Source organism: Halomonas sp. MCCC 1A11062, assembly GCF_021404355.1.
Lineage (GTDB): Bacteria > Pseudomonadota > Gammaproteobacteria > Pseudomonadales > Halomonadaceae > Halomonas > Halomonas aerodenitrificans.
On record NZ_JABFTW010000022.1, the window covers coordinates 1 to 54583 of the forward strand.

A 54583-nucleotide genomic window follows, 5' to 3' on the forward strand; every position below is an offset into this window, starting at 1 on the left:
TGGCGGCCAGCATCACCGAGACGATGACCACGGTCAGCGCCAGGCCGCCGCGCAGGTTGGCCAGCAGCAGACGCATCACCGCGAACATCTTCTCGGTGACCCCGGAGTCGTTGAGAAAGCGTGCCATCAGCACGAACAGCGGAATGGCCACCAGGACGTAGTTGTCCATGGCGTTGCCGTAGATGTTGTTGATGATGGTGCCGAGCACGCGCTCGCCCGGGCCCAGGTAGGCGCCGATGACGGCCACGCCGCCCAGCACGAAGGCCAGCGGATGGCCCATGAACAGGCCGATCAGCAGCCCGCCGAACATCACCAGGGTGAGCAGTTCGGGACTCAGGTTCATGCGGCTCTCTCCTCGCGCAGCTGCTGGATGGCGCGGATGACGATGGCGATGGCCTGCAGCAGGATCAGCACGGCGGCCACCACGATCACCCCCTTGATCGGATAGACCGGGATCGAGACCATGCCGTAGGTGGTCTCGCCGCGGCTGTAGGAGCGCAGGAAGAAGCTCCAGCCCAGGGTGACCAGCATGTAGATGAACGGCACGAAGAAGATCAGGTAGCCGAGGATCTCGAGCAGCGCCTGCTTCTTGCGCGACAGCAGGCGCTTGAGCACGTCGACCTCGACGTGAGCGTGATGGCGCAGCGCGTAGGCCGCCATCAGCATGAAGTGGGCGCCGAACAGCATCTTGGTGATGTCGAAGGCCCAGTCGCTGGGGCGCCCGGTGAACAGGCGCAGGGCGATATCGTAGAGCACCACCAGGGTGATGACGGCGATCAGTGGCGCAATGACCCGCCCGAACAGCTCGTTGAGCGTGTCGATCGCCTTGGCAATCGCATTCATGGGTCCAGTCTCCGACGTCGGAACGACAGCCGCCCCGGGTGGGGCGGCCGGTACAGCCTTACAGACAGGCTTCGATCTCTTCGAGCGAGGGCAGGTTGTCCATGGTGCGGCTCATGTTGAACGGCGCGGAGATGTCACGCCAGGTGGCGTAGTGCTCCAGGTAGCCGATCATGGAGTGGTAGACCTTGGCGTGGTCCGGGTGCTCGCAGGCGCCGCGCAGGATCACCTCGTTGGTGATCTCCTGGATGCGCTCCAGATCCTCGTCGGAGAGCTGATTGATGGTCACACCGGCATCGATGAACTGCTCGGTACCTTCGGTGGAGCCGCGCTCGGACCAGGCGATGGACCAGGCCATGGTGGCATCGGCGGCGATCTTCAGCTTCTCCTGGGTCTCCTCGGAGAGGGCGTCCCAGGCATCGCGATTGATCATCACGCCGAATACGCTGGCAGACTGGTGCCAGCCCGGCACCGACCAGTACTCGACCACTTCGGCGAAGCCGGCATTGTAATCCACCCCCGGGGTGGAGAACTCGGCGCCGTCGACCACGCCACGCTCCACCGCCTGATAGATCTCGCCGCCGGCCAGCGTCACCTGAGAGCCGCCCAGCTGCTCGAGTACGCGGCCCTGGTCACGCCCGGAGAGGCGCAGGCGCTTGCCGTCGAGATCGGCCAGGCTCTCGATGGGCGTGCGGCCCATGAAGCCCGACTCGTTGTTGGTGATGCCGTAGGGCAGGTAGACCATGTCGTACTGGCCGTAGATCTCCTGGTAGAGGTCCCAGCCGCCCCACTGCTGAATCCAGTTCAGGTAGTCCACAGCGTTGAACAACATGGTGGTGGTGGCCAGCGGTGAGAAGGCCGGGTTGCGGCCGGCCCAGTAGCCGGGCCAGTCGCCGGCGGCTTCGATACTGCCGGTCTCGGTGGCGTCGAACACCTCGGTGCCAGGCATCAGGGTGCCGCCGGCGCGGAACTCGATCTGCAGCTCGTCGCCGGCGATCTTGTTGACCAGCTCCACCCAGTGGCGGTCGATCTGGATCAGATCGATGCTGTCCGGCCAGGTGGAGGTCATGGTCCAGCGCTCCTGGGCCTGAGCGGTGGTGGTGAAGGCGGCCAGAGCGATGCCGGCCGCCAGGCCGGAGATGGCGAATTTCGTCTTCATCTTCATGTCGTGCTCCCTTCTGGGTCTTATTGTGCTGCAGTAAAGAGAAGATCTTGCCAGGCGGCATGCCGCAGTCGTTGTGATTTGCTGAATGATCGGTCAGGCCGCCAGAGAACATCGACAAGCTAGCACGCTGGCATGACCGGAATCGATAGCTGGCTACGGTGCTGAGCAGGGTTGAGCCGAGCATCGGTTACGTTTAATTAAGAAAGAATGGGAGGTGGATCTATCTGTATTGTAAGGTAAAACTTCGGCCTGCCGGCAGGGTGGGGCAGGAGAGAGAAGAGGGTGAGAATAGACCAAAGTCTATCCACATAACGCGGCAGACGGCGCCCGGTCGGGCGCCGTCGCTGTCATCAGCGTCAGCTGTAGACCTGAGCAGGCAGCCAGGTGGCCAGCGGTTCGTAGAAGAACACCAGGAACAGTCCCAGCAACTGCAGGGCCACGAAGGGAGCCACCCCTTTGTAGATGTCGAGCGTCGTGATGCCCGGTGGGCAGACGCCCTTGATGTAGAACAGCGCGAAGCCCACTGGCGGCGTCAGGAACGACATCTGCAGGCAGATGGCGAAGAGGATGGCGAACCACACCGGATCGACGCCCAGGCTGAACACTACCGGGGCGACGAGCGGCAGGATGATCAGCGTGATCTCCACCCAGTCGAGGAAGAAGCCGAGCAGGAACACCACCAGCATGATGGTCAGCACCACGCCGGCCGGGCCGAAGGGCAGCCCGGTAATGGCGTTGCGAATCACGTCGTCGCCGCCCAGCCCGCGCAGCACCACGGCGAAGATGGTGGCGCCGACGAAGATGCCGAAGATGAAGGCAGTGGTGCGGGTGGTCTGATAGAGCGCCTTTGACACCACGTCGAAGTTCAGGCGGCGATTGAACAGGGCCAGCAGCACGGCGCCCAGCGCGCCCACCGCGGAAGCTTCTGTGGTGGTGGCAAAGCCGGTGAAGATCGAGCCGAGTACCGCCACGATCAACGCCAGGGGCGGCAGTACGGCGATCAATACCTCGAGCAGGGCGCGGGCATTGAGGGGCTGGCGGTTCTCCGGAGCCGGGGCCAGATCCTTCTTGATATAGGCGGCGATCACGATGTAGGCGATGTACATCACCCCCAGCATGATGCCGGGAATCAGTGCGCCCATGAACAGTCGGCCCACCGAGGCTTCCGAGGTGCCCAGGCGGTCGGCCATCAACACCAGCATGATGCTGGGCGGCACCAGGATGCCGAGGGTGCCCACCGAGCAGGCGGTGCCCACGGCCAGCGACTTGTTGTACTTCGCTTGCAGCATGGGGCCGATGGAGAGCATGCCGAGCAGCACCACTGAGGCGCCGACGATGCCGGTGGAGGCGGCCAGCAGCACGCCGACGATGACCACCGTGACGGCATAGCCGCCGCGCAGCCCGCCGAGAACGCGCACCAGGGAGTTCATCAGCCGCTCGGCGATGCCGGAGCGGTCGAGCATGATGCCCATGAAGATGAAAAGCGGCAGGGCCACCATCAGCTCGTTGGCAATGATGCCGTAAAGACGCCGGTCGAGAACGCCGATGGTGCCGCCCCAGGAGAACCACAGATCGGCCCCCATGTGCTCGACCAGCACATGGCCGATGACGGCGAACAGGAAACCGATGCCGGCCAATGCCCAGGCCACGGGGAAGCCGATCAGCAGTAGCCCCATGAAGCCGGCGAACATGCCGATGACGAGAATTTCTTCGAGACCCATGATCTTCCTCGCACAGGCACGTTAGCGGTGGTCCACCGGGCGCCGCAGAGGCAGCTGCCGGGGGAATCCGAAGAGATAGGTACAGCAGCGCAGCGCTCGTGATGACAAGGCGATGGCGATCAGCGCCATGCCGATCGGCAGGGTGCTCTTGATGATGAAGCGGTAGGGTAGGCCGCTGGGCGCCTGGGAGCGTTCGCCGCGGGCGAAGGAGCGCTGGGCGTACTCGGTGAGCCCGTCGACCATGAAGTAGAGCACCGGCAGCACCAGCAGCACGATACACAGCAGCTCGACCCAGGCCTGGAAGCGCAGCGAGAACTTGTCACGCAGCACGTCCACGCGTACGTGGTCGTCGGTGACCACGGCGTAGGCCAGAGTCAGGATCATCGTCGCGCCGAAAAAGTGCCACGAGAGCTCTTCCAGGGCGATGGAGCCGCGGCCCAGGATGAAACGACTGAACACATTGGTAAGCACCACGGCGAGCGTGACGAGCCATAGCCAGGAAAGCAGCTTGCCGAGAACGGCAATGGCTGTGTCGATCACATGGCTGACACGGTTGGTGGGTAGCTCCGGGCGCAGCGGGGTGTCGTCCGGGGGAGCGTCGGGAAGCGGTATAGACATCGTGCAGCCTCTTGCATGTTGCCGCTAGCCGGGAGGCCGGGTGCCGGTGGCAATGCCACCGGCACCCGGCACCCGGCGCCCGGCGCTTGCCGTCAGTTGGAGTTGGGCGAATAGTAGGAGCGCGGCAGGTAGCCTTTGGCGTGCCAGTTGCCATGGACCTGCATCCATTCACGCTGGCTCTCCAGCACGCGGGCGAAGAGCTCGTCGTTACTGGCCATCTCGTCCAGCACGCCCATGGTGACGCTTTCCAGCTCGGCCAGGATCTCCGGCGACAGGGTCTGGGCGTTCACGCCCTCGGCTTCGAAGCCGGCCAGGGCCTGGGGGTTCTCCCACTCGCTCTCGGAGAAGCCGAACAGCGTGGCGGAGCGGCAGCCGATCTCGATCTGGGCGCGGCTCAGGTCGGAAAGGTCGTCCCAGGTCTCCTGGTTCACCAGCAGGTGCGAGGTGGTGTAGGTCTGGTGCCAGCCCGGCATGATGTAGTTCTGCACGATTTCCTGCATGCCCAGGATGCGGTCTACGGCCGGAGCGGAGAACTCCAGGGCGTCGATGGTGCCGCGCTCCATGGCCTGGTAGAGCTCGCCACCGGGCAGCATGGTGACCGAGGCGCCGAGCTGCTCCATGACGCGGCCGCCGATGCCGGCAAAGCGGATGCGCAGGCCGTCGATCTGATCGAGAGATTCCAGCGGCTCGGCGAACCAGCCGGCGGCTTCCGGCCCGATCACGCCGCACAGCAGCGCCTTGACCCCGTAGGGCGCGTACACTTCCTGCAGCAGCTCGTTGCCATCGCCGAAGTAGTGCCAGGCCATGAAGGCGGGCGGCTCCATGCCGAAGGGAGGGCCGGAGAGCAGCGGCAGTACCGGGATGCTGCCCTGGTCGTAGCCGATCCAGGTGTAGCCGGCCGGGTAACGGCCTTCCGAGACGGCATCGAGGATCTCGAACGGCGGGATCAGCTCGCCCGGCTCGTAGTAGCGCAGGTTGATGTTGCCGCCGGAGATCGCTTCCAGCGTTTCGGACAGATGAACGACCGGCGTACTCAGGCCCACCAGGTGTGAAGGAAAGGCGATGGGCACCTGCCAGCGAACGCGCTCCTGAGCGCTGGCGGTGCTGGTCATGGCGGCGCCGGCCAGGATCACGGCGGCTGTCGTGCCGGCCAGCTTGAAGCGTGTGGACACCTTGGGGCCAGTTGAGGCTTGCATAGACGCGACTCCACTTGTTGTGACGGGTATTGTTTTAGGGAAAGGCCTATTCCAGCGCTGAATTAGCCATGCAACTCAAAGGGAAAGCAATAATGGAAAATTGGTCAGACCAATCGGCGTGCGTGAGACCTTGCTAAGGTGAATCATGTTTCGATAGGTAACTGATGGTGTTTTGTTGTGATCTCCCGGAAAAATTGCGCTTTTCCTCTAGATTCTGTGCTTATTTTTAGCGTGCTTAGGCTTTTCGGTGTGTTTGGAAGTGCGACCAATTGTTAATGCAAAGAGGCGTGTGGGGAGAGTGAGCGGTGAGGGGCGGAGCGATGTGCGAGCGAGAGGCGAGAGCAATATTTAATTGGTCTGACCAAATGGCTGCGCGTGGATGGCGCGGCCTTGTGTGGTCGACCTCGCCTGCCGACACGGCGCGGCAGCAAGCGCTGGCCATCTGGCAGGCCCGCGCTTGGCAGCGCCCCTGCTGGGTGTCGTCGGCGGCACCCGAAAAGGCGTGGCAGCAGGGATGGCTGCCGCCGGCCAAGGCCCGCACCCATCTGGGCGGCGAGCACGACCTGATCGTCTACGATGCCGCCAGTGAAGCGGGTTTCGATGCGGACGCGTTCGGTGCTCTCAGCGGTACCCTGCGGGCAGGCGGCCTGCTGCTACTGCTGCTGCCAGCGGCCGCTGGCGACCAGACGGCCAGCCACTACATGGCCCGCTTGCGTGAACGCTTGGCGCAGGCGACGGATGCCGTGCACTGGACACCCGGCGAGCCGCTGCGGCTGCCCGAGCCCAAGTCCGAGCCCGACCGGCCCCGGCCGCTACCCGACAGCGGCGACCCCGATTGCCTTACCCGCGACCAGCGCCAGGTGGTGGAGCGCCTGGTTGGCCTCAGGCGCCGGCGACCGCTGGTGATCACCGCCGACCGGGGCCGCGGCAAGAGCGCCGCGCTGGGTATCGCCTGCGCCCGCCTGCTGAGCGAAGGGCAGGAGAAGATCTGGGTGACGGCGCCGCGCCTGGCGGCGGTCGAGGCGCTGTTCGAGCGCCTGGAGGCGCTGCGTCCCGCGGGCCACCGTCATGGCGGACGCTTCGACGATGAGGGCGGCGGACGCGTCGAGTTCGTGGCCCCCGACGAGCTGAGCGCCCGGGTCGAGCGCGGCGAGGCAGGCGGTCAGGGAAGCTGGCTGCTGGTGGACGAGGCCGCGGCCATACCCGCCGCCCTGCTCGGGCAGTGGCTCGAGGCGTTTCCGCGCATCGCCTTCGCCACTACCGTGCACGGTTACGAAGGCTCCGGGCGCGGTTTCGCCCTGCGCTTTCGCCCGCGGCTCGAGCGCCAGACGCCGGACTGGCGCGAATGTCATCTCGCCGTGCCGATACGCTGGGCCGAAGGCGATCCGCTCGAACGACTGGTCGGCGACCTGCTGCTGCTCGATGCCGAGCCGCCGGGGGTGACCTCGAAGCCGCTGCAGGAGTGGATCTGGCAGCCCGAGGTGCTGGCTGGTGACGAGCCCGCGTTGCGCCAGATATTCGGCCTGCTGGTGCAGGCCCACTACCGCACTGCGCCGAGCGACCTTCAGCGGCTGCTCGATGCGCCGGAGCTCAGGGTCAGGACGCTGACGGACGGCCCCCATACCCAGGCGGTGGCAGTGTGCGCTGACGAAGGGGGCTTTACGCCCGAGCTGGCGGAAAAGGTGGCGCGAGGCGAGCGGAGGCTGCCGGGGCATCTGCTGGCCCAGTCGCTGGCCGCCCATGCCGGCTGCCGTGAAGCGCTCACGGCCCGACTGCGGCGGGTGCAGCGTATCTCGGTGCATCCCCAGCGTCGCCGCGAGGGGCTGGGGGCGCGGCTGCTGGAGGGCGAGCGCGCAGCGGCGCGGGAGGCCGGCGTCGACCTGCTGGGCGCCAGTTTCGGCGCCGAGCCGGGGCTGCTCGCCTTCTGGCGCTCTCAGAGATTTCACACGGTGCGGCTGGGGCTGTCGCGGGAAACCTCGACCGGAGAGCATGCCGTCATGGTGGTGGCGCCGCTCACGGCCAGGGGGGAAGCCCTGTGCGCAACGTTGACGCGGCGCTTCCATGAGTTGCTGCCGGTTCTGCTCGCCTTCGAGCTGGCCGAGCTGGAGCCGGAGGTCGCCCTGGCGCTGCTGGCGGAAGGGGAGCGAGCGGAGCTCGATGCGGCCGAGTGGTGCGACCTGGACGATGTGGCCCACGGCCACCGCGAGCCGGCGCTGGCGCGTCTCGCCCTGCAGCGGCTGATACGCCGCGCGGCCGTGGCGGGGCGGCATGACCCCGAGCTGGCATGGCTCGCCGCCTGGGCCTTCCAAGGGCGCGACATTGCCTGGCTGGCCGCCCGGGCCGGGGCCGACGGACGACGACAGGTCATGGCGCGGATGCGCGATATCGTGGCCACGCTGCTGGCCGGCGAATCGCCCGGTCGTTGAGCGGGCTTTTCCCGGCGTTGTCGGCCCGGTAAGGTAGGCCGGTTACCCTCATGCAGATCGAACATGAACGAACATCTCGAGCAACTCTCGCCACAACCGCTGTGGCGCCATTTCCGCACGCTGTGCAATACGCCTCGTCCGTCAGGGCACGAGGCCGAACTGGTGGCGATCCTCGAGCGCTGGGCAGAGCAGCATGGGCTCGCCCACGACCGCGACGACTACGGCAACCTGCGCTTGAGCAAGCCCGCTACGCCGGGCCATGAAGAGGCGCCGGGCATCATCCTGCAGGGCCATCTCGACATGGTGGCCCAGGCCAACGCCGATCATCCCCACGACTTCACCCGCGACCCGATCGACACCTACGTGGACGACGGCTGGCTGCGCGCCCGTCATACCACGCTGGGTGCCGACAATGGCCTCGGGGTGGCGGCGGCGCTGGCGATCCTGGAGGACGACACCCTGGTGCACGGTCCGCTGGAGGCGCTGTTCACCCTTGAGGAAGAGAGCTCCATGGGCGGCGCCTTGCAGCTGGCGGAGCACTGGCTGCAGGGCAGCGTGCTGCTCAATCTCGATTCCGAGGACCGCGGCGAGGTCTTCATCGGCTGCGCCGGCGGTGCCGACATCGTGGTGGAGGCGCAACTGCCCACCGCCGATTCGGGAGCCGACGAGGTGGCCCTCGAACTCGCCCTGACCGGGCTGATGGGCGGCCACTCCGGCATCGACATCCATCGCGGGCGCGGCAATGCCAACCGCCTGCTGGTGCGCGTGCTCAGGGCGCTGGAAGCCTACGACATCCGCCTGGTCAGCTATCGTGGCGGTACGCTGCGCAATGCCATCCCGCGGGAAGCCTTCGCCACCGTCGTGCTGCCGGCCGATGAGGTCTCCGCCGCCGAAAACCGGGTGAAGGCGCTCGAACAGCAGCTGCGTGCCGAGCTGGCCGGTGTCGACGAAGGGCTGGCCGTGACCGTGGCGCGCGTGGCAGAAAGACCCGCCCAGGCGCTCAACGCCCATGCCAGCAGCATGCTGTTGGCGGCGCTCAACGCCGCACCCTACGGCGTGGAACGCATGAGCAGCGCGGTGCCCGGCGTGGTGGAAACCTCGAACAATCTGGGCGTGGTGAACCTCGACGAAGGGCGCTTCCATCTCTGCGCCCTGGTGCGGTCGCTGCGCGACAGCGCGGTGGCGGATCTGGCCGATCGTTTCCGCGGTCTGTTCGATCTGATCGGGGCGCGCACCCGGCTGGAAAACGCCTACCCCGGCTGGACGCCTGCCCCCGACAGCGCCCTGCTGGCGCGCTTCGAGCGTCTGCATCGGCAGCTGGTGGGACGCGAGCCGGCGGTCAAGGTGATTCATGCCGGGCTCGAGTGCGGCATCCTGGCCGGCAAGTATCCCGGCCTCGAGATGATCTCCTTCGGCCCCTCGATTCGCGGCGCCCACTCGCCCGACGAGCGGGTGGAGCTGGACTCCGTGGTGGAGTTCTGGAACCTGCTGCGGGCGTTGATCGAGGATCTGGCCGCGGACAGCGCTTGAGGCTGCTGGGCTTGAAACGACCCGGCGCCGCGCCCGATGGGCGGCGCCGGGCAGTGCCTCAGGCGTGCTGGCGGCTGTGCTTGCCCTCGGCGATCTCCTCGACCAGCTTGCTGCAGAAGGCGTCGAGGTCGTCGGGCTTGCGGCTGGTCACCAGGCCGCTATCCACTACCACCTCCTGGTCCACCCATTCGGCGCCTGCGTTACGCAGGTCCATCTCCACCGAAGGGTAGGAGGTCATGCGGCGGCCCTTGGCCACGCCGGCGTTGATCAATACCCAGGGGCCGTGGCAGATGGCGCCCACCGGTTTGTGCTGCTCGAAGAAGCGCCGGGTGAAGGCCAGCGCCTGCTCGTTCTGACGCAGAGTGTCGGGGTTGAACAGGCCGCCGGGAAGCTCCAGGGCGTCGTAGTCGCCGGCATCGACTTGGTCGAGCTTGCGATCGACGTCATAGGAAGGCCCCCAGTCGGTGCCGGCCCAGGCACGGATACTGTCCTTGTCCGGCGCGATGACGTGCACCGTGGCCCCTTCGCGCTCGAGCGCGGCCTTGGGCTCGGTGAGCTCCGACTCCTCGAAGCCGTCGGTGGCCAGGATGGCGACGGTCTTGCCTTTCAGCTTCTCGCTCATTCGCTACCTCCTTGCTCCTTGTGCGACGCATAGGGTTGTGCGACGCATAGGGCATCACTGCCCCTTACTCACCATAAAACGGCAAGAGCCGAAGGCAAGGGAAGTGGGGTATCGGACCGTGACTCGATGTAGTGGCCTGTAAGTCCAAGCGTCAGTGGTTGACCTGGATGCGAACCACGGGATAGCCCCCTACGGTGACCAGCGGGACATCGGTGTGGCCTCGGTAGTGATGGTCGTATCTAGGAGGAGCGTAATAGTGGTGCTCCACGACGCGATGGGCGGGTCGGGAGTGACGATGGGCGCGATGATGGCGCCGATGCTTCGGTGGTTTGCCGCGATGGTCGCGCACGTAGTAATGGTGATGATGAATCTGGGTGCCATGAGCGGCATATCGGCCATGGTCGGCGCTTGCCGACATTGAGAAAGGCAGCGACAAGGCGGCTACCAGAGCGGTGAAGATCAGACGTTTCATGGGGGTTCTCCTCAAGTGCCAACGACACGTTACGGTCACCCCTTCTTTTCCCTGACCCCATTATAGCGGTGAAAAGCGAGCATAGTGAACACTGTTCGACTATGCTCGTCGCTCCTGATCACCGCTTGTTACCCTGCGACCTCTTTGGACTGCCTATGGGCAGGTTCTCAGCCCAGGTAGGCGTTGAGCATCCAGACGGTTTTTTCCTGCTCACGGATGTAGTCGCCGGCCTGGGCGGCGGTGCCCTCGTCGTCGGCATCCGAGGCCAGCGCCAGCACTTCGCGCTGCAGCTCGATAAGGGTCTGATAGCCCTGGAGCACACCGCGCACGCAGGCTTCGCCGTCGTGTACGTCCTTGTCCTCACGGATCTGCGACATGGCCACGTAGTCGCTGTAGGCGTGCACCGGCTTGTGTCCCAGGGTCAGGATGCGCTCGGCCACCTCGTCGACCTTGGTCAGCAAGTCGGTGTAGAACTCCTCGAACTTGGTGTGCAGCTCGAAGAACTGCGGCCCCTTCACGTTCCAGTGATAGCCGCGAACGTTCATGTAGAAGATCTGATAGTTCGCCAGCAGAGCGTTGAGCTTCTCGGCGAGCTGACTGGCGCTGCTCTCGTGCAGACCGATGGCATTGGTGTCACTCATGCGCGTTCTCCTTGTCGCGTAATGGGATTTCCTCAAGTCTACGTGTCGATATGGCGTCGCTTAAGCAATATCTCAACATCGGCACGATAGCCGCTCTGCATGATGTGCGCATGACGCCGGCGACGGTCAAGCGGGGGCGGCTCGTTGACGCAGTGACGATGCTCGGGAACCCCAGCGGCCGTTGGCACTCTCAAGACGGCAGCGGCACCCTTGCAAGGTGGGCTGTGCGGCGTAGACTGCGCCCTATGACGAAAGGAGACACCTCATGCGCCAGTGGTGGTGGATGATGCCCGGATTGGCCTTGCTGGCAGGCTGCCAGACGACACCGACGATGCTGCCCACCGCAGAGCCGCAGCCGGCCGCGGAGTGCCGCTGGGAGGCCGATGGCATCGAACCGCGTGAATGGGTGCGCCGTGCGCTCAACGCGCTTGAAGCGGACGGCTTCGTCGTGCGCGACACCGAGCCGGCGGTGGGGTTGGTCAGCGCCGACCGAACTCGGACGATACCCGGCTACGGCGATCGCTACGACAGCTGGGAGCGCACCGGCTTCTTCGGTGGCGTGGGTATCGGCGCTGGCCGCGGGGTTTCCACCGGCATGATGATCGGCTTCGGTGGCGCCGGCGGCAGCATCGCCCAGGACGCCACCCAGCTCGAGCGCGTATCGGTGATCGCCGACCCGGGCGGGGTGCGGGTCAGTCGCGACATTCAGGTGATCGACTGGCGCGGCGAACTGCGCGAGACCCGCAGCGGTAGCGACGCGCCCTTCTGTGGTTCGCTGCGCCAGGCCATGACGGCCGGGGAGGCGCTGTGATGCGTCGTGCTGTTCTGGTGTCGCTGTTGGCCCTGCTGCTGGCGGGCTGTGCGACGACCACACCGGCCCCGGAACCGCGTGAGCTGGCGTTTGCCGCAGCGCCGGAAGCGGTACTGCAAGAGGCCCTCGGCGTGCTGGCCGACGAGGGCTACGTGATTCGCCGTGCCGATGCCGAACGGGGCCGCGCAGAGGCGGCGCTGGCACGTTGGCCCGGCTATCGGGTCGACGTTGCTGTGGTGCCGGAGGGCCAGGGAGCCCGTGCTTCGTTGAGCGCCACCCGCGGCGGCAGGCCGCTGCCGCCACATCTGCTAGACCCTCTGTTGGCCGAGCTTCAGCGCCGGCTGGGCTTGGCGCCTTGATCGACGTCATTGGTTCTCATGAGAGACACGTTGAGACATGAATCGCTTGCATGATCTTTTTTCCATCAGGGCAAAACGTGCCTGGCTCGCAATCCTGCTGCTGGGCCTGCTGCCCGGCCTGGCGCTGGCCCACCCCCATGGCTGGATCGACATTCGCGTACGCCTGGTGGTCGACGACGAAGGGCGCCTGGAGGCGCTGCATCAGGCCTGGCGGATGGATCCCTTCTACAGCCTGGTGTTGCTGGAGGAGCTGAGCCGCACCGAGGGCGGCCTGGAAGCGGGCCTCGACCGCCTGGGCGGCGAGATCCGTGGCAACCTGGCACCGTTCGACTACTTCACCGAGATTCGCCTGGGCGAGGAGCGGCTCGGTCTGGGTGACGTCTCCGAGTACACCGTGATGGAGCGTGGCGGTCGGGTCGAGTTCATCTTTCTGCTGCCGCTGGAGACGACCCAGCCGCTCAATGGCCAAACGCTGCAGTACAAGGTGTTCGATCCCACCTATTACCTCGAGGTGGTACATGAGGCAGAGGGGGAAACGCCGCTCGACGACGCCTTGCTGGTGAGCGGCGAGCTGGGCTGCAGCACCCGGATCGTTCCCGCCAATCCCGATCCCGAGCTGGTGATGCAGGCCGCCATGCTGGACGTCACCGACGAGGCGGAGCCCGGCTTGGGGCGTCACTTTGCCGAGACCGGAGTCGTCAAATGCGAGTAGTGGCAAGAGCGCACCCCCGTACCCGTACCTGGCTTCTCGGGCTGGGCCTATTGGTCGTGGCCGTGCTGTTACTGAGCTTCTTCGTGCAAGGCGGTCTGCAGTCGCTGAGCCTGCAACTGGTGGCCTGGCAGCGCGACTTCCACCGCGCCCTGACCATGGCGATCACCAACTTTTCCGGCACCCCATCAGCGAGTGCCTGGGCGGCGCTGCTGGGCATCAGCTTCGCCTACGGGGTCTTTCATGCCGCAGGCCCGGGGCATGGCAAGGCGGTGCTGACGACTTATCTGCTCTCCCAGGGCGGCGCGGTGCGCCGGGCGTTGGGTCTCTCCTTTGCCGCTTCGATGCTGCAGGGGGTGGTAGCCATCAGCCTGGTGGTGGTGCTGGTGCATGGCTTGGGCTGGGTCACCCGGCAGGCGATGGGCAGCGTGGTGTGGGTCGAGCAGGCCAGCTTCCTGATGGTGGCGCTGCTGGGGGCCTGGCTGTGTTGGCGAGCGATTCGTCAACTGCGTCGGACGTCGCCGGCAGCAGCAGAGCGCTCTGCCCAAGCGCACGACCATGCACATGGGCATGCGCACGACCACGACCACTCACATGACCATGACCACGCTCACTGCTGCGGCGGGCATCATCACGTCGATCCCCAGCAGGCTGCCGATTGGCGCACGGCGCTGGCTACGGTGGTCTCTATCGGCATCCGTCCTTGCAGCGGCGGGGTTCTGCTGCTGGGGGCCGCCAGCCTGCTGGGTCAGTTTGCCGTGGGCGTGGCGGCGGTCATGGTGATGGCGCTGGGCACGGCGCTGACCGTTTCCGCGCTGGCGTTGGCCAGCGTCTTCGCCCGGGGCTGGGCCGAAAAGCAGCTGGCGAGGCAGAACGGTCTACAGCGGGCCAGCCGCCTGCTCGGCTGGGTGGCCCTGGCGGGCGGGCTCGCCATCATGTCGTTGGGTATCTCGCTCTCGGTGACCGGAATCACCCAGCCGACTTCTGCCCCCATGCTGGGCGAGCCCCCGGCCCGTAGTGCGCCGGCGCAGCCGCCGACCGGTGGGCACCCCTTAGGCGGCTGAGGGAATCACAGGCGCGACTTCAACCCACCCAACTGGGCCAGCAGGTGATCGCGCATGTTGGCCAGTTCATTCAGGTCGTAGGGCTGCGCCTCGCCCTGCCCCCACACCGGCCCCGGCCAGGCCGCGTCGGCCTGCCGGCGGGCCACCACGTGCACGTGCAGTTGGGCGACCACGTTGCCCAGGTTGGCCACGTTGATCTTGTCGGCCCCGGTCATCGCCTTGAGCATGCGGCCCATCTCGCTGGCCTCATGCCACAGCTGGCGCTGGTCCTCCTCGTCCAGGTCGAATACCTCGCTCACCCCCTCGCGCCGCGGGATCAGAATCAGCCAGGGAAAGCGGGTATCGTCCATCAGTCTGAGCTGACATAGCGGCAGCTCGGCGACCGGGTAGCTGTCCCTGACCAGGCGTTCATCCAGCTCCACTGACGACATATCGACTCTCCCTCACGATGGCGATAGCCCATCATGGCACAAGCGCGGGGGAGCGTCTGCCAGCCTCGGTGGGCGCTTCGCTGCGTTAGCGACTAAAGTGAAGGGGTCAGGCCAGACGAACAGGAGAACGACGATGAAACGGACGGTGGCGACTATGCTGGCATTGCTGCTCGGGCTGTCACTGCTCAGCGGGTGCAACACCATGCGCGGCATGGGCGAGGACATCGAGGCCGGCGGCGAGGCGATTCAGCGGCAGTCGAATTCATATTAGCGTTTTTCAAAATGGCAACCGGCTGTTACGCTGACAAAGGCCATTGCTTCACGGCAAGGAATGGAATTCCCGAAAGTTATTTCAAGGAGATACGACCATGAAGAGAGCGATTGCCTTGGGCTTTGCCCTGCTGATGACAGCCGGTGCCCTGGCGGGGTGCAACACCATGGAAGGCGCGGGCCAGGACGTCGAGCGTGGCGGACAGCACGTGCAAGACGCCGCCCAGTAAACCCTAGCGGTCCGGCTTGGCAGCATGCGGGCGACCTGGCAGTCTCCCCGTGTGCTGCCTGAATCAATAGACCCTTCCCCTCCCCTTTAGTGAGATCTTCGCATGGTTAGCCCATTGCGTTTTTGCCTGGCTTCTTTCAGTGCGTTGTTGTTGGCAGGATGTGCGCCTATGTCCAATTCGAATCCATCTCAAGCCCATGACCCTGCGCCCAAGCCGCCCGAGGTCAGTGAGGGAGAGGATGCCTGTGGCGCCCGTCACGTGCAGGATCGCGTCGGCCGGCGCTATGACGAAGCGCTGGGCGAGTCGATCCAGCGCGAGAGCGGTGCCGCCACGCTGCGGGTGATCCGCCCGGGCCACGCTTATACCATGGAGTACCGCGGCGACCGCATCAACGTCCATATCGACGACGGCGATACCATCACCGACATCGGCTGCGGCTGATACGGGCGCGGTCGGTCATACCTGGCCGTGCTCCGCCTGTGCGCGGCGCTCGGCCTCCTCGGCCTGCTTGCGCAATTTCTTGCGCAGGGCGGCTTTCTCGAAGCGTAGCTTCTGCAACGGCGTTGCCAGCTTCAGCGGTGGTACCGGCGCCGGTTTGCCGTCGGCGTCTACTGCCACCAAGGTCAGGTAGCAGCTGTTGGTGTGGCGGATCACCTTGTCACGAATGTTCTCGGCCACCACCTTGATGCCGATCTCCATCGATGAGCGGCCCACGTGATTGACGCAGGCCAGGAAGGTGACCAGTTCACCAACGTGGATCGGCTGCTTGAACAGCACCTGGTCGACCGAGAGCGTCACCACGTAGTGGCCGGAGTAGCGGCTGGCGCAGGCATAGGCCACCTCGTCGAGCTTCTTGAGGATGGCGCCGCCGTGCACCTTGCCGCTGAAGTTGGCCATGTCGGGCGTCATCAGCACCGTCATGCTCAGCTCGTGCTGGCCGGGAAGATCCAGGGGAAGGCTGTCGGAGCCGGCCATGTAGGTACCTCTCTTCGTTATCTTTTCGCGGTTGCCGCGTTGCATGAGAGCGGCAGCGCCGCCGGGGCGCTGCCGCGAGTGGCGCCGAACCTGGACTAGAACCAGGTCAGGCCCACCGAGATGATCACCCCGGTGATCACCAGCTGAATCAGACAATAGCCCATGATGTCCTTGGCTTTCAGCCCGGCGATGGCAAGTACCGGCAGGGCCCAGAACGGCTGCAGCAGGTTGGTCCAGGCATCGCCCCAGGCCACGGCCATGGAGACGCGCGCGACATCGACGCCGAGCGCTTCGGCAGCCGGCAGCATGACCGGTGCCTGCACGGCCCACTGGCCGCCGCCGGAGGGCACGAACAGGTTGACGATACCGGCACTGATGAAGGACCAGAACGGCAGCGAAGTTTCGGTGGCGAACGAGATCAACCCCTGAGACATGGACTCCGCCAGTCCCGACTGCACCATGATCGCCATGATGCCGGCATAGAAGGGGAACTGAATGACGATGCCGGCCCCGCCCTTGATCGCCTCGTTGAGGCTCTCCAGCAGGCTGCGTGGCGTGCGGTGCAGCACGATGGCCAGCGACAGGAACAGGAAGTTGACGATGTTCAGGTTCAAGCCGCCGCCGCGGAACACGAAATGGTCGAGCAGGAAGATCACCCCGGGTATGCCGACCAGCCAGGCCAGGGTGACGCTGTTCTCGAGACGTTCGGCAGGGCGGGTGATGCGCACCCGGGCGGCCGGGGCATCGTCGAGCAGTTTGGGGTCGACGTAGACGCTCTCTTTTTCATCGGGGAGCATGGCCCGGTTGACCAGGGGAATGGCGACGAACAGGCACACCACGATGGCCAGGTTGAAGAAGGCGAAGATGGTCGAGCCGGTGCCGATCACGCCGATCTGCTCGGCGGTGAAGTGGCCCTCGGTGGCGATGGTCAGCGGAATGGAGCCGGCCAGGCCGCCGTGCCACACCACGAAGCCGGAGTAGGCGCTGGCCACCAGCAGGCGATAGTCGACCCGTATCAGGCGCGCCAGCTCCTTGGCGAACAGCGCACCTACCACCAGGCCGAAACCCCAGTTGATCCAGCTGGCCACCAGCGACACATAGGTCACCAGCAGGATGGCGCCGCCCGGCCCGTTGGCCAGCGCGGCGAGACGCTGCAGCAGCTTCTTGACCGGCGGCGAGCTGGCCAGCATGAAGCCGGTCACCAGGATCAGCAGCATCTGCATGGAGAAGGTCAGCAGGTTCCAGAAACCGTCGCCCCACATCCGCATCACGGCAAGCGGCGTCTGGCGTTCCACGCCGATGGCGGCGGCCGCGGCCACCACCGTCAGCAGCAGCACGAAGATGAAAGGGTCCGGCAGATAGCGGTCGACCAGCCTGACGGCGGGTCTCGAGAGGAATCTGAGCATGGCAGCGTCGCTTCTTCTGGTTGTCGGGTGTGCGTCTGAGAAAAATAGCGCAAACTCATCAGCTTGCCCTAATTAAATGGCGCTCGGCTCAACGGGAGCGGTTGGCCGTTGCCGGTGGCGCTGGCTCATTGGGCTGGTGGCACCACCGGGTACGTCGATGGTGCCAATAGTAGCCGACCAGCACTGCCGATCGCACCACGGAGAAGGTGAGGAACGCCAGCCACAGAGCGTGGTTGACGTATTCGAGCGGTGCGATCGTGCTGGCTACCCACCATACCGGCAGATAGCTCGCTAGAGCGATAAAGATACTGTTGCGCATCTCGCGAATCGCCGTAGCGCCGATGAAGACGCCGTCGAACAGATAGCTCCATACCGCGATCAGCGGCATGGCCACCATCCAGGGCAGGTAGATGCCAGCCGTTTCCCGCACTTCGGGCAGGCCGGTCAGCAGAGCGATGAGATACTGGCCGCCAAGGGCGAAGGCGAGTGCCGCGGCACCTGCCGTTACCAGCGAGAACCAGGCCGCGGCGCGTACGGCATGACCGAACTCGTCCCAGCGCCGGCGGCCGACGCTGCGTCCGATGGTGGCCTCGGCGGCGTGGGCGAAGCCATCCAGCGCATAGCTGGTGAGAATGATGAACTGCAGCAGCACGGCGTTGGCGGCCAGCACGGTGTCGCCCTGCACTGCGCCGCGGGAGGTGAAGAAGGCCATGACGAACAGCAGGCCCAGGGTGCGCAAGAAGAGATTGGCGTTGACCTGGAACAGCTCGCCATAGGCGACAAGCCGCAGCAGACGCTCGCGCAGAAAGCGGCCTTCCAACCGCTTAAGTTGGCGTGTGACCAGCCAGACACCGAAAACAAGGGCGGTGTAGTCGGCGATCACCGTGGCCCAGGCCACGCCGTCGCTGGTCATGCCCAGCCCCACCACGAACAGCAGGTCCAGGGCGATGTTGACGCTGTTGGTCAGCATCAGGATCGCCAGCGTCACCCGCGAATTCTGCTGGCCCAGGAACCAGCCGAGGATGGCGTAATTGGCCAGCACCGCCGGAGCCGAGAGGATACGGATCTGGGCATATTCGGCGGCGATTTCGGTAGCGACCTCGCTGCCGTCGAGCAGCCACAGCCCCAGTGATATCAGCGGCTGAGAGAACAGGATCAGCAGTGTTCCGATCCCCATGGCCAGCAGCAGTGCCTGCCCCAGCAGGTTGCGCACGTCACTGTCGCTTTCGCGGCCCACTGCCTGGGAGGTCAGCCCGGTGGTGCCCATGCGCAGGAAGCCGAAGCCCCAGAACAGGAAGCTGAACAGGGTGGCCCCCAGCGTGACGCCGGCCAGATAGCGCGAGTCCGGCAGGTGTCCGACCACGGCGGTATCCACCAGGCCCAGCAGCGGCACGGTGATGTTAGAGAGTATGATTGGCCACGCCAGCGTCCAGATGCGCCGTCTTGCCGCCGCGGGTGTTTCGCTATGCAGGGTCGTCATCGTACGTTTTCAAGAGAAACGAACCGAGCAGCATGGCGACAGAGGCGGCAGAACGCAACCGCGGTTGGCTACACTGGGAGCGGGCGTCGGCTGTAGGAACGTGACGTGAGGATGAGTCCGTTCGAGGCAGCGAGACGCAAGGGCAAGTTGCATGGGGCCATGGGGCAAAGGGTGAAAGGGGGAAAGATGATACGCATGACGAGAATCGTGACGGCGTTGGCGGTGGCATTGGCTCTGCTGCTTGGCAGCCTGCAGGTGCAAGCCCAGCAGCAGCGTATGGAGGCGCGGCCCAGCGGCGGGGCGATGATCGCCGACGCGCTGATTGCGCGGCCCTTGCTGCTGGTAGCGACCCTCGGCGGTACGGCGCTGTTCGTCGTTTCGCTGCCGTTCTCGGCGATGGGGGGCAATGTCGACCAGGCGGCCGAAACCCTGGTGAAAACCCCGGCCGAGGCGACCTTCCGCCGCTGCCTGGGCTGTACCTCGATCAACCCGCGACCTGCGCCGGCGGAGCGCTGAGCGAGCCGCGGCGAGTCAGGCTGCGGTGATCAGACGGTACTTGGTCATCAGCTCGTCGCGACTCTCGCGCCGCTCCGGGTCGAGGGGAATGCAGTCCACCGGACAGACCTGCTGGCACTGCGGCTCGTCATAGTGACCGACGCACTCGGTGCACAGGTTGGGGTCGATGACGTAGATCTCTTCCCCCGCCGAAATGGCATCGTTGGGGCATTCGGGTTCGCAGACGTCGCAGTTGATGCACTCGTCGGTGATCATCAGAGCCATTGGGGCTACCTCGCGATCGGGCGGGCCGTCTTCGGCCGCGCCCAGGTAAGGTGGCTCGGGAAAAGCCGAGTATTACGGTCAGGTATTGTAATGCTTGCGCAGCGCTTCGGCGACCTTGGGATGCACCAATCGCGAGACGTCACCGCCAAGCTTGGCGATCTCGCGCACGATGGTGGAGGAGATGTAGGAGTTCTCCACCGCTGGAGTAAGGAACACGCTCTCCAGCTCCGGCGCCTGGGCCCGGTACATGTTGGCCAGCTGCAGCTCGTACTCGAAATCGGAGACCGCACGCAGGCCGCGCAGGATGATGTGTGCCTGCTGCTCGGCCATCATGTCGGTGAGCAGGCCCGAGAAGCCGATCACTTCGACGTTGTCGAGGTTGGCCGAAACCTCGCGGGCCAGGGCGATACGCGCATCGAGGTCGAGCGCCGGGTTCTTGCCGGGGCTGGCCGAGATGGCGACCACCACCTTGTCGAACAGCAGCGAGGCGCGCTCGATCAGGTCGTAGTGGCCGTGGGTGATGGGGTCGAAGGTGCCGGGATAGACCGCGATTTTCATGGCGCTCCGCTCACTTGCACAGCTAAGGGGGGCTCAGGGTAACCGCCAGCGGCCGAGCCGACAACGTCGGCGGGCCGCCTCGAATCACTCTTCCAGCTTGCCGAAGGGGTTGTCCACTGCAAGCGATACCGGGCGTGCGTAGCCGGGGATGACGATATGGGTATCGTTGACCTCGAGCTCGGGCCCTTCCAGCACACCCTCGCCGAAGCGATAGCGCACCTCGTACTCGCCGCGATCGGCTGCGGCCAGATAGGCCTGGCTGGCCTCGCGCACCGCTTCGCGCCGTTGGCGCCAGGCCGCGACGGCGGCCTCGCCATGGCGCTGCGCCAGCAGCCGCTCGGTCACCATAGGGGAGAGAACGACGCCGGTGGCGTTGTTGCCGCCGAACCCCTTGGCGTTGATGAAGGCGGCATCGGCCGTGAACCGCTGCGGCTCGCGGGAGAAGTGCAGCCGCTCGGCGTAGACGTCGTCGGCCACCGCATCGAGAGTGGGAATGCCCGGCAGCAGGCCGTGGGCGAAGCTGCCGAGTGCGCTGGCCAACTGGTCGCCGGCGGCGCTGCCCTGGGAGTGGCCGACGAAGGCCTTCACCGCCACCACCGGCCAGTTTTCGATACCGTTCGCCTGGGCGACCAGATCGAAGACGTGGGACTCGGTCACGCGGTTCTTGGGTGTGCTGGTGCCGTGGGCATGCAGAAAGGTGCGCTCGCGCAGGGCAGTGTCGCCCAGCATGTCGCGGACCAGCGCGGCCGCCTTGCCCAGAGTGATGTAGTTGCCGATGCCGGGTGCGGAGATGGAGCGCTTCCAGCCGTCGGCATTGACGTACACGCCCGGCACGCTGCCGAGGATCTCGGCGCCCAGCTCCAGCGCCAGGGCATCGTCGAGCAGCAGAATGAACTGGCTGGCTTCGGCGATGGTGAAGCCGCAGTTGCGGGCGAAGGGGCGGCAGGCGCGCTGATAGTCGGCATCGGTGAGCAGCTCCAGGGCGTCCAGCGCCTTGAGGCTTTCGTCGTCGGCCAGCGCGCCCATGGCGCGGAAGCCCTCGATGATCTCGGGCGTCACTGGGGCATCGGAGGTGCCCACCATCACGGCGCGACGATGGCCGTTGCGAATGTCCTCCACGCCCAGGCGCAGGTTGTAGAGGAAGCTGGCGCAGGCGCCCAGGGCTGCCCCGGTGCCGCCCACGCTGCCGAGCACGTAGGCGTTGAGGAAGTCGGCCGGCATCTGCCCGTAGCCCAGCGGCATCTGCTTGGAGGTGGCCCGGTTGCCCGACACGAAGCTCTTGAGCAGCCCGCCCCAGCCTTCGTCGTCGAGCTGGCCGATGGAGTTGCCGGCATACACGGCGATGTCGTCGGGGTCGAGACGGTCGCGCAGCTCATCCCACGCCAGACCGCTGCTCGCCAGGCAGTCGCTGGCGGCAAAGATGGACATCGAAAGACCGCGCGGATGGTGCACGCTGCGGTAGTAGCGGCTGGGATCGAAGCCGCTGGGCAGCTGACCGGCGGCACGCACCAGAGCCGGCCGGGTTTCCGGCAGCAGCACGTCGAGTTCGCCGGCTGGCACCGTGACTTCCAGAGTGTGGCGGTCCAGCTCGCGCACCTGCCAGGTCGGCGGCAGCCGCTCGGGCAACTGACGGCGGCGGATACTGAAGGTCAGCTCCGAGCCCAGGCCCAGGCTGGCGCGGCGATTGGCCGGTAGCCCGTCGTCATTGAAGAGGGGATTCTCGATACGTCGGATCAACGTATGGTCGAGCACCTGCGCACGGCAGTTCTCGGCCAGGCGAGCGGCCTCGATAGGGTTTCCGGCGGTATCGTACCAGGTGCCTTCCCGGCAGGTGCCCAGCCCCATCATGGCGGCCAGGCCGAGCAGCAACGCCTGCTGCTCAACTTCGGGAAGGGCGTCGATCACGGTGCGACGAAACGCTTGATGGCCAGAGGTACGACCGGCGGCGTTGACGCCACCCATGCCGACGATCACCGGTAAGTGAGACAAGCCGCTTTCCTCGTTGTGCTGTTCGTGCGAGTCGGTAATGTAAATATAGGACTGGCGATCATAGCACCCGCTTCGGGATGTCGTCATGGGCGTAGCGTGCAAGTTGCGGCCAGCAAAGATAAAACAAACGTTTGAAATGTGACGGGAAACACGCTATCCTGATTCCGCTGTTTGAGTCATACGAGTGGGTATGTGGGCGCTTCCTTGTCGAAGCGCCTTTTTTTTCGCCCTGTCTCATCCCTCTCTCGTCCCTCTCGCCCCCCTCGCGCGCGCCGACATGGCTGCTAGAATGGCCGTTCGTCCGCTACCGATCGATCTGCCTAATGCATGCCACCTCCCGCCCCATCGCGACCAACCAGAGCGGCCCCCACCGGGACGTCGAGAAGCGCGTCGAACGGGCGCTGCGCCATCCGCTGCGCAAGCCCGTGGCCGAGCACACGCGGGCGGCGTTCGAGCAGGCCCTTGCGTGGTACGAGCATGAAGCCGGGGATGGGCAGCGTCCGCTGATACTCGACGCCGGCTGCGGCGTGGGGGTTTCCACCCGCGAGCTGGCCCGGCAGTTCGACGACCATGTGGTGATCGGCGTGGACCGCAGCGCCGAGCGGCTCTCCCGCGAGCACGGCGAGGTGGGCGAGAACGCCCTGCTGGTACGCGCCGACCTGGTGGACTTCTGGCGCCTGGCGCTGGCCGCCGGCTGGCAGCCGGTGCGGCACTATCTGCTCTATCCCAACCCCTACCCCAAGTCGGTGCATCTCAAGCAGCGCTGGCATGGGCATCCTGTGCTGCCGGCGATCCTGGCGCTGGGCGGCCGGCTGGAGCTGCGCTCCAACTGGCGGCTCTACGTCGAGGAGTTCGCCCTGGCGCTGGCGCAGGCGACCGGTACGACGGCTGCGGTGGAACCGTTCGACCCCGGCACCCGGTACCTCACGCCTTTTGAACGAAAATACCACACCAGCGGTCAGTCACTCTGGCGTCTGGTCGCCGAGCTGCCCCATGCCCCCGAACTGGTACCCTGCGACACGGAGAGAAGCTGATGGCGTTCGTCTATCTGGCCCTGGCCATCGTCGCCGAGGTCGTGGCGACCAGTGCGCTCAAGGCGACTCATGGTTTCACACGGCTCGGCCCCAGTCTGGTGGTAGTGGTCGGCTACGCGATTGCCTTCTATATGCTGTCGCTGGTGCTGCGTACCATTCCGGTGGGCATCGCCTATGCCATCTGGGCCGGCCTGGGTATCGTGCTGGTGGCCCTGGTCGGTATCGTGGTGTACGGCCAGCGTCCGGATCTGCCGGCGGTGCTCGGTATCGGTCTGATCGTTGCCGGTGTGGTGGTGATCCAGTTGTTTTCACGAGTTTCCCACTGACGAGCGTCACGTGGGCTTTAGATGGATGGTTCGATGATTTCGAGAACTGTTGCCAGGCTTGGCTGCCTGCTTCTGTTGTGCGGTTCGATGCTGCCGGTGGCGGCGCTCGGGTCGGGCTTTGCCGAGCTCGGAAAGATGACCGAGAGCGGCTTTCGCATCAGCGCCGAAGCGCGGCTGCTGGGTGACGGTGGGCGTGACGGCGTCCTGCTCGGCGCCATCGAGCCGCAGCGCCAGCTGTCGCCGGCCTCGGTGTCCAAGGCCTACCTGGCGGCCGCTGCGCTCGACCGCTGGGGGCCCCAGCACCGCTTTGCCACCCGGCTGGTCAGCACCGCTGAACTCGATGCCAATGGTGTGCTGCGCGGCGACCTGATACTCGACGGCGGCGGCGACCCGGGGCTCTCCAGCGAGGACCTGTGGCGGCTGACCCAACGGCTGCATCAGGCCGGCGTACGCGAGATCGAAGGGCGCCTGGTGGTCAGCCAGTGGCGCTTCGGCCCGGTGGAGTGCATCACCACCGACCGCTGCGAGGCACACTCGCGCACCGCCAACAGCTACAGCGCGCTGCTCTCCTCGGCCGGGGTCAACCACGGCAACTGGTGCGTCAACGTCGCGCCGGGAGCGGCGGCGGGCGAGCCGGCCCGCATCACCAGCTGCGACAGTCAGGGGCTGATCCTGGAGGTCGACAACCGGATCGAGACGCGCCCGCCCGACAGCGGCACCGAGTTCAGCGCCGAGCGCGTGACCCGCGAAGAGGGCGACGTGATGCTGCTGCGCGGCCAGATTTCACTCAACGCCTCGCCTCGGGACGTCTACCGCGCCAGCGGCGACTCCGCCCGGCAGACCGCCCGCACGCTGATGGCCATGCTCGAGCAGGCCGGTATCGGCGTGGGCGGGGGCTACGTCACCAGCATCGAGCAGCCTGCCGCTTCCGCGCGAACGCTGGCGCAGGTGGAGAGCAGGGCGCTGCAGGAGCTGCTGCTGCATGTGATGAACTACTCCAACAACTTCATGGCCGACGTGCTGGCGCTCAACCTGGTGGATACCCCCAGGGCGGACCTGCTCCAGGCCGGCGAGGCGATTCAGCAGTACGTGGACGGCCTGCCCGATCACGGCCCGGTGATCATGCTCAGCGGCAGCGGCCTGACCACGGAGAATCGCACCTCGGCCCACGGCAGCAACGTGCTGCTGGAGAGCATGTTCCACCGCTCTTCGCTGTTCCCCAGCTTCGTCGCCAGCTTCCAGTCACCGGCCAACGGCGTGTCGCGCTTCATTCGTCGCGGCTCGCCGCTGTTCCAGGACCACATCATGCTCAAGACCGGCACCCTCAACCAGCCCTACGCGGTGCGCGCCGTGAGCGGCTACTTCCGCACCCGCTCGGGGCGCTGGGGCGTGTTCACGGTGATGGTCAACGGCACTTCGTCCACGCCCTGGCTCAACTGGGCGCAGGTGCTGGATCCGCTCTCCGAAGACCTGGCGCGCATGATCGAGGCGCACTGAGGCCGATTCAACCCGCAATTCAGGATGCGAGACGATGAAACCAGCACGAACCGGATGGCGGCATGTCATCGATGCCACGGGCTACTCGATCAAGGGGCTCAGGTTCGCCTTTCGCCATGAGACGGCCTTCCGCCAGGAGCTGGCCCTCTGTGTGGTACTGCTGCCGCTGGCCTGGTGGATCGGCGCGGGGCCGGTGGAGTGGATTCTGCTGGTGGGGAGCTGTCTGCTGGTGCTCACCGTGGAGCTGATCAACAGCGCCATCGAGAGCGTGGTGGACCGCATCGGTACCGAGCATCATGAGTTGTCCGGTCGGGCCAAGGACATCGGCTCGGCGGCGGTAATGATTGCGCTGATCGCCGCCGGTCTGACCTGGGGCCTGCTCGCCTGGCAGAAGTTCTTCGGCTAAGGGCCTCGTTGGGGGTGCCGCCGCGTCGGCGCCTTCGATATGCTGGGGGCAATTCCGCTGCGACAAGGCGAGTTGCCCATGGCTCTTACTGCTGACTTCCTTCCCGTCGATGACATTCCGACCGCACTCAGGCCCGCCCTGGAGAAGGCATGGCAGCGTCTGAGCGAGAGCCTGGCGCGTGCCGACAACGTGGCCGAGATGACCGGCCAGGAGCCGCCCTCGGAGAACTGGCTGGCGCTGGGGCCGGAGCGCCGTCGCCAGCTGGCCCGCGTCATCGTCATTTCCGACTTCGCCCTCGACACCCTGGTGCGCTACCCCGAATGGCTGCTGCATCTGGATGCCGGCGGCGAGCTGGACGAGTCGCCAACGGCCGAGACGCTCACCGCCTGGCTCAGCGAACGGCTGGAGAGCGCCGAGGACGAGGCCGGCCTGCACGCTGTGCTGCGGCGCTTCCGCCGGGCGCGCATGCTGGGCATCGTTTGGCGTGACCTGGTGCGGCCGGCGGGCACCGACATGTGGGCCACCGCCGCGGCGGTGTCTCAGCTGGCCGAGGTGTCGCTGGAAGGCGCCATGGGCTGGCTCGAGCATCACTTCGAACCGCGCTGGGGGCGCCCGGCGGCGCGCAGCGACGGCAGCGAGCAGCGCCTGGTGGTGCTGGGCATGGGCAAGTTCGGTGCCGGCGAGCTCAATCTCTCTTCCGATATCGATCTCATCTTTGCCTACCCCGAGCAGGGCGACACCGAGGGTGGGCGCACCTCCCTCGCGCATCAGGAGTACTTCACCAAGCTGGGGCAGAAGCTGATCGCCGCGTTGGATGCGGTCACCGCCGACGGCTTCGTCTTTCGCGTCGACATGCGCCTGCGTCCGCTGGGCGACGGCGGTCCGCTCGTCGGCAACTTCAGCTCGCTTGCCGCCTACTATCAGGATCAGGGGCGGGAGTGGGAGCGCTATGCCATGCTCAAGGCGCGGCCGGTGGCCGGCGACTTGGAGGCCGGCGGCGAGCTGCTCGGCCACCTGCGGCCCTTCGTCTATCGCAAGTACCTCGATTTCGGCGCCATCGAGTCGCTGCGCGAGATGAAGGGCCTGATCAACCGTGAGGTGAAGCGTCGCGGCATGCAGGCCAACATCAAGCTCGGTCCCGGCGGCATTCGCGAAGTGGAGTTCGTGGTGCAGGCTTTCCAGCTGATCCGCGGCGGTCGCGACACCGAACTGCAGGTCACCTCGCTGCGCACGGCGCTCTCGCGTCTGCCGGCGCTGGGGCTGCTGCCGCAAGGCGTGGTCGACGAGCTCGAGCCCGACTACGTCTTCCTGCGTGACCTGGAGCATGCGCTGCAAGCGCTGGAGGATCGCCAGACCCAGAGCCTGCCGGACGACGATCTCGACCGTGAGCGCGTCGCCCTGGCGCTGGACATGGAGGACTGGCCGGCGCTGCTGGCGCGCCTGGAGGAAGTGCGCGGCAGGGTGCGCGGCCATTTCGATGCGGTGATCGCCGACCCCGAAGAAGAGGTCGAGGAGAACGGCGAGGCGGCAGAAGAAGGCGGCCTGTCGCTGGACGACTGGCGGGCGCTGTGGTGCGGAGAGCTCGAGCCCCACGAGGCCGAGGCGATGCTCGCCGAAGCGGGTTTCGATGAGGCCGAGACGGCCCTGCGTCGTCTCGTCGGGCTGCGCCAGTCGCGCCAGGTGCAGGCCATGCAGCGCATCGGCTACGACCGCCTCGAAGCCCTGATGCCGCTGCTGCTCGATGCGGTGGCGACAAGCGACGCGCCCGATACCGCTCTCGAACGGGTGCTGCCGCTGATCGAATCGGTGCTGCGGCGTACCGCCTACCTGGCGCTGCTGCGCGAGAACCCCGAAGCGCTGAGCCACCTGATGGGGCTGTGCAGCGCCAGCCCGTGGATCGCCGAGCAGATGGCCCGTTACCCGATCCTGCTGGACGAGCTGCTGACCCCGGCCACCCTCTACACCCCCGCCGACAAGGAGCGCCTGGCCGATGAGCTGCGCCAGGCCCTGGGGCGCATTCCCGAGGACGACGAAGAAGCCCAGCTCGAGGCGCTGCGCGTGTTCAAGCACGCCCACGTGCTGCGCGTCGCCGCCTCCGACATCGCCGGCACCCGGCATCTGATGAAGGTCAGCGACTACCTCACCTACATTGCCGAGGTGCTGCTGGAAACGGTGCTGGCCATGGCCTGGCGCCACCTGGTGCGCAAGCACGGCTACCCGCTGCGCCGCGACGGCTCCCGCGCCGGCGCCGAGCCCGAGTTCCTGATCGTCGGCTACGGCAAGCTCGGCGGTATCGAACTGGGCTACGGCTCCGACCTCGACCTCGTGTTCATTCACGACGGCGATTCCCGCGGCGAGACCGACGGCACCCGGCCCATCGACGCCTCGGTGTTCTTCACCCGCCTGGGCCAGCGCATCATCCACCTGCTCACCGCGGTGACCCCCGCCGGCACGCTCTACGAGGTCGACATGCGCCTGCGTCCTTCGGGCAACGCCGGGCTTTTGACCACCACCCTCGACGCCTTCGCCGAGTACCAGCGCCGCGAGGCCTGGACCTGGGAGCACCAGGCGCTGGTACGGGCCCGGGTAGTGGCGGGGCACTCACGCCTGGCCGCAGGCTTCGATGCCGTGCGCAGCGAGATTCTCGGCCGCGAGCGCGACCGTGAGGCGCTGCGCGAAGAGGTGGTCAAGATGCGCCACAAGATGCGCGAGCACCTGGGCGGCAAGAGCGAAGCGGGCCAGTTCGATCTCAAGCACGACCCCGGTGGCATGGTCGACATCGAGTTCCTGTGCCAGTTCGCGGTGCTCGCCATGGGCCACGAAACCCCGGAGCTGCTGCGCTGGAGCGACAACATGCGCATCCTCGAAACCCTGGAGAGCAGCGGTCGTCTGCCCGCCGAGGAGTGCCAGCGCCTGCGCGACGCTTACCTGGCCCTGCGCAGCACCGCCCACCGGGCGTCGCTGACCCGCGAGGCCGCCCGCGGGCGCGAGGCCGACTTCGAGGCGCACCGCCAAACCGTCATCGCTGCCTGGCAGCGGCTGCTCGAAACGCAGGCGTAAGGCCCGGGCATTTCATTCGCACACAGCAGAGAAGAAGAACCCATGAATAAAGTCCTGGTACTGCACGGCCCCAACCTCAACCTGCTCGGCAGCCGTCAGCCGGAAGTCTATGGATATGAAACCCTCGACGACATCAACAACGCGCTCTACGAGAAGGCCGCCATCAACGGCTGGGACATCAAGGCGCTGCAGAGCAACCACGAAGGCGTGCTGATCGATGCCATCCACTCCGCCCGCGAGGACGGCACGGCGGCGATCATCATCAACCCCGCCGCCTATACCCACACCTCGGTGGCCATCCTCGATGCCCTCAACGCCTTCGACGGCAAGGTAATCGAGGTGCATCTCTCCAACGTGCACAAGCGCGAGAGCTTTCGCCACCACTCCTATGTCTCGCTGCGCGCCGATGGCGTGATCGCTGGCCTCGGCAGCCAGGGCTACCTGGCGGCGCTGGATGCAGTGATCAATGCCGCCGCCCAGACGTGAAGACCCAGACCTGACGACCTAGACGTGAAGGCCTAGAGGTAAAGCTGATCGGCTGTTTATCTGCCACTGACGTAACGGGCCCGCCCACACAAGCGGGCCCGTTACGTATCTTTTTGTAACAAGCACTTGGGATGCTGGAATATTAGCTACCCTGACATCAGGAGGCTCAATAATAACTAACGGGTAATAAGGGGAGAGGCATGGAAGACCCGGATACCATGGCGCCCGAGGAGCGGAAGAAAAAGGAGTTCAAGCTGTTCCTCTTCATCGCCATCCTGCTGTTTCCCATCCTGGCGATAGCCGTTGTCGGCAGCTTCGGCTTCTCGGTATGGATTTACCAGACCTTCACGGGCCCGCCCGGGCCGCCGAGCTGAGGGTCGTATGCACAAGGCGAACAACCACAATACACGTCGCCAGTTCTTTCGCTCTCTCGGCGGTCATGGCCCGATCCGGCGGCCACCCTGGACCGATCCTGACTTCACCGAACGCTGCGTGCGCTGTGCGGCCTGTATCGAGGCCTGCCCCGAGGGTGTGCTGTTCCATGGCGGCGGCGGTTATCCCGAGATCCGCTTCGACCAAGCGGGCTGCTCGCTGTGCCGCGCCTGCGTCGAGGTCTGCAAGGCAGGCGTGTTCGACACCCAGCGCCCCGCCTTTCCCTGGCGCGCCCGGATCGAGGGCCACTGCCTGGCGCTGGCCGACATTCACTGCCAGAGCTGCCAGGACGCCTGCGAGTGGCAGGCGATCGTGTTTTCCCCCCAGTTGGGGCGCCCGCCCAAGCCGCGACTGAACCACGAGGCCTGTACCGGCTGCGGTGCCTGCCAGGCCCTGTGCCCCAACCACGCCATCACAATGACAAGCGAGGAGATGGCCCATGCCGAATGAAACCCTCCACATCGCCAGTCTGCTGGTGCATGTCCGGCCCGAGTACGGGCAAGAAGTGGCTCGATGGCTGGCTGCCCAGCCCGAGAGCGAGGTCAGCGCCGAGGATCCCAGCGGCAAGCTGGTTGTGGTAGTGGAGAGTTTGCGCGAGGCGCGGATTCTCGAGCTGATCGATGCGATCCAGGTGCGGCCAGGCGTGCTGGGAGCGGCGCTGGTGTATCACCAGGTGCTCGATACCGCGTCTGCCGATGAACCCGCCGATCCCGTCCCATCCCAAGCCGCTGCAGAAGGAATGCCGACATGAAGATGACGCGTCGTGAATTCGCCAAGGCCAACGCAGTGGTCGTGGCGGCGGCCACCGCCGGTATGGCCATTCCGGCCGGCGCCACCAATCTCATCACCAATGCCGACTTGACGCGGCTGAACTGGAACAAGGCACCCTGCCGCTTCTGTGGGGTGGGCTGCAGCGTGATGGTGGCCACCCAGGGCAACCGTATTGTGGCCACTCACGGCGACATGCACTCGGAGGTCAACCGCGGGCTCAACTGCGTCAAGGGCTACTTCCTGTCCAAGATTCTCTACGGGCAAGACCGCCTGCAGCAGCCGCTGCTGCGCAAGCGCAACGGCGTCTACGACAAGCGCGGCGACTTCGAGCCGGTCTCTTGGGACGAGGCCCTCGACCTGATGGCCGACAAGTTCAAGAGCGCCATCCGCGAGCATGGGCCCGAGAGCGTGGCGATGTTCGGCTCCGGCCAGTGGACCATCTGGGAAGGCTATGCCGCCAGCAAGCTGTTCAAGGCCGGGCTGCGCTCCAACAACATCGACCCCAACGCGCGGCATTGCATGGCCTCGGCGGTGTTCGCCTTCATGCGCGCCTTCGGCTCCGACGAGCCCATGGGCGTCTACGACGACATCGAGCACGCCAACGCCTTCGTGCTGTGGGGCTCCAACATGGCGGAGATGCACCCGATCCTCTGGACCCGGGTCACCGACCGGCGGCTCTCCTATCCCGAGACCCAGGTGGCGGTGCTCTCCACCTTCCAGCACCGCAGCTTCGATCTGGCCGACATCCCCATGGTGATGAAGCCCAACGCCGACGTGGTGATCCTCAACTACATCGCCAACCACATCATCCAGACCGACCGCGTCGACCGCGATTTCGTCGAGAATCACACCAACTTCGTGCGTGCGGTGGACGACATCGGCTACGGCCTGCGCGACGAGCACCCGCTGCAGCAGGCGGCCGCCAACGCCGACGAGCCCAACCGCTGGACGGAGATGAGCTTCGACGAATTCGCCGACCACGTCGCCGACTTCACCCTGGAACGGGCGGCACGGGAATCCGGGGTGTCCGAGAGCCGCCTGGAGCGGCTGGCCGAGCTCTACGCCGACCCCGACATCAAGGTCATGTCGTTCTGGACCATGGGGGTCAACCAGCACACCCGCGGCGTGTGGGTGAACAACCTCATCTACAACCTGCACCTGCTCACCGGCAAGATCTCCGAGCCCGGCAACAGCCCCTTCTCGCTGACCGGCCAGCCCTCTGCCTGTGGCACCGCTCGCGAGGTGGGCACCTTTGCCCATCGCCTGCCGGCGGACCGGGTGGTCACCAACCCCGAGCATCGCCGCGATGCGGAGCAGATCTGGAAGCTGCCCGAGGGCACCATTCCCGAGCGCGTGGGCTTTCATGCCGTGGAGCAGAGCCGCAAGCTCAAGGACGGCGCGATCAAGGTCTACTGGACCCAGGTCAACAACAACATACAGGCCGGGCCCAACACCCAGCAGGAGATTCTGCCGGGCTGGCGCAACGAGGAGGCCTTCGTCATCGTCTCCGACATCTACCCCACGGCCTCGGCCCAGGCCGCCGACCTGATCCTGCCGGCTGCCTCCTGGGTCGAGAAGGAGGGCGCCTTCGGCAACTCCGAGCGGCGTACCCAGTTCTTCCATCAGCTGGTCGATGCCCCTGGGGAGGCGCGCTCCGACCTCTGGCAACTGGTGGAGTTCTCCAAGCGGATCGACGTCGCCGACGTGTGGCCGAGCGAGTTGCTCGACAAGGCCCCCGAGTACCGCGACAAGACGCTGTTCGAGCTGCTCTACGCCAACGGGCAGGTCGACAGCTACCCGCTCTCGGACATGGAGGAGGGCTACGCCAACCAGGAGGCCGAGGCGTTCGGCTTCTATATCCAGAAGGGGCTGTTCGAGGAGTACGCCCGCTTCGGCCGCGGCAAGGGCAAGGATCTCGACGCCTTCGACAACTATCACCAGAACCGCGGCAAGCGCTGGCCGGTGGTCGACGGCCAGGAGACCCTGTGGCGCTATCGCGAAGGCTACGACCCCTATGTGGAAGAGGGCCGAGGCGTGCAGTTCTACGCCAAGCCCGACGACCGCGCGCTGATCTTTGCCGTTCCCGACGAGCCGCCCCCTGAGTCGCCGGACGAGGAGTACCCCTACTGGCTCTCCACCGGGCGGGTGCTCGAACACTGGCACACCGGCTCCATGACCCGCCGCGTGCCGGAGCTGCATCGGGCGGTGCCGGCGGCGCTGCTCTACATGCACCCGGAGGATGCCCGCGAGGAGGGCATGCGGCGCGGCAGCGAGGTGAAGGTGATCAGTCGTCGTGGCGAGGTGCGCCTGCGGGTCGAGACCCGCGGCCGGGTCACGCCACCGCGGGGCCTGGTCTACGTGCCCTTCTTCGATGCCAACCGGCTGATCAACAACGTGGTGCTGGACGCCACGGACCCGATCTCCAAGCAGACGGACTTCAAGAAGTGCGCGGTTCGTCTCGAACTGGTCAGCCTGGCCTGAGGCCGAGACAGAAGGAGAAATGCGATGAAATGGCTCACTATGCTCAGTCTCTCGCTGGCGCTGGTCGTTGCCGGACTGGTAATCGCCGAAGAGCATCGGGACGATTCGGCACCGGATGGCTTGCGGCCGGGCGGTACCCTCAGCCAGTCCCTGCCGGCACCGCCGTTGGCCGGCGAGCCCCGGGACGCCGGGCGAGAAGTGCTCAACTACCCGGAGCAGCCGCCGGTCATCCCCCACGGCATCCGCGACTATCAGGTCGATACCCGGGCCAACCGCTGTCTGACCTGCCACAGCCGCGAGCATGCGGTTCAGGCCGGTGCGCCCATGGTCAGCATCAGCCACTTCCGCGACCGCCACCAGCAGGTGCTGGCGGCGGTGTCGCCCGACCGCTACTTCTGCACCCAGTGCCATGTGCCGCAGACCGATGCCAGCCCCATCGTTCCCAACACCTTCCTCAACGTCGACGAGGTGCTGGGAGAAATGCTCCAGCAGCAGCGTGAGGGAGGTGGCCAATGAAGCGCTGGTTGCTCACCTATTGGCGTATCCTGATGCGCCCCAGCATGCACTTCAGCCTGGGGTTCCTGACGCTTGGCGGCTTCATTGCCGGGATCTTCTTCTGGGGCGGCTTCAACACCGCGGTGGAGGCCACCAATACCCAGCAGTTCTGCATCTCCTGCCATGAGATGGAGCGCAATCCCTACCGTGAAATGCAGGGCAGGATCCACGACGTCAACCGCTCCGGGGTCGGCGCCCAGTGTGCCGACTGCCATGTGCCCCATGGCTGGACGCACAAGATGGGGCGCAAGATGGAGGCTTCCAAGGAGGTGTGGGGCTGGATCTTCGGCACCATTCGCACCGAAGAGCGGTTCGAGGACAAGCGGCGCGAGCTGGCGGAAAGGGAGTGGGCCAGGCTGGAGGCCAACGACTCGCTGGAGTGCCGCAACTGCCACGACTTCGAGTCCATGGATTTCACCCAGCAGAGCTCACGGGCCGCGCTTGCGCACTCCACCACCCTCGCCGACGGTGAGGCAACCTGCATTACCTGCCACAAGGGCATTGCCCACGAGCTGCCCGACATGAGCGAGTTCTATCAGAGTACCGCCACGGGGCTACCCGGCATCGAGTCCTGGGTCGCTCACCTGAAGCGGGATGCGCCGGTGCCGGGCTACCCGGCCGATTGAGTGGGGTGGGAGCTCTAGCGTAACGGAGACGGGGGCGCTGGCCGCTAGCCTCAGCCGGCAGGCAGCAGCCCAGAGCTCTTGATCGCCCAGATAGCCACGCTCAGGGTCACGAAGGCGGACAGGGTGGCGACCATCAGCGTGGCGGCGCTGACGCCGGCCATGCCGTAGCGCTGGCCCAGCAGCGGGAAGACGCTGATCATCGGCGCGCAGGCGAACAGCAGCGCACCGGCCAGCAGCATGGGGTCCGCTTCCGGTATCAGCAGGAAGACGCCGAGCACCGCCAGCGGGTGCAGGATCAGCTTGCCCGCCACGATCTGCCCTACGTCGTTCATCATGCCGCGCACCTGGAGGCCGAACAGGGTGCCGCCGATGACGAACAGCGCCGCGGGGCCGGAGGCATTGGCCAGCATGTCGACGGCCTGGGCCAGCGGACGGGGCAGGGCGGTGTCGGTCACCGCCAGCAGCAGGCCCAGCGCCAGCCCAACCAGGATGGGGTTGCGCACCAGTCGAAAGAGAGTCTTGCGCGCCACCGTGGCGATGCCGGCGCCGCGCTGGCGTCCCACTTCGGCGAGAATCAGCGCCATCGGGATGATCAGCAGGTTCTCGATCAGCATGTTCAGCGCCAGGAAAACCGCCGCCGGAGAGGCGCCCAGCACCATGGCCGCCACCGGAAAGCCGATGAAGCCGCTGTTGGAGGCTGACATGCCCAGGGCGTGAATGGCCCCTTCGCTGAGCGGCTTGCGCTGCAGGCCAAGGGTCAACAGCAGGGCGAAGACGAACACCGCCAGCGAGCCGAGGCCATAGGCCAGTAGGTAGTGAGGTCGCAGGACTTCATCGAGGGGGTTCTGGGTCACCGCCCGGATCACCAGCGCCGGCAGGGCGAAGTAGAGCACGAAGGTGGTGATCCCCTGCAGCTGCTCCCGATTCACCAGCCGCGTGCCCATGGCCAGGTAGCCGGCCCCGATCAACAGGAAGATCGGGGTGGTGATGGCGAGTATTTCCAGCATGCGCCCTTCCTGGCATGGGGTGGGTTAGACGGCGCTTCGTCTTGCCACACTCAACTGACGGTTTCCCTAATCTCCCGCGCCTTCCTCTGCAGCAGCGGCAAGTACTCCTTCATCAGGGTGTCGAGATCGACCCGGGCGGCGTTGGTGCTGATGTTGATGGCGCCGAGCAGCTTGCCGTTGGAATCGAAGGCCGGCACCGCCAGCGAGCGCAGCCCGGAGTCGAGCTCCTGGTCGGCAATGGCGTAGCCCTGCTGGCGCACCTTGAGAATGCACTTCTTCAGCAGCGCCTTGTCGGTCACGGTCTTGTCGGTGTAGCGCTCCAGCGTGACCCGCTCCAGGAAGGCATCCAGCTCGGCGTCGGGCAGCTGAGCCAGCAGCGCCCGGCCCATGGAGGTGTGAGCCGCGGGCAGTCGGGTACCCACCGAGAGGGTGATGGCCATCAGCCGATGGGGGGCCGAGGAGCGTGCCACGTAGGTAACGGCGTCGCCGTCGAGCACGCCCAGGGACGAGGATTCACCGCTCTCCGCGGTGATGTCCTCCAGCACCTGCTGGATCACGCTACGATAGTTGTTGGCGGAGAGAAAGGCGTAGCCGAGCTGCAGCACCCGCGGGGCCAGCTCGAAGTAGCGGCCTTGCTTCCTCACGTAGCCCAGCGCGTGCAGGGTGAGCAGGAAGCGTCGGGCGCGGGCGCGGTTCATGTCGGTTCGCGCTGCCACTTCGCTCAGGGTCATGCGCGGGTGCGCCTCGTCGAAGGCCAGAACTACCTCGAGTCCGCTGGCCAGGGCGGTCACGAAGTCGCGGTCGTCTGGGCTGAGAACCTCTTCCTCTGTCGTCATTGTCGTTCCGTTATCGTGAGTTGCTCCCGGGTGGCACCCAATCTAGCATAGTGTTCGAATCGCGAACGCTTGTTCGACTATAGATTGAGCGATAGCCAAGGCCAAGCCGTGAGTCCGGGCCCTGACTACCGGAGACATGTTACCGGAGACATGATATGTCCGACGCCCTGCTACAGCATCCCTTCATGAGCCAAGTTGCGCTGAGCGAGTGCAATGCCGAGGCCATGGTGGCCGGCATGCTGGCCTTCGAGCTGGCCCTGGCAGAGGTGCAGGAGGCGCGTGACCTTCTGCCCGAAGGCACGGCGGCGCAGATGCGTCAGGCACTCGAAGGGCACGCCTTCGATACCTCGGCCATTGGCGCCGGCGTGGCCAGCGGCGGCAACGCGGCGATCCCCTTCGTCAAGCAGGCGCGCGCGGCGCTGCCGGCCGAGCTGCGGCGCCATTTCCACCTGGGCGCCACCAGCCAGGACGTGGTCGACTCGGCGCTGATGCTGCTGCTCAAGCCGCGTCTGGCGGCGTTGGACGCGCTGCTGCGACGCTGCCGCAGCGCTGCGCTGACGTCGATGCAGGCTCACGAAACCACGGTGATGGTGGGGCGCACCCTGATGCAGCAGGCGCTGCCGCTTACCTTCGGCGTCAAGGTGGCGCACTGGGGCATCGGCCTGGAGCAGGCGCGCCGTCGTCTTGCCACCCTCGAGCTGCCGGTGCAGTTCGGCGGGGCGGTGGCCGTTCATTCTGGTTTGGACGGGCCTGGATCAAATGGAACCGATTCGGATGGGCTGGGCCTGGAGCTGATGGATGCCCTGGCGCAGCGCCTTGGGCTAAGCGCACCGGTGCTCCCCTGGCATACCGACCGCCAGCCGATCCATGCGCTGGCTACCGCGCTGGACGCCGTGGCCGGCGCCACCGAGAAGCTGGCGCTCGACGTCGCGCTGCTGACCCAGACCGAAGTGGGGGAAGTGAGCGAGCCTGGCGGCGAGGGCATGGGCGAGTCCTCTTCCATGCCGCACAAGCGCAACCCGGTGCGCTGTGCACTGATCCGCGGCGCGGCGCGGCAGGTTCACGGCCATGTCTCGGTGATCCTCAATGCCCAGGCCCAACCGCTGGAACGCGGCCTGGGCGAGTGGCACTCCGAGTGGACACCACTGCTCGATAGCGCGCTGCTGGTGGAGGGGGCGCTGGAGCAGGCCGCCGTACTGCTCGAGGGGCTCGAGGTGCACCCCGAGGCCATGCGCCGCAACCTGGCGGCGACCGGTGGCGGCATCATGGCCGAGCCGGTGTCGCGCCTGCTGGCGCCCACACTGGGTCAGGAGGCGGCCAAGCGCATCAGCGCCGAGGCCGCTGAATCGGCCCGCCTGCAGGGCGTGGCCTATGCCGATGCGCTGCTGGCTCATCCTGAGCTGCAGGGGCAGGTGGAGGCGCAAGCGCTGCATCAGGCCACCGATCCCGCCTTATACCTTGGTAGCAGTCGCGCTCAGGTGCGCCGTGCCGCTGCCTGGCTCCAGCGCGAATAACGACCTGAAAACCCATCGGTTTCATTGCACCCGACGAGGGGAGGCCTGGCCTCCCCTCGTTTTTTTCATTCCTGGCGAGTTTGACGACCGCGAGACTTGGGAGTAATTTGTTCGTATCACAAAACAAAGTTCGCTATTCGAACTTTTAACGAGAGCGCCCAGGAGAACACCATGGCCGAATTCCTGAGCCTCCGTGACGCGGTGGCACGCTACGTCGAAGACGGCGCCACCGTGGCCATGGAGGGCTTCACCCACCTGATTCCTTTCGCTGCCGGTCACGAAATCATCCGCCAGAAGAAGCGTGACCTGACCCTGATCCGCATGACGCCGGATCTGGTCTACGACCAGATGATCGGCGCCGGCTGCGCCAAGAAAGTGATCTTCTCCTGGGGCGGCAACCCCGGCGTGGGCTCGCTGCACCGCCTGCGCGATGCGGTGGAGAAAGGCTGGCCGCACAAGGTCGAGATCCTCGAACACAGCCACGCCGCCATGGCCTGTGCCTTCGAAGCGGGGGCCGCCGGGCTGCCGCTGGCCGTGCTGCGCGGCTACGTGGGCAGCGAGCTGCCCAGCGTCAACGACCAGATCAAGTTCATCGAATGCCCCTTCACCGGCGAGCGTCTGGCCGCAGTGCCGGCGGTGCGCCCTGACGTCTCCATCGTGCACGCGCAGAAGGCCGACCGCGCCGGCAACGTGCTGGTGGAAGGCATCGTCGGCGTGCAGAAAGAAGCGGTGCTGGCGGCGAAGCAGAGCATCGTTACCGTGGAGGAGATCGTCGACGACCTGCGCACCGAGGCCGACTATCACCCCAACGCCTGCATCATTCCGGGCTGGGCCATCAGCGCCATCGCCGTGGCCGAGAAGGGCTCGCTGCCCTCCTATGCCCACGGCTACTACCCGCGCAACAACGCCTTCTACAAGGAGTGGGACGGCATCGCCCGCGACCGCGACACCTTCACCCGGTGGATCGAAGAGAACGTCATGAATGCAGGGGGGAACGCCTGATGAGTACCGTCGATAAGGGCCTGGCCTACACCTCGTCAGAGATGATGACCGTCACCGCGGCTCGCGCGCTGGAGAACGGCATGACCTGCTTCGTCGGCATCGGCCTGCCCTCCGAGGCGGCCAACCTGGCGCGCCTGACTCACGCCCCCGACGTGGTGCTGATCTACGAATCCGGCACCCTGCAGACCAAGCCCGACGTGCTGCCGCTCTCCATCGGCGACGGCGAGCTGGCCGAGACGGCGCTCACCACCGTTTCGGTACCGGAGATGTTTCGCTACTGGCTGCAGGGCGGCAAGATCGACGTGGGCTTCCTCGGTACCGCCCAGATCGACCGCTACTGCAACCTCAACACCACCCTGATCGGCGACTACCGCGAGCCCAAGGTACGCCTGCCGGGCGGCGGCGGTGCGCCGGAGATCGCGACGAATGCCGGCGAGGTGTTCATTACCCTGAAGCACTCCAAGCGTGCCTTCGTCGAGCGGGTCGACTTCGTCACCACCCTGGGCTTCGGTCGCGACGGCAAGGGCCGCGACGGCGTGCCCAATATCGGCAAGGGGCCGACCCGGGTCATCACCGACCTGTGCGTGATGAAGCCCGACCCCGAGACCAAGGAGCTGGTAGTCGTCTCGCTGCACCCGGGCGTGAGCCGCGAGGACGTGATCGAAGCCACCGGCTGGGAGATCCGCTTCGCCGAGACGCTGGAGAGCACCCCGGAGCCTTCGGCCCGCGAGCTCGACGTCCTGCGCGAACTCAAAGACCGTACCGCCCGGGCTCATAGCGGCCAATAAATTCGCGCCAGAACGGCCTGCGCTTGGCCATACGGCGTTGAGAGACAGCTCAAAATGCTCATTTACCCATTCGTAAACTCCGCTTTTGGACTCGCGACATCCATGTCGCTCGCTCTTCGAGCAGCGGAGCTGCCCAAATCAGCAATCCTTGCCGATTTGTCGCTGTCTCTCGCCTTGTCTGGCCATCGCTCGACGCGTTCTGGCATCGAATTAAGGAGATAATGTATGACCAACGTATTCCTTTGCCATCCGCGGCGCAGCGCCATCGGCCGCTTCGGCGGCACCCTGGCCAGCGTACGCCCCGACGACTTCGCCGCCACCATCTTCAAGGCGGTGCTGGCCGAGGCGCCGGATCTCGACCCGGCCGCCATCGAAGAGGTCTTCATGGGCTGCGCCAACCAGGCCGGTGAGGACAACCGCAACGTGGCGCGCATGTCCGCCCTGCTGGCGGGGCTGCCCACCTCGGTACCCGGCACCACCATGAACCGCCTGTGCGGCTCCGGCATGGACGCGGTGGGCACCGCCTTCCGCGCCATCAAGGCCGGCGAGATGGAGCTGGCCCTGGCCGGCGGCGTGGAATCCATGTCCCGCGCGCCCTACGTGCTGGGCAAGGCCGACAGTGCCTTCTCCCGCGGTCAGAAGATCGAGGACACCACCATCGGCTGGCGCTTCGTCAACCCGCTGATGAAGAAGGCCTACGGCATCGACTCCATGCCGGAGACCGCCGAGAACGTGGCCGAGCAGTTCAATATTTCCCGCGAGGATCAGGACGCCTTCGCCCTGCGCTCCCAGCAGAAGGCCGCCGCCGCGCAGAAGGCGGGCCGCTTCGCCATCGAGATCACGCCCATCGAGATTCCGCGGCGTAAGCAGGAGCCGCTGGTATTCGACACCGACGAGCACCCGCGTGAGAGCACCCTGGAGAAGCTGGCCGGGTTGCCGACGCCGTTCCGCGAGGGCGGCAGCATCACCGCCGGCAACGCCTCCGGCGTCAACGACGGCGCCGCCGCCATGCTGGTGGCAAGCCAGGCCGCGGTGGAGCAACATGGCCTCAAGCCCATGGCCCGCATCATCGGCATGGCCACGGCCGGCGTCGAGCCGCGCATCATGGGCTACGGCCCGGTGCCGGCGGTACGCAAGCTGCTCGAGCGCACCGGCGTGACCATGGACGAGATCGATATCTTCGAGTTCAACGAGGCCTTCGCCGCTCAGGCCCTGGCCTGCACGCGGGACCTGGGGCTCGCCGACGACGACCCGCGGGTCAACCCCAACGGCGGTGCCATCGCACTCGGCCACCCGCTGGGCATGTCCGGCGCGCGCCTGCTGCTCACTGCCGCTCACGAGCTGCAGCGCACCGGCAAGCGCTATGCGCTGTGCACCATGTGCGTCGGCGTGGGGCAGGGTATCGCTACCCTGATCGAGCGCGCTTAAGCGAGACTGAAAGTATGAACCGGGGCCGGTGGTGATGAACTGCCGGCTTTTCCCGTTGCACTGCAGGGAGAAGGAACATGGCATTTCTGAACGTCGACGGCCGCAGCGTCGCCTATCGCCTGCTCGGCCCCGAGGCGCTGCCGCTGGTGGTGCTGGCGCATCCGCTCGGCATGAGCCAGGCGGTGTGGGACGAGCTGCTGCCGACGCTGCTGCCGCGCTATCGCGTGCTGACCTGGGACCTGCCCGGCCACGGTGCCAGCCAGGCCTGGCCGGCCGAGGGCGGCGAGATCACTCCGGCCGACCTGGCCACCGAGGCGTTAGCCTTGGCCGACCATGCCGGTGCCTCGCGCTTCCACTTCGTCGGCACTTCCATCGGCGGCGTGGTCGGTCAGCAACTGATCGCTGAACACGCCGAGCGGCTCTACTCCGTCACCCTGACCAACACCGGCGCGGTGATCGGCAATGCCGAACTCTGGAGCACCCGTGCCGAGCGCATTCGTCAGGAAGGCCTGGCGGCCATGGCCGAGGAGATCGTGCCGCGCTGGTTCGCGCCGGCCTGCTTCGAGGCCGAACCGGCCCTCAAGGCCGGCTGGTGCACCCAGATGGGCCGCGGCGACGACGAATCCTACGCCCGCCTGTGCGAGATGCTCGGCCGCACCGACTTCCGCGGCAAGCTGAAAGGCCCGCTCGCCGAGCATCCGGGCATCGGCGTGCACCTGCTAGGCGGTAGCGCCGACGTGGCCACCCCGCCGGAGACCTTGCAGGCCCTGGCCGCCGAGTGTGGCGGGGCGCCGCTGGAGATCCTCGAAGGCATTGCCCACGTGCCCTCGGTGGAGGCGCCCGCCGCCATGGCCAAGCGGCTACTGCTGTGGATGGCCAGCGAGCGTGAGGACGTCGGCGAGCATGGCGTGAGCTATGCCGAGGGTCTCGAGACCCGCAAGCAGGTGCTCGGCGAGGAGCACGTTGCCCGCGCCAGCCGGAATGCCAACAGCCTCGACGCCCCCTTCCAGCAGATGATCACCCGGCTGGCCTGGGGCGAGCTGTGGAGCAACGACGACCTCACCCGCCGCGAGCGCAGCCTGATCACCACCGGCATCCTCGCCGCCCTGGGCCGCGAGGAGCTCACGCTGCACCTCAAGACCGGCAAGCGCATCGGCCTCTCCGAAGCGGAACTGCGCCAGGTACTGATGCACGTGGCGATCTACGCCGGGGTGCCGGCGGCGAACCATGCGTTTGCGTTGGCCAAGGAGCTGGGCTGGGGCGAGGAGCTGGGCTGACTTGGGGCAGAGGCAGGAAGTCGTACACGGCCTCTTGTCCGTTTCTCAAGGCTATCTGTCTCACTGGCTGGGAGTTCGATTATCAGTTCAGGGGGTCTTTGCTGCCTTGAGGGCTTCCAACCTTTCCTGCCAGTCGTCCGGGAAGCCCATGGGCTTGCGGGGAATGTCGGGGTATTCCGCCAGCAGGGCCTGGAGGCGACCGGGCCAGCGGGTGTCCGGGCTGATCTGGGTGGTGAGGTGCGTCAGCATCATCAGGACGGTGAAGAGGCGGCGAGGGACGCCCCTTCCCGCCTGAGGAGCCGGAAAGGCGAGGTGTTTCGGCCAACTGGGCGGAATGGAGAGCTCGCGGTTCCATAGCCGGAAATGATGCGCACAGACATTCCGGATGAAGGTCAGGGTATGCAGCCAGCTTGCGAGCACATGGTGTGGGAGGGCGAAACGCCGTGCGATGGCCTTTCGATCACGATACTCGTCAAGCCCATCGAATAGATGGGATAGTGTGCCGAGGCTCAGCTCTTCCACCATTGCCCAAGAAGGCAAGTGCGCAGGCTGGTCGTAGGTGAGCGCGTAATAGCGTGGGTAATTGTCGCGCTTGCGGCTCTCTTGTCGTGCCCGTTTGATTTCCTCGGGTACCTTCGCCCTCTCGATGCGTTCTATCTCTTTGTGATACTGACGGGTTTCCTTGGCGAGCTTGTCGTTCAGCTCAGTGAGCAACCGTGCATGATCGAAGTGGGCCTTGAAGCACGCGGGCGTCAAGTACCAATGCGTACCGTATGTGCAGGCCATATGGTTGCTGATGCCCGTCCGTACGGCGATCTCGACCTTTTCGATGGCGACCATCACTAGCTGACGAAGGTCGCTGTCGAAACGGTAGACCTGCATGATGTCCGATAACCGAGCGTTCGGTTTGAACCGGTGCTCCGGGTCATCGGGATACTGGAAGGGCCGCATATAAGGGCTGAGCCTGAATGAAGTCGTGACTTCAAGCAGCCGAAGAGCGCGTTCACGGTCATTGATGAGCAAGCCACGCTCGATCAGCAGGTCGAGCTGCTCTCTTGCCGTCAGAGCGGGCTTGGCGAAGCGGATCATCGTGCCACCTCCGGAACGAGGTGACTGGAGCCTTGCATAAGCGCAATAAAAAACCCGCGCAATTTGAGCGTGAGGACCGGAGTCCACATAGGCTTGGCGGGTGTATTGAGGCCAATTCTAGGCGTACCGATATCGGGATGCAAGGTTCCTACGACTGCAATCGCTAGGTATCTTGCCAAGCGGCGGCTAATCGTCGCGAGCGTCGTGGCGCCCATCTTCACGCTCCTTGTGACAGGCACGGGGTCACCAGTGATGATGGTGTGCCCCGTGAAGTAATGTTGCTTGCTGTTATAGCGCTTTAGCAAAAGCTTATCGTAACGAAGGGTTATCAGGCTATTTGTCAGTAGCCCTTTGAGTTAGCTTTTCTAGGATTTTTATTAGAGTGCTAATAAGCTGTGCCCCATGGCATGAACCGAACCGGCCTTTGGCCGGTTTCGGCTTTATGGGCGTAGCAGAAGGGATCAGGAGAGCAGGGCATGACTCAGGACACCACCACACCGCCGCCGAGCGAGCTGCGTCAGGCCCTGCTGGCCTACGGCCTGCTGTGGTGCCTGGGGCTCTACCTGCGCCTTACGGTGCTGGTGGTGCCGCCGCTGATTCCCCAGCTCAAGGCGGTACTGGGCTTTACCAGCAGCGAGGTGGCGATCGCCACCAGCCTGCCGCTGGTCACCCTGGCCTTCGGCGCCCTGCTGGCCGGCTGGCTGCTGGCGCGGGTCGGTACGCTGCCCAGCATGCTGCTGGGGCTCGCCGTCATGGCGCTGGGCAGTGCGCTGCGCAGCCTGCCCGAGGGCTTTACCGCCTTCATGCTGGCCACCGTGCTGATGGGGGTGGGTATCGCCTTCATGCAAACGGCGATGCCGGTACTCGCCAAGCTGTGGGCGCCCGGTCGCATCGGCCGCGCCTCGGCGGTTTACACCAACGGCCTGCTGGTGGGCGAGCTGCTGGCGGCGGGCGCCACCGGCCCCCTGGCCGCGGCCTGGCTCGGTGCCCACTGGCAGTGGGCGTTCGCCCTGTGGGTGGCGCCGGTGCCGCTGCTGATGCTGGTATTGATCGTCGGCTGCCGGCAGCTTCCGGCCATGGCAAACGGCTCCCGTAGCGCCAGCCTGACCCTGCCCAACGTGCGCGACGGCCGCACGTGGCGCCTGGTGGCCCTGCTCGGCGCAGCGGCAGCGCTCTACTTCACCGGTAACGTCTTCCTGCCGCCGCTGCTCGAGGCGAGTGCGCGCCTCGACCTGCTGGCGCCCAGCCTCACGGCGCTCAATGGCGCCCAGATGCTCTCCTCGGCGCTGCTGATCCTCTACGCCGACGGGCTGATGGGGCGGCCCCGGCCGCTGATCGGCATCACCGCCCTGGCGCTGCTGGCCCTGCCGCTGATGCTGTGGCTGCCGGGCGGCCACGTGGTGTGGGCGGCGGGCGTGTTCGGCTTCTTCACCAGTGCGCTGTTCATCTTCGTGCTGGCGCTGCCGGCCTGGCTGGTTCGCCTCGAGGCGCTGCCGCGGCTAATGGCCGGCATGCTGTTCTTCGGGTACCTTCTGGTATTCGGTATCACCGTGGTTGGCGGCTGGCTCAACGATCTCTCGGGAACCGTGGCGTTGGCCTTCCTGCCGACCCTGCTGATCAGCCTGGTCGCCATGGCTGTCACTCCGCGGCTGCTCGCCTCACGCCAGTAGGAAAACCCCATGCTCAATGCCCGTATCAAGCTGCGCCATCTGCAGGCCTTCCTCGAGGTGGCCCGCCAGCGCAGCTTCGCCCGGGCCGCCGAGCGGCTGGCGATCACCCAGCCGGGCATCTCCAAGACCATTCGCGAGCTGGAAGAGAGCCTCGGTGCTTCACTGTTCGAACGCACGCCCCAGGGCGTGGCGCTGACCCAGGCGGGCCTGACCCTGCTGCGCCATGCCGGGCCGGCCATGCGTGCGCTGGAAGAGGGCGTGGCGGCAGTGGGCGACGTGCACCTGGGCGCTCACGACCTGCGCGTGGGGGCGCTCTCCACGGTGGAGAGCCGGCTGCTGCCAGAGGCCATCCGCCGCTGGCACGCCGCGCCCGGCGGGCAGAACGCGGTGGGCGTCAATGTGGTAGTCGGCGCCAGTGCCTTCCTGCTCTCGCGCCTGCGCCGTGGCGAGCTCGATCTGGTAGTGGGGCGCATGACCGAGGCCCGCGAGATCCGCGACCTGGCCTTCGAGCACCTCTACTACGAGCCGCTGCTGCTGTGCGTGCGCCGCGGCCACCCACTGGCCGGCATCGCGCCGCTCGAAGCCGCCCGGCTGGGCGAATTCCCCTGGGTGCTGCCGCCCCTGCAGACCACCCTGCGCCAGCAGGTCGACAGCTTCTGCGTGCGCCACTCGCTGACGCTGATGAGCCAGCGGCTGGAGACGCTCTCGCTGCCCATCAGCCGTGCCTACACCCTAGAGAGCGACGCCATTTGGGTCGTGCCCGAAGAGGCCGTGGCCGAAGACCTGGCGGCGGGGCGGCTGTGTCGCCTCGGCATCGAGCTGGAACCCCGCGGCGGCTCCGTCGGGCTGTGCTACAACGCCAGCATGCAGCCCTCGCTGGCGCTGGAGGCCTTCTGCGAAGTACTGCGCGAAGTGAGCGCCGAGCGCGGCTCTGGTAGCAACTGAAACAGCGCCATAACGGCGGTGCAGCATAACCCAGCGGTTATGAGGGGTGCCCGAGTCGTCAATTGGCGGGCCTTTGGCGAGAGGCCACACTGGGCGAGACAAGACCACTCTCCCCAAGAGACGACACGCCATGCAAGATCACAACAAGCGCTTCGTGGAGCGCGACCGTAACTGGCACCCCCCGGCCTACGCCCCCGGCTACAAGACCAGCGTGCCCCGCTCGCCGCAGCAGGCCCTGGCCAGCATGCAGCAAGCCACCGCTTCCGAACTCACCGGCCCGGACTTCCGCCACCTGCGCATGGGCCCCCACGACAACGACCTGCTGCTCAACTTCCGCGAAGACCCGTCGCTTTCGGGTGCGGCCGGCCTGCCGGTGGGCGAGCGCATCATCATGTTCGGCCGCGTGATCGACCAGTTCGGCAAGCCGGTGCCGCACACCCTGGTCGAGATGTGGCAGGCTAACGCCGGCGGGCGCTACCGCCACAAGAACGACCGCTACCTCGCTCCGCTCGATCCCGGCTTCGGCGGCGTGGGCCGTACCCTCACCGACGAGCAGGGCTGGTACCGCTTCCGCACCATCAAGCCCGGCCCGTACCCCTGGCCCAACGACCCTAACAGCTGGCGCCCCTCGCACATCCACGTCTCGGTGATGGGCCCCTCGATCTCTACCCGCCTGATCACCCAGATGTACTTCGAGGGCGATCCGCTGATTCCGCTGTGCCCCATCGTCCACACCATCAAGGACCCGGCCGCGGTCGAGACCATGATCGGACGCCTCGACATGGCACGCAGCAAGCCCATGGACTGCCTGGCCTACCGCTTCGACCTGGTGGTACGCGGCGAGCTGCAGACCTATTTCGAAAATCAGTAAGCGGGTTCGAGAATCAGTGAGGGGAAATCACATGAAACAGCCAAACAGCGTTCCCACCAGCGAACTGATGCTGCGCGAGACCGCCTCCCAGACTGCCGGGCCCTACGTGCACATCGGCCTGGCCCTGGCCGCCGCGGGCAACCCGACCCGCGACGAAGAGATCTGGAACGAGATGGCCAAGCCCGGCGCCGAGGGCGAGCTGATCGAAGTCGTCGGCACCGTGATCGATGGCAACGGCGACCTGGTGCGCGACGCCTTCCTCGAGGCCTGGCAGGCCGACGCCAATGGCGTCTACCAGCCCGAGTTCGATCTCAAGAAGCCGTTCAACAGCTTCGGGCGTACCGCCACCACCTTCGACTACGGCAGCGAATGGTCGCTCAAGACCATCAAGCCCGGCCCGGTGGCCCACCCCAATGGCCAGCTCATGGCGCCGCACATCAACCTGGCGATCTTCGCCCGCGGCATCAACATCCAGTTGCAGACCCGCCTCTACTTCGAGGACGAAGCCGAGGCCAACGCCGCCTGCCCGGTGCTCTCGCGCATCGAATCGCCGACCCGCCGCCAGACCCTCATCGCCAAGCGCGAAGAGGCCGACGGCAAGGTGCGCTACCGCCTCGACATCAGGCTGCAGGGCGAAGGCGAGACCGTATTCTTCGATTTTTGATCCGCCACTACCGCAGAGAATCTGGCCGAAGGGGGCTGCAAGACACCGAGAGCCGGCATACGTGCCGGCTCTCGGTTTTTTTGGCTATTGGCATGACGCAGGTCATGCGACTAAAGGCGAATGAGTTAGACCAAAGTCTAAATTTCGGGTATTCTGTTAGCATCCTCATGAAGTAACCGAGATACTCAGCCATGACCACCCAGACGCTTTCCCACACCGCAGTCGCCACCCAAACCAGCGCTCCCCTGATCAAGCGCATCGGCTCTGCCGCGTACCGTCTGCTCGAGCGGATGAGCGAAGCGGCCTACCGCCAGCATGCGCCCCGTCTGCGCAACAACTACTACCTCTAACGGCCGAGGCCGTGCCTGGCCCAGTCGGCCGGAAGCGAGACACATAGACACATAGAGAAGAGCCAGCGCCTTGCGCTGGCTCTTCTCGTTATGGAGTGTCGATAGCGGGCGCCTCCGTTCGATGAGTTCCGGAAACAGGCGAAACGGCAGATGCCTGCCAATCGATGGAGCCGGAACATGATGAAACTCTATGGAACGCCACCGACCCGTACCCTGCGCGTGATCTGGTTGCTCAACGAGCTGGGCCTGGAGTATGAACAGGTCCCGGTTGATCTCATGCAAGGAGAGCACCTCCAGCCAGACTTTCTCGGGCTCAACCCCGCCGCCAAGGTCCCCGTGCTGGTCGACGGCAACCAGATCATCACCGAATCGGCCGCGATACAGCTCTACCTGGCCGAGAAAGATCCACAGGCGGGTTTCATCCCCAGCGCTGTGGAAGAACGCGCCCAGATGTACCGTTGGATCTTCTTCCTGATGACCGAGATCGAGCCACCGCTGTGGCGCATTGCCCGCCACACCTTCCTCTACCCGGACGAGATGCGCATACCTCAGGACGTCGACCTGGCCAGGCAGGAGTGCAGGGAGATGCTGGCGGTGCTGGAGCGGCATATGCAGGAGCGCGAGTATCTCGTCGGCAACCGGCTCAGCGTCGCCGACTTCAACGCCGCCTACACCTTGGACTGGGCCAACGAAGAGAACTTGCTCGACGCCGCCCCGCGGCTGAGGGAGTACCTGAAGGCGATGTACGCCAGACCCACGGCACCGCCCACCATCGCCGTAGCGTTTGCGGCGATGGAGGGTTAGCCGGCCCGGTGAGATCAGCGGGCGAGCCAGCACCGAGAGCCAGCCATTGCGCTGGCTCTCGTCATTTTGGCGTTGCGTTGACGTAGGTCGCTAGTGCAAGTCGGCTTGAGCGTCTAGGCTGGTTGTATGTGTTCGTTTGTAAGCTGGAATGGTAGCGGTTGCTCTGGGCTGGATTCTTAGGTTCTCAGCCGAGTAGAAGGCTAATGGCAGCTAACGACCCAAAGCGGACCGTCATGCAGGGTGCGGCATATGTCGGTTTATCGCCGTGGAGGGCGGATAGCTGCCGTTCGCTGCAGGTAAAAAGTCGCGACAGTCTGTGTGAAATTACTTGCACCTTGTTGAGAGGCAGTAGTTTCCAACGACTGGTCTGCGAGGTATGGTTGTGCAAAGAATGCATTGGTGAACGAGGCCGGCAGCGTGACAGAAAAAAGTGATTTAGCTCAGCTGATTATCGATGGCGATGCCGCCGGACGCCTTATCCCAACCATTCTCGACTTTGAATACAAAGACAGAAAACGGGAACTTGGCGGTTTCTTGGCTGATTTGAACAACTCGGGTGAGATCGCTCTGCTCTCGGACGCCAACCTTGCGGCCATACGACAGCTTGAGCACAACGACTTTTGGATGGTGTTCGGCGCGTTGTCTGACGCAATTGAGCACGTGGTGGATGATTACCCTGCTGTACAGCAGTTTGCTGAGTGTCTGGTCGAGAGAGCAGGTAACGATGGGGCTTCTAACACTCCGTTTGTGTCATTCGTTCGTTGGTGCGAAAAACATCCCTCTCAAACCAGAAAAATAATTACAGGCGCAAAAGACGGCCAAGAGGATTGCCAACGTTCCTGTGTGTTTGCCTTACAAGGTCTCAATGACTTTGGATACTTGGTAGATTTCTTAGAGGACAGTAGAGCGGAATTCCGATCTATAGGGTTTCGCGCCTTAGTAAGGCTCAAGAACATGACATCACAGGACGAACAAACTGGTATAGATGCTTGCCTTTCGGAAATTCAAAGCCCGTCTTCTGATGATGCGCGAAATGCTGCTATTGAGGCCGTTATTCGTATTTGGGACAATGATGCGACCAAGGAAAAATATCGGCAAGACGAAGCGATAAAGTCCCTTCTCGCCCAGCCGACAGATGACGACTTGGTGCGCCTGTGCGCGATGCTTTTCTATCACAAGAATGCATTCACAGAGCAAACTATCAGTGCAGTATTGAGTAGGTCACAAAGCATATCCTCCAGCTTCGAGACAGCAAGCCACTGGATAGATAACGCACTAACCTGGAAAGATGAACGCTGGTCATTCAATGAGGTGGTCGCGTTCATAGAGGCCATGGTTCCGCACTTCGAGCAGCCAGCAAAGAGCAAGCAGTTTCATAGCTTTTGCGAATGGGTTTGGGAAGAACCTGCAAACACTTCATACCTTTTCGCGCGCTGGCTTAATTCTGGCGACTTCTCCTTGTGCAGTTTCTTGGCCGAAATGGTCAGCGGCGGAGATAAGGGAGCAGCGCTATCTCTCCTGCCGCAAGACTTACCTCCAGAAGCGGTAGATCAAGTCTTTCTAGCCCGAAAATGTATCGGCTTTCTTTGGCTGCATGAGATCACGGCAGCGTCAATTCTACTTAGTATAGTCGAACATGGGCATCCAAATGCTGTCCCTGAGATTGAAAATCTCCTTTGGGAACCGCTGCTCCTTAGCTACTCTAGTGAGCTTAGACCGTATCTTGAGCAACAAGCGTCTAGTGCTTCCCCAACTGTGGCTAAGGCGGCTCAAGAGCTGATAGCGCACCACGCAGAATATATTGAGGGGCTGGAAAAGGCGCAGGACCTTAGTGAACTTGAACCCTCAAATGAAGCGAGACGAGCGGCGGCGATCAAAGATCACCAGAGGAACACGGATATTCAAAAGCAAGCGCGCAAAATGTCTATCTTTGGCGATATGTTTCATACTGCGACGATGCTTTACGGTCGCAAGAGCTTCAGTATGATCACGGGTGCTGATGGCAAAAAGTTCCCAAGTATCACCCCTCTGAGCGAGCACTCCTATAGCGTTGAATTTCCTCGTTTATCCGTAGTTGACCCGGTTGGGTTTAATCGTTTGCTCTTGGTTTGCAGGGTCGAGCAGAGAAAAGAAAAATGAAACTGATACTCAAAGAATATCTGGCGTCCCTCAAGGAACGAGGTGACCTTGACAAAGCGTTGTTGCCCAACCTGCTTTCCGCGATGGGGTTGCAGGTTCTGAAAACCCCAATGATCGGAACCCGCCAAGATGGAGTTGATATATCCGCTGTCGGTCAGTTGCCAGACGATGAGCAGAAATACCTCTATTTGCTCTGTGTCAAGGCAGGAGATGTTGGGCGCAATGACTGGGATGCCGGGCCACAATCAGTAGGCCCTGAACTTCGAGAAATTCTACAGGTGTACATTCGCTCAAAGATTGCCAAAGAGCATCAAGATTTGCCGATCAAAATTTGCCTGTGCATGGGGGGTGAATTAAAGGAAACGGTTGAAGGAAACTGGGCCGGCTTCACAGCGACTTATGCAAGCGAGAAAATTGGTTTTGAGTTGTGGAATGGAGACCGGTTAGCTGGATTTATGGAAAAATCTTTGCTGGCTCGGGAGTTGCTGGACGAAGCGGCGCGCAGGCATTTTCAGAAAGCCCTTGCAATGGTGAATGAGCCAGAGGCCTGTTATGAATATACCAGAAGTTTTGTTGCCATCGTTCTCCCACAAGAGGACATGAAAGACAAAGAGCGCCTATTGAGGCTAAGACAGGCGTATATTTGCCTCCACGCCATTTGCGCCTGGGCGGTTGAAGTAAAGAGTCTCGATGTCGTTTATCGGATATCTGAATTGGGCTTGCTGTTCTGCTGGGATGCAATGCGCGAAGAACCCGTCAAGACGAAGCCTACCAAACATCAAGTCGCTCTGACGGAAATTTTGGACCAGTACGTCCGGCTCTATTTGATGATGTCCGAGGTTTATTTTGAGAAGGTTCTGTATCCTCATGCCGAGACGCTTCATGCGCTAACGGTTTCGGTGAAGTCGCGAGAAGCGGTCGATGCCAATCTTGCGATGTTCGACTTGCTTGGCCGTGCGGCCACCCGTGCAATCTGGACGGACTTGTTCGGGAAAGCTCTCTCGGAGGCGAACCCCGAGTTAGCTCACAGTCTGAACGAGCAGACAAGGAAGATGCTCGATATGTTGGTGGCCCTGATCAATAACAACCCGACTTTGGGGTCTCCGTTCAAGGACGATCACATGATCGAGGCAGCCTTGGTCATGTATCTTGCTCAACAAACATCGTCAGGCAGGCGATTTATGCCATGGTTTCATGCCATGGCTGAGAACACATCGTTCGCGCTTCTAACCAATACCAGTTACCCAACGTGTTTTCGCGACTACAACGATCTGCTTGCTCATCCTGCGAGTAATGAACAGGAGTACCGTGATGAGGCTTGTGTTGGCAGTGTCCTGTATCCCTACCTGTTCACTTGGCTTCAGTATTGCGCCGAACAAGTTTTCATTGAAGAATTCTCCAGACGACTTTCCCAAAAAATACCCGACTGCACACATCAGGCGTGGTTCCCCGATGAGGAGACAGACCAAAAAATCTGGCGTGGGGATACCTACCATGGGATTTGCGTGACTGACCTGTCGCCAGCACGTGGAAATGCGGAGATAGCAGATGCCTTGAACCTAGCAATCAAAGAGTGTGGGGCAATTTTTGAAATGACAGCGATGAAGCGAGGACTGGTTCCACTTTTCTTGACGGCCTGTAGGCACTATCGCTTGCCTATCCCGCCAACACTTTGGATGCCGCCGCAAAGCAATTCAGATGAGGCTCTGGTAGAGCCCCATTCATAGTAGAGCAAGAAGCCTTTTTGCCCTTTGGCGAAAGCTGCGCTGCAGCACCGTCGGGGGCCGTCAATGTCCGCATTTGGCCGAAAGCCATCACTCACCCTCGGAGCTATCGCCTGTTCACATGCGGTGATTCTCTAGCAGGAAGTCCACGAACAATCGCACCCGCGCCGGCATTGCCGAGCCACCCACGAACACCGCATGAATGGGTTCCCTATCACCGGGATTGAAGGCTTCCAGCAGCGGCACCAGGTCGCCGCGCTGCAAATCCTCGGCCACGCTGAATTTGCCGATGCGCGCGATGCCAGCGCCCACCCGTGCGAATTGCGCCAGCGCCTCACCGCTGCTGCATTCGATATTGCCGCATACCTTGAGGGCGAATGCCTGCTCGTCGCGGATGAACGGCCAGTTGGGTTCAGCGCGTCGGAAGTTGAAGCGCAGGCAGTTGTGTTGCAGCAGGTCTTCCGGTTGCTGCGGCGTGCCGTGGCGCTGGAGATAGTCTGGTGAAGCCACCACCACCTGGCCGGTATCGCCTATGCGGCGCGCGGTCAGTGGGCTGTCGGGCAGATGGCCAAAGCGCACGGCCACGTCGGCCTGGCCGCCGAGAATATCGACTACTTCGTCGCCCAGAGTGAGGTCGACAGTGATGTTCGGGTAACGCTCACTGAATGCGGTCACCAACGGCACAATGGCCAGCCGCCCGTGGCCGAGCGCAGTACTAACACGCAAGCGACCCCGTGGCACGCCCTGGTCGGCGATCGCCTCTTCGACCTCGGCCATATCGGCAAGGATGCGCCGGGCCCCACGCAGATACGCCTCGCCCTCGACGGTAAAGGTGATCGCGCGGGTGGTGCGCAGTAGCAGACGGGTACCGAGGCGTTGTTCGGTACGGGCGATGATCCGGCTGACTGCCGAGGGTGTCAGCCCTAGTGCTCTCGCCGCAGCGGACAGGCTGCCTTCCTCCGCCACGGTGGCGAACACGACCATTTCACCTGACCTGCCGTTGAAGTCCATTTGTGCTCCGAAAGCAAAGGTGTTTGCCAGAAAAGCCATCTACCGCCGCCAAGGTTTGGATCTTAGCATTCTCGGCATAGATGAGGAGCCTTCTATGCGTATCAATCCACCCCTTGTAGCACTCGCCATCGGTGCCTTCGGTATCGGCGTTACCGAGTTCGCCCCCATGGGCATGTTGCCGGGTATCGCAGCCGATCTCGGCGTCTCCATTCCTGCTGCCGGCCTGCTGGTCAGCGCCTATGCGCTGGGCGTGCTGCTCGGCGCGCCACTGATGACCCTGACCACCGGCAGGATACCCCGGCGCTACCTGCTGATCGGGCTGATGGCCATCTTCACCTTGGGCAACCTGATGTCGGCCCTGGCCACCGATTACTACAGTCTGCTGATTGCCCGGGTGGTGACCTCGCTGAACCACGGTGCCTTCTTCGGCGTCGGCTCCATCGTTGCCGCCAGCGTGGTCGCGCCGGACAAACGTGCCGGCGCGGTGGCGGCCATGTTCATGGGACTGACCCTGGCGACCATCGGCGGCGTGCCGCTGGCGGCCTGGTTCGGTGAAGTGTTTGGCTGGCGCACCGCGTTTTGGGGCATCACCGGCCTCGGTGTGCTGGCCATGCTCGCACTGTGGTTCGCGCTGCCCAATGTGCCGCTGCCGAAAGGCGGCGGCGTGCTGGCTGAAATCCGCGTACTGGGTCGTGGCTCTGTGCTGGCAGCCTTGGCCCTGGCCGTGATCGGCTCCAGCGCGATGTTTACCGTGTTCACCTATATCGCGCCGATCCTCAGCAGCGAGACCCAGGCGTCCGCCGCCTTTATCACCGCCATGCTGGTGCTGTACGGCATCGGCCTGACGCTGGGCAACATATGGGGTGGCAAGGCGGCGGATCGCTCCGTCGACCGCACCCTGATCGTCTCGCTGAGTGCGCTGATCCTGGTCTTGCTGGCGTTCACGGTGCTGATGCGCTGGCCGCTACCGGCTGCCGCATCCATTCTGATTTGGGGTATCGCCAGCTTCGCCATTGTGCCGCCGCTGCAGATGCGGGTGATGGAAGCCGCCAAGGACGCGCCCAACTTGGCCTCGGCTGTAAACATCGGCGCCTTCAACCTGGGCAATGCGATTGGCGCGGCGCTGGGTGGTGCGGTGATCAACGTCGGCCTGGGCTACCCGGCGATTTCCCTGGCCGGTGCGGCGATGGCTATGCTGGGGCTGTTGATGGTGTTGGGGTTGGCCTGGCGTTCCAGGGCGGTGGCGGCTGCAGTGGTGTAAAGGCCGGCCTGTGTCAACTGGGGAAGCCACGGTTGAAATGAATCGTGGCCTGTCCCCGATTCTTTGCTGGCCTACGGCGCATCTTTGCCTTCGCAGGCCTGAGCAATCGCAGCGGGGATTGGCCTAGCTCGCTTATGGCCTGGCGTCAGTCGTGCCGATTGAGCGATGCAGGACGGTAAAGTCGCACTCACCTAGCCAGGTACCAAAACGCCAGTTGTATCGCCCAAGATTTCGCA

General features: G+C 64.7%; 56 protein-coding genes. 36 read left to right on the forward strand and 20 right to left on the reverse strand.

Annotation, left to right across the window (positions count from 1 at the left end; translation table 11 throughout):
- The 6 genes from HOP58_RS18480 to HOP58_RS18505 form a co-directional block, all read right to left on the reverse strand.
- On the reverse strand, positions 1–343 hold a 343-nt coding region (locus HOP58_RS18480), incomplete at its 3' end, for a TRAP transporter large permease subunit (protein WP_234261138.1).
- On the reverse strand, positions 340–843 hold the full coding sequence (locus tag HOP58_RS18485) for a TRAP transporter small permease subunit (protein ID WP_234255745.1): 504 nt from the start codon (positions 841–843) through the stop codon (positions 340–342). The genes HOP58_RS18485 and HOP58_RS18480, both read right to left, overlap by 4 nt.
- A gap of 58 nt (positions 844–901) precedes the next feature.
- Positions 902–2005: a TRAP transporter substrate-binding protein DctP gene (gene dctP, locus HOP58_RS18490; RefSeq protein ID WP_234255206.1), complete on the reverse strand. Its 1104-nt coding sequence runs from the start codon at positions 2003–2005 to the stop codon at positions 902–904.
- 356 nt (positions 2006–2361) lie between these two features.
- Complete coding sequence (locus HOP58_RS18495; protein WP_234261139.1) at positions 2362–3726, reverse strand: TRAP transporter large permease subunit; 1365 nt, start codon at positions 3724–3726, stop codon at positions 2362–2364.
- 21 nt (positions 3727–3747) lie between these two features.
- Positions 3748–4344, reverse strand: a complete 597-nt coding sequence (locus tag HOP58_RS18500) for a TRAP transporter small permease subunit (RefSeq protein ID WP_010627451.1) — start codon at positions 4342–4344, stop codon at positions 3748–3750.
- Positions 4345–4436: 92 nt separating this feature from the next.
- Positions 4437–5540, reverse strand: coding sequence for a TRAP transporter substrate-binding protein (locus HOP58_RS18505; RefSeq protein WP_010627452.1), 1104 nt, complete (start codon positions 5538–5540; stop codon positions 4437–4439).
- A 365-nt stretch (positions 5541–5905) separates the two neighbouring features.
- On the opposite strand from HOP58_RS18505, the gene HOP58_RS18510 reads away from it, so the two are divergent.
- The gene (locus HOP58_RS18510; protein WP_234261140.1) at positions 5906–7966 is read left to right on the forward strand and encodes a GNAT family N-acetyltransferase; all 2061 of its coding nucleotides are present in this window, start codon (positions 5906–5908) and stop codon (positions 7964–7966) included.
- A gap of 63 nt (positions 7967–8029) precedes the next feature.
- The gene (locus tag HOP58_RS18515; protein WP_234261141.1) at positions 8030–9496 is read left to right on the forward strand and encodes an aminoacyl-histidine dipeptidase; all 1467 of its coding nucleotides are present in this window, start codon (positions 8030–8032) and stop codon (positions 9494–9496) included.
- 58 nt (positions 9497–9554) lie between these two features.
- On the opposite strand, the gene HOP58_RS18520 is transcribed toward HOP58_RS18515, so the two are convergent.
- From HOP58_RS18520 to HOP58_RS18530, 3 genes are all read right to left on the reverse strand, one after another.
- Entirely contained in the window at positions 9555–10118 is a 564-nt protein-coding gene (locus tag HOP58_RS18520) for a type 1 glutamine amidotransferase domain-containing protein (protein WP_010627455.1), read from the reverse strand.
- A 151-nt stretch (positions 10119–10269) separates the two neighbouring features.
- Positions 10270–10590, reverse strand: a complete 321-nt coding sequence (locus tag HOP58_RS18525) for a hypothetical protein (RefSeq protein WP_141638551.1) — start codon at positions 10588–10590, stop codon at positions 10270–10272.
- A gap of 167 nt (positions 10591–10757) precedes the next feature.
- Entirely contained in the window at positions 10758–11231 is a 474-nt protein-coding gene (locus tag HOP58_RS18530; RefSeq protein ID WP_234261142.1) for a Dps family protein, read from the reverse strand.
- A gap of 265 nt (positions 11232–11496) precedes the next feature.
- On the opposite strand from HOP58_RS18530, the gene HOP58_RS18535 reads away from it, so the two are divergent.
- The 4 genes from HOP58_RS18535 to HOP58_RS18550 are packed head-to-tail and all read left to right on the forward strand — an operon-like array spanning position 11497 to position 14174.
- The gene (locus tag HOP58_RS18535) at positions 11497–12042 is read left to right on the forward strand and encodes a hypothetical protein (RefSeq protein ID WP_010627457.1); all 546 of its coding nucleotides are present in this window, start codon (positions 11497–11499) and stop codon (positions 12040–12042) included.
- Complete coding sequence (locus HOP58_RS18540; RefSeq protein ID WP_010627458.1) at positions 12042–12401, forward strand: hypothetical protein; 360 nt, start codon at positions 12042–12044, stop codon at positions 12399–12401. Before HOP58_RS18535 ends, HOP58_RS18540 begins: the two co-directional genes overlap by 1 nt.
- 37 nt (positions 12402–12438) lie before the next feature.
- Positions 12439–13113: a DUF1007 family protein gene (locus tag HOP58_RS18545; RefSeq protein WP_010627459.1), complete on the forward strand. Its 675-nt coding sequence runs from the start codon at positions 12439–12441 to the stop codon at positions 13111–13113.
- Positions 13104–14174, forward strand: coding sequence for a sodium:proton antiporter (locus tag HOP58_RS18550; RefSeq protein WP_234255203.1), 1071 nt, complete (start codon positions 13104–13106; stop codon positions 14172–14174). Before HOP58_RS18545 ends, HOP58_RS18550 begins: the two co-directional genes overlap by 10 nt.
- Positions 14175–14179: 5 nt before the next feature.
- Here HOP58_RS18550 and HOP58_RS18555 read toward each other — a convergent pair whose 3' ends face one another.
- Positions 14180–14605 (reverse strand): HIT family protein, encoded by a 426-nt coding sequence (locus HOP58_RS18555; RefSeq protein WP_234255201.1) that lies wholly within the window; start codon positions 14603–14605, stop codon positions 14180–14182.
- Positions 14606–14738: 133 nt separating this feature from the next.
- On the opposite strand from HOP58_RS18555, the gene HOP58_RS18560 reads away from it, so the two are divergent.
- The 3 genes from HOP58_RS18560 (at position 14739) to HOP58_RS18570 (ending at position 15546) form a co-directional block, all read left to right on the forward strand.
- The gene (locus tag HOP58_RS18560; protein WP_010627462.1) at positions 14739–14876 is read left to right on the forward strand and encodes an entericidin A/B family lipoprotein; all 138 of its coding nucleotides are present in this window, start codon (positions 14739–14741) and stop codon (positions 14874–14876) included.
- A gap of 97 nt (positions 14877–14973) precedes the next feature.
- Positions 14974–15105: an entericidin A/B family lipoprotein gene (locus HOP58_RS18565; RefSeq protein WP_010627463.1), complete on the forward strand. Its 132-nt coding sequence runs from the start codon at positions 14974–14976 to the stop codon at positions 15103–15105.
- Positions 15106–15273: 168 nt separating this feature from the next.
- The gene (locus HOP58_RS18570; protein ID WP_010627464.1) at positions 15274–15546 is read left to right on the forward strand and encodes an I78 family peptidase inhibitor; all 273 of its coding nucleotides are present in this window, start codon (positions 15274–15276) and stop codon (positions 15544–15546) included.
- A 15-nt stretch (positions 15547–15561) separates the two neighbouring features.
- Here HOP58_RS18570 and HOP58_RS18575 read toward each other — a convergent pair whose 3' ends face one another.
- From HOP58_RS18575 to HOP58_RS18585, 3 genes are all read right to left on the reverse strand, one after another.
- Complete coding sequence (locus tag HOP58_RS18575; protein WP_234261143.1) at positions 15562–16080, reverse strand: acyl-CoA thioesterase; 519 nt, start codon at positions 16078–16080, stop codon at positions 15562–15564.
- Between the two features lie 95 nt (positions 16081–16175).
- Positions 16176–17486 (reverse strand): short-chain fatty acid transporter, encoded by a 1311-nt coding sequence (locus HOP58_RS18580; RefSeq protein WP_010627466.1) that lies wholly within the window; start codon positions 17484–17486, stop codon positions 16176–16178.
- A gap of 88 nt (positions 17487–17574) precedes the next feature.
- Positions 17575–18966 (reverse strand): MATE family efflux transporter, encoded by a 1392-nt coding sequence (locus tag HOP58_RS18585; RefSeq protein WP_234261144.1) that lies wholly within the window; start codon positions 18964–18966, stop codon positions 17575–17577.
- 195 nt (positions 18967–19161) lie between these two features.
- On the opposite strand from HOP58_RS18585, the gene HOP58_RS18590 reads away from it, so the two are divergent.
- Positions 19162–19482 carry a hypothetical protein gene (locus HOP58_RS18590; RefSeq protein ID WP_010627468.1) on the forward strand — a complete coding sequence of 107 codons (321 nt, stop codon included), beginning with the start codon at positions 19162–19164 and terminating at the stop codon, positions 19480–19482.
- A 15-nt stretch (positions 19483–19497) separates the two neighbouring features.
- Here the strand turns inward: HOP58_RS18590 and HOP58_RS18595 are convergent, their stop codons facing one another.
- The 3 genes from HOP58_RS18595 to HOP58_RS18605 form a co-directional block, all read right to left on the reverse strand.
- The gene (locus tag HOP58_RS18595; protein WP_234261145.1) at positions 19498–19746 is read right to left on the reverse strand and encodes a YfhL family 4Fe-4S dicluster ferredoxin; all 249 of its coding nucleotides are present in this window, start codon (positions 19744–19746) and stop codon (positions 19498–19500) included.
- A 78-nt stretch (positions 19747–19824) separates the two neighbouring features.
- On the reverse strand, positions 19825–20304 hold the full coding sequence (gene coaD / locus HOP58_RS18600; protein ID WP_010627470.1) for a pantetheine-phosphate adenylyltransferase: 480 nt from the start codon (positions 20302–20304) through the stop codon (positions 19825–19827).
- An 84-nt stretch (positions 20305–20388) separates the two neighbouring features.
- Complete coding sequence (locus tag HOP58_RS18605; RefSeq protein WP_035590623.1) at positions 20389–22266, reverse strand: beta-ketoacyl synthase; 1878 nt, start codon at positions 22264–22266, stop codon at positions 20389–20391.
- A gap of 350 nt (positions 22267–22616) precedes the next feature.
- On the opposite strand from HOP58_RS18605, the gene HOP58_RS18610 reads away from it, so the two are divergent.
- From HOP58_RS18610 to HOP58_RS18665, 12 genes are all read left to right on the forward strand, one after another.
- Entirely contained in the window at positions 22617–23327 is a 711-nt protein-coding gene (locus tag HOP58_RS18610; RefSeq protein ID WP_234261146.1) for a methyltransferase domain-containing protein, read from the forward strand.
- Entirely contained in the window at positions 23327–23653 is a 327-nt protein-coding gene (locus HOP58_RS18615) for a multidrug efflux SMR transporter (protein WP_276574769.1), read from the forward strand. Before HOP58_RS18610 ends, HOP58_RS18615 begins: the two co-directional genes overlap by 1 nt.
- 87 nt (positions 23654–23740) lie before the next feature.
- Positions 23741–25150 carry a D-alanyl-D-alanine carboxypeptidase/D-alanyl-D-alanine-endopeptidase gene (gene dacB, locus HOP58_RS18620; RefSeq protein ID WP_234261175.1) on the forward strand — a complete coding sequence of 470 codons (1410 nt, stop codon included), beginning with the start codon at positions 23741–23743 and terminating at the stop codon, positions 25148–25150.
- A 34-nt stretch (positions 25151–25184) separates the two neighbouring features.
- Positions 25185–25556 carry a diacylglycerol kinase gene (locus HOP58_RS18625; protein ID WP_234261147.1) on the forward strand — a complete coding sequence of 124 codons (372 nt, stop codon included), beginning with the start codon at positions 25185–25187 and terminating at the stop codon, positions 25554–25556.
- Positions 25557–25634: 78 nt separating this feature from the next.
- The gene (glnE, locus tag HOP58_RS18630) at positions 25635–28616 is read left to right on the forward strand and encodes a bifunctional [glutamate--ammonia ligase]-adenylyl-L-tyrosine phosphorylase/[glutamate--ammonia-ligase] adenylyltransferase (RefSeq protein ID WP_234261148.1); all 2982 of its coding nucleotides are present in this window, start codon (positions 25635–25637) and stop codon (positions 28614–28616) included.
- Positions 28617–28658: 42 nt separating this feature from the next.
- Positions 28659–29102 carry a type II 3-dehydroquinate dehydratase gene (gene aroQ / locus HOP58_RS18635; protein ID WP_234261149.1) on the forward strand — a complete coding sequence of 148 codons (444 nt, stop codon included), beginning with the start codon at positions 28659–28661 and terminating at the stop codon, positions 29100–29102.
- A 200-nt stretch (positions 29103–29302) separates the two neighbouring features.
- Complete coding sequence (locus HOP58_RS18640; protein WP_234261150.1) at positions 29303–29476, forward strand: periplasmic nitrate reductase, NapE protein; 174 nt, start codon at positions 29303–29305, stop codon at positions 29474–29476.
- A 7-nt stretch (positions 29477–29483) separates the two neighbouring features.
- The gene (gene napF / locus HOP58_RS18645; RefSeq protein WP_234261151.1) at positions 29484–29984 is read left to right on the forward strand and encodes a ferredoxin-type protein NapF; all 501 of its coding nucleotides are present in this window, start codon (positions 29484–29486) and stop codon (positions 29982–29984) included.
- On the forward strand, positions 29974–30285 hold the full coding sequence (locus HOP58_RS18650; RefSeq protein WP_234261152.1) for a chaperone NapD: 312 nt from the start codon (positions 29974–29976) through the stop codon (positions 30283–30285). Before napF ends, HOP58_RS18650 begins: the two co-directional genes overlap by 11 nt.
- Entirely contained in the window at positions 30282–32786 is a 2505-nt protein-coding gene (gene napA / locus HOP58_RS18655) for a nitrate reductase catalytic subunit NapA (protein WP_234261153.1), read from the forward strand. Before HOP58_RS18650 ends, napA begins: the two co-directional genes overlap by 4 nt.
- 24 nt (positions 32787–32810) lie before the next feature.
- Positions 32811–33302 (forward strand): nitrate reductase cytochrome c-type subunit, encoded by a 492-nt coding sequence (locus HOP58_RS18660; protein ID WP_234255182.1) that lies wholly within the window; start codon positions 32811–32813, stop codon positions 33300–33302.
- A complete protein-coding gene (locus HOP58_RS18665; RefSeq protein WP_234255179.1) occupies positions 33299–33967 on the forward strand; it encodes a NapC/NirT family cytochrome c in 669 nt (222 codons plus the stop codon). The genes HOP58_RS18660 and HOP58_RS18665 overlap by 4 nt, the downstream gene beginning before the upstream one ends.
- Positions 33968–34017: 50 nt before the next feature.
- On the opposite strand, the gene HOP58_RS18670 is transcribed toward HOP58_RS18665, so the two are convergent.
- Together HOP58_RS18670 and HOP58_RS18675 are read right to left on the reverse strand one after the other, a co-directional pair.
- Positions 34018–34974, reverse strand: coding sequence for an AEC family transporter (locus HOP58_RS18670; RefSeq protein ID WP_234261154.1), 957 nt, complete (start codon positions 34972–34974; stop codon positions 34018–34020).
- A 50-nt stretch (positions 34975–35024) separates the two neighbouring features.
- The gene (locus HOP58_RS18675; protein ID WP_234261155.1) at positions 35025–35810 is read right to left on the reverse strand and encodes an IclR family transcriptional regulator C-terminal domain-containing protein; all 786 of its coding nucleotides are present in this window, start codon (positions 35808–35810) and stop codon (positions 35025–35027) included.
- Between the two features lie 155 nt (positions 35811–35965).
- Between HOP58_RS18675 and HOP58_RS18680 the strand changes: the two genes are divergently transcribed.
- From HOP58_RS18680 to HOP58_RS18700, 5 genes are all read left to right on the forward strand, one after another.
- Positions 35966–37324, forward strand: a complete 1359-nt coding sequence (locus HOP58_RS18680) for an adenylosuccinate lyase family protein (protein ID WP_234261156.1) — start codon at positions 35966–35968, stop codon at positions 37322–37324.
- Between the two features lie 171 nt (positions 37325–37495).
- Positions 37496–38326: a CoA-transferase gene (locus HOP58_RS18685; protein WP_010627497.1), complete on the forward strand. Its 831-nt coding sequence runs from the start codon at positions 37496–37498 to the stop codon at positions 38324–38326.
- 20 nt (positions 38327–38346) lie between these two features.
- Complete coding sequence (locus HOP58_RS18690; protein ID WP_346657487.1) at positions 38347–39114, forward strand: CoA-transferase subunit beta; 768 nt, start codon at positions 38347–38349, stop codon at positions 39112–39114.
- A gap of 225 nt (positions 39115–39339) precedes the next feature.
- Entirely contained in the window at positions 39340–40542 is a 1203-nt protein-coding gene (gene pcaF / locus HOP58_RS18695) for a 3-oxoadipyl-CoA thiolase (RefSeq protein WP_234261158.1), read from the forward strand.
- A gap of 77 nt (positions 40543–40619) precedes the next feature.
- Positions 40620–41819: an alpha/beta fold hydrolase gene (locus tag HOP58_RS18700; RefSeq protein WP_234261159.1), complete on the forward strand. Its 1200-nt coding sequence runs from the start codon at positions 40620–40622 to the stop codon at positions 41817–41819.
- Between the two features lie 87 nt (positions 41820–41906).
- Here HOP58_RS18700 and HOP58_RS18705 read toward each other — a convergent pair whose 3' ends face one another.
- Positions 41907–42908 carry an Abi family protein gene (locus tag HOP58_RS18705; protein WP_086508610.1) on the reverse strand — a complete coding sequence of 334 codons (1002 nt, stop codon included), beginning with the start codon at positions 42906–42908 and terminating at the stop codon, positions 41907–41909.
- Between the two features lie 476 nt (positions 42909–43384).
- On the opposite strand from HOP58_RS18705, the gene HOP58_RS18710 reads away from it, so the two are divergent.
- The 8 genes from HOP58_RS18710 (at position 43385) to HOP58_RS18745 (ending at position 52078) form a co-directional block, all read left to right on the forward strand.
- Entirely contained in the window at positions 43385–44578 is a 1194-nt protein-coding gene (locus HOP58_RS18710; RefSeq protein WP_234261160.1) for an MFS transporter, read from the forward strand.
- A 9-nt stretch (positions 44579–44587) separates the two neighbouring features.
- The gene (gene pcaQ, locus HOP58_RS18715; RefSeq protein ID WP_234261161.1) at positions 44588–45523 is read left to right on the forward strand and encodes a pca operon transcription factor PcaQ; all 936 of its coding nucleotides are present in this window, start codon (positions 44588–44590) and stop codon (positions 45521–45523) included.
- 130 nt (positions 45524–45653) lie between these two features.
- Positions 45654–46394, forward strand: coding sequence for a protocatechuate 3,4-dioxygenase subunit beta (pcaH, locus tag HOP58_RS18720; RefSeq protein WP_103969786.1), 741 nt, complete (start codon positions 45654–45656; stop codon positions 46392–46394).
- Positions 46395–46425: 31 nt separating this feature from the next.
- Positions 46426–47058 carry a protocatechuate 3,4-dioxygenase subunit alpha gene (pcaG, locus tag HOP58_RS18725; protein WP_234261162.1) on the forward strand — a complete coding sequence of 211 codons (633 nt, stop codon included), beginning with the start codon at positions 46426–46428 and terminating at the stop codon, positions 47056–47058.
- Positions 47059–47249: 191 nt separating this feature from the next.
- Positions 47250–47408 (forward strand): hypothetical protein, encoded by a 159-nt coding sequence (locus HOP58_RS18730; RefSeq protein ID WP_158409647.1) that lies wholly within the window; start codon positions 47250–47252, stop codon positions 47406–47408.
- A gap of 177 nt (positions 47409–47585) precedes the next feature.
- Complete coding sequence (locus tag HOP58_RS18735) at positions 47586–48212, forward strand: glutathione S-transferase family protein (RefSeq protein ID WP_234261163.1); 627 nt, start codon at positions 47586–47588, stop codon at positions 48210–48212.
- Between the two features lie 399 nt (positions 48213–48611).
- Positions 48612–50351, forward strand: coding sequence for a hypothetical protein (locus tag HOP58_RS18740; protein WP_234261164.1), 1740 nt, complete (start codon positions 48612–48614; stop codon positions 50349–50351).
- Positions 50348–52078: a hypothetical protein gene (locus HOP58_RS18745; RefSeq protein WP_234261165.1), complete on the forward strand. Its 1731-nt coding sequence runs from the start codon at positions 50348–50350 to the stop codon at positions 52076–52078. Before HOP58_RS18740 ends, HOP58_RS18745 begins: the two co-directional genes overlap by 4 nt.
- A gap of 114 nt (positions 52079–52192) precedes the next feature.
- On the opposite strand, the gene HOP58_RS18750 is transcribed toward HOP58_RS18745, so the two are convergent.
- On the reverse strand, positions 52193–53125 hold the full coding sequence (locus HOP58_RS18750) for a LysR family transcriptional regulator (protein WP_234261166.1): 933 nt from the start codon (positions 53123–53125) through the stop codon (positions 52193–52195).
- A gap of 55 nt (positions 53126–53180) precedes the next feature.
- Here HOP58_RS18750 and HOP58_RS18755 point away from each other — a divergent pair, with 55 nt between their 5' ends.
- Positions 53181–54347, forward strand: coding sequence for an MFS transporter (locus HOP58_RS18755; RefSeq protein WP_234261167.1), 1167 nt, complete (start codon positions 53181–53183; stop codon positions 54345–54347).
- Positions 54348–54583: the final 236 nt, after the last annotated feature.

Bases quoted from the DNA above. Each gene is read 5' to 3' on its own strand.
- HOP58_RS18485 (WP_234255745.1), bottom strand. From the start codon at position 843: ATGAATGCGATTGCCAAGGCGATCGACACGCTCAACGAGCTGTTCGGG.
- dctP (WP_234255206.1), bottom strand. From the start codon at position 2,005: ATGAAGATGAAGACGAAATTCGCCATCTCCGGCCTGGCGGCCGGCATC.
- HOP58_RS18495 (WP_234261139.1), bottom strand. From the start codon at position 3,726: ATGGGTCTCGAAGAAATTCTCGTCATCGGCATGTTCGCCGGCTTCATG.
- HOP58_RS18500 (WP_010627451.1), bottom strand. From the start codon at position 4,344: ATGTCTATACCGCTTCCCGACGCTCCCCCGGACGACACCCCGCTGCGC.
- HOP58_RS18505 (WP_010627452.1), bottom strand. From the start codon at position 5,540: ATGCAAGCCTCAACTGGCCCCAAGGTGTCCACACGCTTCAAGCTGGCC.
- HOP58_RS18510 (WP_234261140.1), top strand. From the start codon at position 5,906: ATGGCTGCGCGTGGATGGCGCGGCCTTGTGTGGTCGACCTCGCCTGCC.
- HOP58_RS18515 (WP_234261141.1), top strand. From the start codon at position 8,030: ATGAACGAACATCTCGAGCAACTCTCGCCACAACCGCTGTGGCGCCAT.
- HOP58_RS18520 (WP_010627455.1), bottom strand. From the start codon at position 10,118: ATGAGCGAGAAGCTGAAAGGCAAGACCGTCGCCATCCTGGCCACCGAC.
- HOP58_RS18525 (WP_141638551.1), bottom strand. From the start codon at position 10,590: ATGAAACGTCTGATCTTCACCGCTCTGGTAGCCGCCTTGTCGCTGCCT.
- HOP58_RS18530 (WP_234261142.1), bottom strand. From the start codon at position 11,231: ATGAGTGACACCAATGCCATCGGTCTGCACGAGAGCAGCGCCAGTCAG.
- HOP58_RS18535 (WP_010627457.1), top strand. From the start codon at position 11,497: ATGCGCCAGTGGTGGTGGATGATGCCCGGATTGGCCTTGCTGGCAGGC.
- HOP58_RS18540 (WP_010627458.1), top strand. From the start codon at position 12,042: ATGCGTCGTGCTGTTCTGGTGTCGCTGTTGGCCCTGCTGCTGGCGGGC.
- HOP58_RS18545 (WP_010627459.1), top strand. From the start codon at position 12,439: ATGAATCGCTTGCATGATCTTTTTTCCATCAGGGCAAAACGTGCCTGG.
- HOP58_RS18550 (WP_234255203.1), top strand. From the start codon at position 13,104: ATGCGAGTAGTGGCAAGAGCGCACCCCCGTACCCGTACCTGGCTTCTC.
- HOP58_RS18555 (WP_234255201.1), bottom strand. From the start codon at position 14,605: ATGTCGTCAGTGGAGCTGGATGAACGCCTGGTCAGGGACAGCTACCCG.
- HOP58_RS18560 (WP_010627462.1), top strand. From the start codon at position 14,739: ATGAAACGGACGGTGGCGACTATGCTGGCATTGCTGCTCGGGCTGTCA.
- HOP58_RS18565 (WP_010627463.1), top strand. From the start codon at position 14,974: ATGAAGAGAGCGATTGCCTTGGGCTTTGCCCTGCTGATGACAGCCGGT.
- HOP58_RS18570 (WP_010627464.1), top strand. From the start codon at position 15,274: ATGTCCAATTCGAATCCATCTCAAGCCCATGACCCTGCGCCCAAGCCG.
- HOP58_RS18575 (WP_234261143.1), bottom strand. From the start codon at position 16,080: ATGGCCGGCTCCGACAGCCTTCCCCTGGATCTTCCCGGCCAGCACGAG.
- HOP58_RS18580 (WP_010627466.1), bottom strand. From the start codon at position 17,486: ATGCTCAGATTCCTCTCGAGACCCGCCGTCAGGCTGGTCGACCGCTAT.
- HOP58_RS18585 (WP_234261144.1), bottom strand. From the start codon at position 18,966: ATGACGACCCTGCATAGCGAAACACCCGCGGCGGCAAGACGGCGCATC.
- HOP58_RS18590 (WP_010627468.1), top strand. From the start codon at position 19,162: ATGACGAGAATCGTGACGGCGTTGGCGGTGGCATTGGCTCTGCTGCTT.
- HOP58_RS18595 (WP_234261145.1), bottom strand. From the start codon at position 19,746: ATGGCTCTGATGATCACCGACGAGTGCATCAACTGCGACGTCTGCGAA.
- coaD (WP_010627470.1), bottom strand. From the start codon at position 20,304: ATGAAAATCGCGGTCTATCCCGGCACCTTCGACCCCATCACCCACGGC.
- HOP58_RS18605 (WP_035590623.1), bottom strand. From the start codon at position 22,266: ATGGGTGGCGTCAACGCCGCCGGTCGTACCTCTGGCCATCAAGCGTTT.
- HOP58_RS18610 (WP_234261146.1), top strand. From the start codon at position 22,617: ATGCATGCCACCTCCCGCCCCATCGCGACCAACCAGAGCGGCCCCCAC.
- HOP58_RS18615 (WP_276574769.1), top strand. From the start codon at position 23,327: ATGGCGTTCGTCTATCTGGCCCTGGCCATCGTCGCCGAGGTCGTGGCG.
- dacB (WP_234261175.1), top strand. From the start codon at position 23,741: ATGCTGCCGGTGGCGGCGCTCGGGTCGGGCTTTGCCGAGCTCGGAAAG.
- HOP58_RS18625 (WP_234261147.1), top strand. From the start codon at position 25,185: ATGAAACCAGCACGAACCGGATGGCGGCATGTCATCGATGCCACGGGC.
- glnE (WP_234261148.1), top strand. From the start codon at position 25,635: ATGGCTCTTACTGCTGACTTCCTTCCCGTCGATGACATTCCGACCGCA.
- aroQ (WP_234261149.1), top strand. From the start codon at position 28,659: ATGAATAAAGTCCTGGTACTGCACGGCCCCAACCTCAACCTGCTCGGC.
- HOP58_RS18640 (WP_234261150.1), top strand. From the start codon at position 29,303: ATGGAAGACCCGGATACCATGGCGCCCGAGGAGCGGAAGAAAAAGGAG.
- napF (WP_234261151.1), top strand. From the start codon at position 29,484: ATGCACAAGGCGAACAACCACAATACACGTCGCCAGTTCTTTCGCTCT.
- HOP58_RS18650 (WP_234261152.1), top strand. From the start codon at position 29,974: ATGCCGAATGAAACCCTCCACATCGCCAGTCTGCTGGTGCATGTCCGG.
- napA (WP_234261153.1), top strand. From the start codon at position 30,282: ATGAAGATGACGCGTCGTGAATTCGCCAAGGCCAACGCAGTGGTCGTG.
- HOP58_RS18660 (WP_234255182.1), top strand. From the start codon at position 32,811: ATGAAATGGCTCACTATGCTCAGTCTCTCGCTGGCGCTGGTCGTTGCC.
- HOP58_RS18665 (WP_234255179.1), top strand. From the start codon at position 33,299: ATGAAGCGCTGGTTGCTCACCTATTGGCGTATCCTGATGCGCCCCAGC.
- HOP58_RS18670 (WP_234261154.1), bottom strand. From the start codon at position 34,974: ATGCTGGAAATACTCGCCATCACCACCCCGATCTTCCTGTTGATCGGG.
- HOP58_RS18675 (WP_234261155.1), bottom strand. From the start codon at position 35,810: ATGACGACAGAGGAAGAGGTTCTCAGCCCAGACGACCGCGACTTCGTG.
- HOP58_RS18680 (WP_234261156.1), top strand. From the start codon at position 35,966: ATGTCCGACGCCCTGCTACAGCATCCCTTCATGAGCCAAGTTGCGCTG.
- HOP58_RS18685 (WP_010627497.1), top strand. From the start codon at position 37,496: ATGGCCGAATTCCTGAGCCTCCGTGACGCGGTGGCACGCTACGTCGAA.
- pcaF (WP_234261158.1), top strand. From the start codon at position 39,340: ATGACCAACGTATTCCTTTGCCATCCGCGGCGCAGCGCCATCGGCCGC.
- HOP58_RS18700 (WP_234261159.1), top strand. From the start codon at position 40,620: ATGGCATTTCTGAACGTCGACGGCCGCAGCGTCGCCTATCGCCTGCTC.
- HOP58_RS18705 (WP_086508610.1), bottom strand. From the start codon at position 42,908: ATGATCCGCTTCGCCAAGCCCGCTCTGACGGCAAGAGAGCAGCTCGAC.
- HOP58_RS18710 (WP_234261160.1), top strand. From the start codon at position 43,385: ATGACTCAGGACACCACCACACCGCCGCCGAGCGAGCTGCGTCAGGCC.
- pcaQ (WP_234261161.1), top strand. From the start codon at position 44,588: ATGCTCAATGCCCGTATCAAGCTGCGCCATCTGCAGGCCTTCCTCGAG.
- pcaH (WP_103969786.1), top strand. From the start codon at position 45,654: ATGCAAGATCACAACAAGCGCTTCGTGGAGCGCGACCGTAACTGGCAC.
- pcaG (WP_234261162.1), top strand. From the start codon at position 46,426: ATGAAACAGCCAAACAGCGTTCCCACCAGCGAACTGATGCTGCGCGAG.
- HOP58_RS18730 (WP_158409647.1), top strand. From the start codon at position 47,250: ATGACCACCCAGACGCTTTCCCACACCGCAGTCGCCACCCAAACCAGC.
- HOP58_RS18735 (WP_234261163.1), top strand. From the start codon at position 47,586: ATGATGAAACTCTATGGAACGCCACCGACCCGTACCCTGCGCGTGATC.
- HOP58_RS18745 (WP_234261165.1), top strand. From the start codon at position 50,348: ATGAAACTGATACTCAAAGAATATCTGGCGTCCCTCAAGGAACGAGGT.
- HOP58_RS18750 (WP_234261166.1), bottom strand. From the start codon at position 53,125: ATGGCTTTTCTGGCAAACACCTTTGCTTTCGGAGCACAAATGGACTTC.
- HOP58_RS18755 (WP_234261167.1), top strand. From the start codon at position 53,181: ATGCGTATCAATCCACCCCTTGTAGCACTCGCCATCGGTGCCTTCGGT.